The organism is Acerihabitans sp. TG2, assembly GCF_035013185.1.
Classification (GTDB): Bacteria; Pseudomonadota; Gammaproteobacteria; order Enterobacterales; family Enterobacteriaceae; genus Acerihabitans.
On record NZ_JAYGJO010000032.1, the window covers coordinates 1 to 47,032 of the forward strand.

At 51.3% G+C, this 47,032-nt stretch carries 37 protein-coding genes, 1 pseudogene and 1 riboswitch; of the genes and pseudogenes, 11 read left to right on the plus strand and 27 right to left on the minus strand.

Going from position 1 to position 47,032, the window contains the following annotated elements; all coding sequences use genetic code 11:
* Positions 1-80: 80 nt before the first annotated feature.
* Positions 81-602: pseudogene (locus tag SJI19_RS21060) on the minus strand (reverse transcriptase domain-containing protein); the annotation flags it as partial.
* Between the two features lie 614 nt (positions 603-1,216).
* The gene (locus SJI19_RS21065; protein WP_323480227.1) at positions 1,217-1,780 is read right to left on the minus strand and encodes a single-stranded DNA-binding protein; all 564 of its coding nucleotides are present in this window, start codon (positions 1,778-1,780) and stop codon (positions 1,217-1,219) included.
* Between the two features lie 247 nt (positions 1,781-2,027).
* Here SJI19_RS21065 and uvrA point away from each other — a divergent pair, with 247 nt between their 5' ends.
* Positions 2,028-4,883: an excinuclease ABC subunit UvrA gene (gene uvrA / locus SJI19_RS21070; RefSeq protein WP_323480228.1), complete on the plus strand. Its 2,856-nt coding sequence runs from the start codon at positions 2,028-2,030 to the stop codon at positions 4,881-4,883.
* 78 nt (positions 4,884-4,961) lie between these two features.
* Here uvrA and SJI19_RS21075 read toward each other — a convergent pair whose 3' ends face one another.
* From SJI19_RS21075 to dnaB, 4 genes are all read right to left on the minus strand, one after another.
* On the minus strand, positions 4,962-5,378 hold the full coding sequence (locus SJI19_RS21075; RefSeq protein ID WP_323480229.1) for a secondary thiamine-phosphate synthase enzyme YjbQ: 417 nt from the start codon (positions 5,376-5,378) through the stop codon (positions 4,962-4,964).
* A 256-nt stretch (positions 5,379-5,634) separates the two neighbouring features.
* Positions 5,635-6,825: an amino acid aminotransferase gene (locus tag SJI19_RS21080; protein WP_323480230.1), complete on the minus strand. Its 1,191-nt coding sequence runs from the start codon at positions 6,823-6,825 to the stop codon at positions 5,635-5,637.
* A gap of 58 nt (positions 6,826-6,883) precedes the next feature.
* On the minus strand, positions 6,884-7,963 hold the full coding sequence (alr, locus tag SJI19_RS21085) for an alanine racemase (RefSeq protein WP_323480231.1): 1,080 nt from the start codon (positions 7,961-7,963) through the stop codon (positions 6,884-6,886).
* Positions 7,964-7,980: 17 nt separating this feature from the next.
* Complete coding sequence (gene dnaB / locus SJI19_RS21090; protein ID WP_323480232.1) at positions 7,981-9,387, minus strand: replicative DNA helicase; 1,407 nt, start codon at positions 9,385-9,387, stop codon at positions 7,981-7,983.
* Positions 9,388-9,727: 340 nt separating this feature from the next.
* Between dnaB and SJI19_RS21095 the strand changes: the two genes are divergently transcribed.
* On the plus strand, positions 9,728-10,711 hold the full coding sequence (locus SJI19_RS21095) for a quinone oxidoreductase (protein ID WP_323480233.1): 984 nt from the start codon (positions 9,728-9,730) through the stop codon (positions 10,709-10,711).
* Between the two features lie 444 nt (positions 10,712-11,155).
* On the opposite strand, the gene pspG is transcribed toward SJI19_RS21095, so the two are convergent.
* Both pspG and dusA read right to left on the minus strand, forming a co-directional pair.
* Positions 11,156-11,374, minus strand: coding sequence for an envelope stress response protein PspG (gene pspG / locus SJI19_RS21100; RefSeq protein WP_323480234.1), 219 nt, complete (start codon positions 11,372-11,374; stop codon positions 11,156-11,158).
* 141 nt (positions 11,375-11,515) lie between these two features.
* Positions 11,516-12,574: a tRNA dihydrouridine(20/20a) synthase DusA gene (dusA, locus tag SJI19_RS21105; protein ID WP_416347583.1), complete on the minus strand. Its 1,059-nt coding sequence runs from the start codon at positions 12,572-12,574 to the stop codon at positions 11,516-11,518.
* A gap of 560 nt (positions 12,575-13,134) precedes the next feature.
* On the opposite strand from dusA, the gene rcsA reads away from it, so the two are divergent.
* Together rcsA and zur are read left to right on the plus strand one after the other, a co-directional pair.
* The gene (gene rcsA, locus SJI19_RS21110) at positions 13,135-13,764 is read left to right on the plus strand and encodes a transcriptional regulator RcsA (protein WP_323480235.1); all 630 of its coding nucleotides are present in this window, start codon (positions 13,135-13,137) and stop codon (positions 13,762-13,764) included.
* A gap of 272 nt (positions 13,765-14,036) precedes the next feature.
* On the plus strand, positions 14,037-14,546 hold the full coding sequence (gene zur / locus SJI19_RS21115) for a zinc uptake transcriptional repressor Zur (RefSeq protein WP_323480236.1): 510 nt from the start codon (positions 14,037-14,039) through the stop codon (positions 14,544-14,546).
* Positions 14,547-14,703: 157 nt separating this feature from the next.
* Here the strand turns inward: zur and SJI19_RS21120 are convergent, their stop codons facing one another.
* The 3 genes from SJI19_RS21120 to SJI19_RS21130 form a co-directional block, all read right to left on the minus strand.
* Positions 14,704-14,913 (minus strand): CsbD family protein, encoded by a 210-nt coding sequence (locus tag SJI19_RS21120; RefSeq protein ID WP_323480237.1) that lies wholly within the window; start codon positions 14,911-14,913, stop codon positions 14,704-14,706.
* A 380-nt stretch (positions 14,914-15,293) separates the two neighbouring features.
* The gene (gene lexA, locus SJI19_RS21125) at positions 15,294-15,902 is read right to left on the minus strand and encodes a transcriptional repressor LexA (protein WP_323480238.1); all 609 of its coding nucleotides are present in this window, start codon (positions 15,900-15,902) and stop codon (positions 15,294-15,296) included.
* A gap of 120 nt (positions 15,903-16,022) precedes the next feature.
* Positions 16,023-16,391, minus strand: coding sequence for a diacylglycerol kinase (locus SJI19_RS21130; protein WP_323480239.1), 369 nt, complete (start codon positions 16,389-16,391; stop codon positions 16,023-16,025).
* Positions 16,392-16,515: 124 nt separating this feature from the next.
* Here SJI19_RS21130 and plsB point away from each other — a divergent pair, with 124 nt between their 5' ends.
* A complete protein-coding gene (gene plsB / locus SJI19_RS21135; RefSeq protein ID WP_323480240.1) occupies positions 16,516-18,987 on the plus strand; it encodes a glycerol-3-phosphate 1-O-acyltransferase PlsB in 2,472 nt (823 codons plus the stop codon).
* Positions 18,988-19,074: 87 nt separating this feature from the next.
* Here plsB and ubiA read toward each other — a convergent pair whose 3' ends face one another.
* From ubiA to pgi, 7 genes are all read right to left on the minus strand, one after another.
* Positions 19,075-19,938 carry a 4-hydroxybenzoate octaprenyltransferase gene (gene ubiA / locus SJI19_RS21140; protein ID WP_323480262.1) on the minus strand — a complete coding sequence of 288 codons (864 nt, stop codon included), beginning with the start codon at positions 19,936-19,938 and terminating at the stop codon, positions 19,075-19,077.
* A 67-nt stretch (positions 19,939-20,005) separates the two neighbouring features.
* Positions 20,006-20,512, minus strand: coding sequence for a chorismate lyase (gene ubiC / locus SJI19_RS21145; protein WP_323480241.1), 507 nt, complete (start codon positions 20,510-20,512; stop codon positions 20,006-20,008).
* 201 nt (positions 20,513-20,713) lie between these two features.
* Complete coding sequence (locus SJI19_RS21150; protein ID WP_323480242.1) at positions 20,714-22,801, minus strand: YjbH domain-containing protein; 2,088 nt, start codon at positions 22,799-22,801, stop codon at positions 20,714-20,716.
* On the minus strand, positions 22,801-23,556 hold the full coding sequence (locus SJI19_RS21155; protein WP_323480243.1) for a capsule biosynthesis GfcC family protein: 756 nt from the start codon (positions 23,554-23,556) through the stop codon (positions 22,801-22,803). The genes SJI19_RS21150 and SJI19_RS21155 overlap by 1 nt, the downstream gene beginning before the upstream one ends.
* Positions 23,553-24,200 (minus strand): YjbF family lipoprotein, encoded by a 648-nt coding sequence (locus tag SJI19_RS21160; RefSeq protein WP_323480244.1) that lies wholly within the window; start codon positions 24,198-24,200, stop codon positions 23,553-23,555. The genes SJI19_RS21155 and SJI19_RS21160 overlap by 4 nt, the downstream gene beginning before the upstream one ends.
* 69 nt (positions 24,201-24,269) lie before the next feature.
* The gene (locus SJI19_RS21165) at positions 24,270-24,536 is read right to left on the minus strand and encodes a hypothetical protein (protein WP_323480245.1); all 267 of its coding nucleotides are present in this window, start codon (positions 24,534-24,536) and stop codon (positions 24,270-24,272) included.
* 627 nt (positions 24,537-25,163) lie between these two features.
* On the minus strand, positions 25,164-26,816 hold the full coding sequence (gene pgi, locus SJI19_RS21170) for a glucose-6-phosphate isomerase (RefSeq protein ID WP_323480246.1): 1,653 nt from the start codon (positions 26,814-26,816) through the stop codon (positions 25,164-25,166).
* Between the two features lie 338 nt (positions 26,817-27,154).
* A riboswitch (Lysine riboswitch) is annotated at positions 27,155-27,349 on the plus strand.
* 109 nt (positions 27,350-27,458) lie between these two features.
* Between pgi and lysC the strand changes: the two genes are divergently transcribed.
* Positions 27,459-28,823 (plus strand): lysine-sensitive aspartokinase 3, encoded by a 1,365-nt coding sequence (gene lysC, locus SJI19_RS21175; protein WP_323480247.1) that lies wholly within the window; start codon positions 27,459-27,461, stop codon positions 28,821-28,823.
* Positions 28,824-28,827: 4 nt separating this feature from the next.
* On the opposite strand, the gene SJI19_RS21180 is transcribed toward lysC, so the two are convergent.
* The 7 genes from SJI19_RS21180 to SJI19_RS21210 are packed head-to-tail and all read right to left on the minus strand — an operon-like array spanning position 28,828 to position 35,700.
* The gene (locus SJI19_RS21180; RefSeq protein WP_323480248.1) at positions 28,828-30,492 is read right to left on the minus strand and encodes a Na/Pi cotransporter family protein; all 1,665 of its coding nucleotides are present in this window, start codon (positions 30,490-30,492) and stop codon (positions 28,828-28,830) included.
* 41 nt (positions 30,493-30,533) lie between these two features.
* Positions 30,534-31,184 carry an HAD family hydrolase gene (locus SJI19_RS21185; RefSeq protein WP_323480249.1) on the minus strand — a complete coding sequence of 217 codons (651 nt, stop codon included), beginning with the start codon at positions 31,182-31,184 and terminating at the stop codon, positions 30,534-30,536.
* Positions 31,181-32,173, minus strand: a complete 993-nt coding sequence (locus SJI19_RS21190; protein WP_323480250.1) for an ABC transporter ATP-binding protein — start codon at positions 32,171-32,173, stop codon at positions 31,181-31,183. The genes SJI19_RS21185 and SJI19_RS21190 overlap by 4 nt, the downstream gene beginning before the upstream one ends.
* Complete coding sequence (locus tag SJI19_RS21195; protein WP_323480251.1) at positions 32,170-32,961, minus strand: ABC transporter permease; 792 nt, start codon at positions 32,959-32,961, stop codon at positions 32,170-32,172. Before SJI19_RS21195 ends, SJI19_RS21190 begins: the two co-directional genes overlap by 4 nt.
* 33 nt (positions 32,962-32,994) lie before the next feature.
* Positions 32,995-33,834, minus strand: coding sequence for an ABC transporter permease (locus SJI19_RS21200; RefSeq protein ID WP_323480252.1), 840 nt, complete (start codon positions 33,832-33,834; stop codon positions 32,995-32,997).
* Entirely contained in the window at positions 33,831-34,628 is a 798-nt protein-coding gene (locus SJI19_RS21205; protein ID WP_323480263.1) for an alkaline phosphatase family protein, read from the minus strand. Before SJI19_RS21205 ends, SJI19_RS21200 begins: the two co-directional genes overlap by 4 nt.
* 10 nt (positions 34,629-34,638) lie before the next feature.
* On the minus strand, positions 34,639-35,700 hold the full coding sequence (locus SJI19_RS21210; protein ID WP_323480253.1) for an ABC transporter substrate-binding protein: 1,062 nt from the start codon (positions 35,698-35,700) through the stop codon (positions 34,639-34,641).
* Between the two features lie 195 nt (positions 35,701-35,895).
* On the opposite strand from SJI19_RS21210, the gene SJI19_RS21215 reads away from it, so the two are divergent.
* Positions 35,896-36,636 carry a UTRA domain-containing protein gene (locus tag SJI19_RS21215; protein ID WP_323480254.1) on the plus strand — a complete coding sequence of 247 codons (741 nt, stop codon included), beginning with the start codon at positions 35,896-35,898 and terminating at the stop codon, positions 36,634-36,636.
* A gap of 484 nt (positions 36,637-37,120) precedes the next feature.
* Here SJI19_RS21215 and metH read toward each other — a convergent pair whose 3' ends face one another.
* Positions 37,121-40,807 carry a methionine synthase gene (metH, locus tag SJI19_RS21220; protein ID WP_323480255.1) on the minus strand — a complete coding sequence of 1,229 codons (3,687 nt, stop codon included), beginning with the start codon at positions 40,805-40,807 and terminating at the stop codon, positions 37,121-37,123.
* 354 nt (positions 40,808-41,161) lie between these two features.
* On the opposite strand from metH, the gene gntK reads away from it, so the two are divergent.
* The 3 genes from gntK (at position 41,162) to edd (ending at position 43,961) form a co-directional block, all read left to right on the plus strand.
* Positions 41,162-41,698 (plus strand): gluconokinase, encoded by a 537-nt coding sequence (gene gntK / locus SJI19_RS21225; RefSeq protein WP_323480256.1) that lies wholly within the window; start codon positions 41,162-41,164, stop codon positions 41,696-41,698.
* A 72-nt stretch (positions 41,699-41,770) separates the two neighbouring features.
* Positions 41,771-41,914 (plus strand): hypothetical protein, encoded by a 144-nt coding sequence (locus SJI19_RS21230; RefSeq protein ID WP_323480257.1) that lies wholly within the window; start codon positions 41,771-41,773, stop codon positions 41,912-41,914.
* 232 nt (positions 41,915-42,146) lie between these two features.
* Entirely contained in the window at positions 42,147-43,961 is a 1,815-nt protein-coding gene (edd, locus tag SJI19_RS21235) for a phosphogluconate dehydratase (protein WP_323480258.1), read from the plus strand.
* Positions 43,962-44,021: 60 nt separating this feature from the next.
* On the opposite strand, the gene metA is transcribed toward edd, so the two are convergent.
* Positions 44,022-44,951: a homoserine O-acetyltransferase MetA gene (gene metA / locus SJI19_RS21240; RefSeq protein WP_323480259.1), complete on the minus strand. Its 930-nt coding sequence runs from the start codon at positions 44,949-44,951 to the stop codon at positions 44,022-44,024.
* 293 nt (positions 44,952-45,244) lie between these two features.
* Here metA and SJI19_RS21245 point away from each other — a divergent pair, with 293 nt between their 5' ends.
* Positions 45,245-46,468 (plus strand): PrpF domain-containing protein, encoded by a 1,224-nt coding sequence (locus tag SJI19_RS21245; protein WP_323480260.1) that lies wholly within the window; start codon positions 45,245-45,247, stop codon positions 46,466-46,468.
* Positions 46,469-47,032 lie beyond the last annotated feature (564 nt).

Here is a 47,032-nt window from a genome sequence, read left to right on the forward strand (position 1 = left end):
GTTTTTCACTAAGGGAATAACGTTTTGCCATGGTTCATCTCACACCGATTATATGGGGTGAGATCAGAATGCTGGAATGATATTTCGTGAGCAAGGCGAGACGCCCGTCCCCTTACATCACATACCCATTTTGTTCCTTTCCAACCGTTTCTGATTTCTTTTAATGCAGAATGACAGGAACGCTTAGGCCTGAATCCATAGCTCCAGTCGCTAAAAACCGGTTCATAGATCTCTTCCAATAACATTCTCATTACTTGCTGTATTAATTTATCGTCTCCAGTTGGAATACCTAAGGGACGTTTCTTTCCATTCGGTTTTCGGGCATCTTTAGGTATGTGCGCGCGCCTGCAAGGTTTGGGTATGTACGAACCTGAGTCTATGAGATGAATAAGACTGATAATCCTGTCCACACTCATTCCATCCATCGTATTATTATTTATTCCTTTCGTCATGGCTCCCGAATTGGAATAAATATTAGCATAAGCCTGTGCCCAAAGATCTTTATTACTGCACATGATTTTATGCAGCTTCTTGATCTTATAACCTTGTATACTGGCTTTGTTTATACCACTTAGAGCATTGAGTGTTCTCTGTGATAGCACTGACTATCGAACCTCGCTTCTATTAGTATAGATCCAACTGACTCCCTTCCCCCTTACGAATATAATTTCATTGATAATTGCTTATCAGTTTATATATATTTTTCAGATTGGTTAGCCAATTGCGACTCCATTACAGAGCTACGTTGGGTACTACGGAGTCTCCGTTACCATATTGGTTAATTACTTAACCAACTTAGGTAATCCCGTATTTCTTTGTAGTCAAGGTGCATCCCACTTAGGTTTCACTTACGTTCAATTACCACTCTCACCGAGCAGGTGCCAATATTGTTGGATATAGTAACCTTCTAAAAATAATTACTATAAATATTGGTATGACTCCTAGATAACCGTGAGCCATCGATATCCCGAAACCCACTATGAACTATGATTCAACCAATCAGGCTTAACCATATGGGATTTGCAATGGCTGGCGCAAAGTAGGTTATTTCCCCGCAACCAGCCTTTTCCTGACATGCTACACTCCCCTCCCTCTTTCGAGGTTCAAACCCATTACCGGGTAAGGATAAGTCAGGCTTGCAATAGGCACTCCAACAGCCTATGATTAATTCAATAACTCGAATTAACCACTTGATTTACAAAGCAAAACGGCGCACTTAAAACGGGATGTCATCGTCAAAATCCATCGGTGGCTCGTTGCCACCAGCAGGAGGTGTATTCTGCGCCGCGGGACGACTAGCCGACGGTGTGGTGGGGGCTGCGCCGCCCGGGTTGCCGCTAAACTGGGCATTATTGCCCTGCGGCTGCTGCGGCTGTCCCCAGCCACCCTGCTGACCGCTGGCCGCACCGCCAGCACCTGCCGCGCCACCTTGACGGCCACCCAGCATTTGCATGGTGCCACCCACGTTGACTACCACCTCAGTCGTATAACGTTCCTGTCCACCCTGATCGGTCCACTTGCGGGTTTGCAGCGCACCTTCAATATAGACCTGCGAACCTTTTTTCAGGTATTCGCCAGCCACTTCGGCCAGTTTGCCGAACAGCACAACGCGGTGCCATTCGGTTTTTTCTTTGGTCTCGCCGGTTTGCTTGTCGCGCCAGCTATCCGACGTTGCCAGTGTCATATTGGCAACCGCACCACCGTTCGGCATGTAGCGGACTTCCGGATCCTGGCCCAGATTTCCGACTAGAATCACTTTATTAACGCCTCTGCTGGCCATGTCGACTCTCCTGATAAGATGTTTTACTAAGTGTAATCGCTAAAGTTTACCACGCAAATGCCGAAAGGACACGGGTGAAAATCATTGCGGCCGCGATCCAATCGAGATGAATGCAGAGTTAGTCGTTACAATCAATACTGGATATTCGTTCAGCTTTTTTTGTGTCATAATTGTCCGTTTCGCGCCAGTTGTGTTGTTGCAGGCACGACCGGTAGCAATTATTCATCCGGTGTCGGGATTAAGTTGAATGGATAAGATCGAAGTTCGTGGTGCTCGTACCCATAACCTGAAAAACATTAGTCTGATTATTCCCCGGGACAAGCTCATCGTGATAACCGGCCTTTCCGGCTCGGGCAAATCCTCCCTGGCGTTCGATACCCTGTATGCTGAAGGGCAGCGCCGTTATGTCGAATCGCTGTCCGCTTATGCGCGGCAATTCCTTTCCTTGATGGAAAAGCCGGATGTGGACCATATCGAAGGCCTGTCGCCGGCCATCTCCATCGAGCAAAAGTCAACGTCCCATAATCCGCGTTCGACCGTCGGGACCATTACTGAAATCCATGATTACCTGCGTTTGCTGTTCGCCCGGGTCGGCGAACCGCGTTGCCCGGATCACGACGTGACGCTGGCGGCGCAAACCGTCAGTCAGATGGTGGATAATGTATTATTGCAGCCGGAAGGCAAACGTCTGATGCTGCTGGCGCCGGTGGTAAAAGAGCGTAAAGGCGAACACAGTAAGACCCTGGAGGGCTTGGCTACCCAAGGTTATATCCGTGCGCGCATCGACGGTGAGGTATGCGATCTTTCGGATCCCCCCAAATTGGAACTGCAGAAAAAACACACCATCGAAGTGGTGGTCGATCGGTTTAAAGTCCGAGAAGATCTGGCCCAGCGCCTGGCAGAATCGTTTGAAACCGCCCTGGGCCTGTCCGGCGGCACCGCCGTGGTAGCCGATATGGACGACGCCCAGGCCGAGGAGATGTTGTTCTCAGCCAACTTTGCCTGCCCAATCTGCGGTTACAGCATGCCAGAACTGGAACCTCGCCTGTTTTCATTTAACAACCCGGCCGGCGCTTGCCCGACCTGCGACGGTTTGGGCGTGCAACAATATTTCGATCCAGAACGGGTATTGCAGAATCCGGAAATTTCCCTAGCAGGCGGAGCCATTCGTGGCTGGGATCGGCGCAATTTCTACTACTTCCAAATGCTGCGTTCGCTGGCCGAGCATTACAAATTTGATGTAGAACTCCCGTGGAACCAGCTTGATATCGATATCCAGCAAAAAATTCTGTTTGGTTCCGGGAAAGAAACTATCGAATTTCGCTATCTTAACGACCGCGGCGACAGTTCCATCAGGCGACATCCTTTTGAAGGCGTGCTACCGAATATGGAACGGCGATATAAAGAGACCGAATCCTCAGCGGTACGCGAAGAATTAGCGAAATATATCAGCAACCGCCCGTGTAATAGCTGCGGCGGCACACGCCTGCGGCGAGAAGCACGTTATGTGTTTGTAGAAAACACCACGTTACCGGTCATTTCTGATATGGGTATCGGCAATGCGCTGAGTTTCTTCGACGAGATGAAACTCAGTGGCCAACGGGCGACAATTGCCGAGAAAATTTTGAAGGAAATCCGCGACCGGCTGAAGTTTCTGGTCAACGTCGGCCTGAACTACCTCTCTTTATCCCGTTCGGCAGAGACCTTGTCCGGTGGCGAGGCGCAGCGTATTCGTTTGGCCAGCCAGATTGGCGCGGGGTTGGTGGGCGTAATGTATGTCCTCGACGAACCCTCTATCGGGCTGCACCAACGTGATAACGAACGGTTGTTGGAAACGCTGGTTCACCTGCGTGATCTCGGCAATACGGTCATCGTGGTGGAACATGACGAGGACGCGATCCGGGCGGCGGATCATATCATCGATATCGGTCCGGGCGCCGGGGTGCATGGCGGCGAAGTCGTGGCGGAAGGCACCGCCGAGGAGATCATGGCCAACCCGGCATCACTGACCGGGCAGTTTCTCAGTGGCAAACGCGAGATCGCGATTCCCGAACACCGCATTCCGGCTGATCCCACCAAAGTGCTGAAACTGATCGGTGCCCGGGGCAATAATCTAAAAGACGTTACCCTAACGCTACCGGTGGGATTGTTTACCTGTATCACCGGCGTATCAGGTTCCGGTAAGTCGACATTAATCAACGATACGTTGTTCCCGGTGGCACAGCGCCAGCTCAACGGCGCCACCACCACCGAAGTCGCGCCTTACCGCGATATCCAAGGATTAGAACATTTCGATAAGGTTATCGATATCGACCAAAGTCCCATCGGCCGTACGCCGCGCTCCAACCCGGCGACCTATACCGGCGTATTTACACCGGTGCGGGAACTGTTTGCCGGGGTGCCGGAGTCCCGTACCCGAGGGTATACGCCCGGCCGCTTTAGTTTTAATGTGCGCGGCGGGCGCTGCGAAGCCTGCCAGGGTGACGGCGTCATCAAGGTGGAAATGCATTTCCTGCCGGATATCTATGTGCCGTGCGATCAGTGTAGGGGTCAACGCTACAACCGCGAAACCCTGGAAGTAAAATACAAGGGTAAAAATATTCACGAAGTGCTGGATATGACCATCGAAGATGCGCGGACGTTTTTTGATGCGGTACCGGCGCTGGCACGCAAACTGCAAACGCTGATCGACGTCGGTCTGTCTTATATTCGCCTAGGACAATCGGCGACGACCCTGTCCGGCGGTGAGGCCCAGCGGGTCAAACTGGCGCGCGAACTGTCGAAACGAGGTACCGGCCAAACCCTGTATATTCTGGATGAGCCCACTACCGGTCTGCATTTTGCCGACATTGAACAGCTGCTGGCAGTACTGCACCAGCTGCGCGATCAAGGCAATACCATCGTGGTGATTGAGCATAATCTGGACGTGATTAAAACCGCAGACTGGATTGTCGATCTCGGCCCCGAAGGGGGCAACGGCGGCGGCGAGATCCTGGTCTCGGGTACGCCGGAAACAGTGGCGGCCAGTGAAATATCCCATACGGCACGTTTTCTCAAACCCATACTGGCACGTAAACATCACCCGGTGACGCCCGTAAGTTGAACCGGATACCCTAACCCGCTGATTCGGCATCGGGAATGTCCCCCGGTGCCGTCAGAAAAAAAACTGATGGCGCCCGACCTACTCTCCTTGCAAGGTGGCAAGGATATGCCGCTCGCCACCCCGGTTACGGTGTTCACCCAGCCAAATACCCTGCCACGTACCCAGTAATAACTTACCCTGCCCCACTGGAATCAACAGTGACGCCCCCAATAATGACGATTTAATATGCGCAGGCATATCGTCCGCGCCCTCATAATCGTGACGATAAGGCACATCTTCAGACACCTGGTGCAAAAAATAGCCTTCCATATCAGACCTGACGCTAGGATCACAATTCTCATTTAAGGTCAGGGAGGCAGAGGTGTGTTGCAACAGTAAATGCAACAACCCGGTCTTGATCTCGGTTAAATGATTAAGTCTATCGGTTATCTCTGCGGTTACCAGATGAAAACCCCGCTGATGGGGGCTTAGGATCAGCATTTGTTGATACCACATGATGCACGCTCCTCTGTTTACCTATTACTTGTAAGTATAGACCCTCCAGCTTTCACGTTGTCGGAACGGACAACGTGAAAACGAACTCGCGTCGAGGCGCTGTTTAGGTTGATTAATCTGCATGGAGGGGGATAACCAACATCATTGCTGTGGCAAAAATGACAGGCAGAACAGCGAGCAGGCAGGGCTGGATAGCACGTTAATCGTGCTGAGTGCGCCACTGGCCGTTAGAGCGGGTCAGTGGCGCTAAGGACTGTTAGCGCAGTGCGGCGATAGCCTGGGCTACCCGCTGAACATTGTCGGTATTGAGGCCGGCCAGACACATACGGCCGCTGCTAATCAAATACACCCCAAATTCATCGCGCAACCGATCAACTTCCGCCGGCGTCAGGCCGGTATAGCTGAACATGCCCCGTTGCTGGAGTAAATAATCAAAATTCCGGGCCGGCAGGGCCGTTTTCAGGGCATCCACCAAACTCTGGCGCATCTGTAAAATTCGCAGACGCATGCTGGACACCTCTTGGTGCCATAAAGTATTTAACGCCACATCGTTGAGCACCAGCGATACCACTTGAGCGCCAAAATTCGGCGGGCTTGAATAGTTGCGGCGCACGGTGGCCATCAATTGCCCCAGCACACAATCAGCTTCAGTCGCACTGTCGCAGACGACTGACAGGGTACCGACCCGTTCGGCGTAGAGTGAAAAAATTTTAGAAAACGATTGGCTGATAAGGCAAGGCAGTCCGAGACGCGCCATTTCACGCACCGCATAGGCATCCTCGTCCAGCCCTTCGCCAAACCCCTGATACGCGATATCCAGAAAGGGGATCAACCCGCGTTCGCCAACCACGCCAATCACCCGATCCCACTGTTCCCGGGTAAGATCCGAACCGGTAGGGTTATGGCAGCAAGGATGCAATAACACGATGCTTTTTGCCGGTAACGCCGCCAGGCAATCGAGCATAGCATTGAAATTCACCGCCAAGCGTTCACCATCGAAATAAGGGTAACGATTAACGTTAAACCCGGCCCCGGCGAAAATGGCCACATGGTTGTCCCAGGTGGGATCGCTGACCCACACGCTAGAGTCAGGGAAATAACCTTTGAGGAAATCCGCCCCTATTTTCAGTCCACCTGAACCGCCCAAGGTTTGAATGGTGGCAATGCGCCCCTGTTCAAGCATCGGATGATGAGCCCCGAACAATAATGATTGGCTAGCGCAACGGTAGGCAGGCAATCCTGACATCGGCAGATATGACATGGCCTGCTTGGGATTGGCGAGCCTCGCTTCGGCCTGTGCCACCGAGTTTAGCTGCGGAATAATGGCCTGCTCATTATAATATAGCCCGATGCTCAGGTTGACCTTATCAGGTCGAGTATCCTGTTTGTAGGTTTCCATCAGCGATAGGATGGGATCCCCGGCGTAAGCATCAACATTCTGGAACACTATGCAGATCTCCTGGTTTAACGGGTTCAGTGAGTAAAACCCCATTCACATGAATTAGTTAGGGTAAATAGGTCGTTTCGACCCGTGAAGTGAGTTTGGTAATCAATTCATAGGCGCTGATGCCCGTGGCAGCGGCAACCTGCTCCACCGGCAACTCTGGACCCCATAAGATGACCCGGTCGCCCACGCGATCCTGGCTATCCGGGCCTAAATCCAGGGTAAGCATATCCATGGAAATCCGACCGGCCAGCGGCACCTTACGACCATTTACCCATACTGGCGTACCGCTGGGGGCGCTGCGTGGATAACCATCTCCGTAACCGAATGCCACGACACCGAGGCGGGTATCCCGAGGGCTAACCCAGGTACCACCATAACCGCTGGCCTCTCCGGCCCGATGTTCGCGCACCGCAATCAGCGACGAGGTCAACGTCATTGCCGGACGAAAACCATATGACGCGGCTTCGCCGCTGTCCAAGGGCGATACGCCATAGAGCAAAATACCGGGTCTGACCACATCATGATGAGACTGAGGCCACAACAACACACCTCCCGACGCGGCAATGGAACGTTTGCCAGGCTTATCCCCGCCAAACTGGGCAAAACAGGCCAACTGCTGCAAGGTGGTATCCAACTGTGGTTCGTCGGCTCGCGCGAAGTGGCTCATGATGTTGACCGGCCCATCAACGTTTGGGCAAGCCGCCAAACGCGCATAAAACGCGTCAGCTTGATACGGCAATACACCCAGCCGGTGCATTCCAGTGTCGAGTTTCATCCAAACCTGCAGCGGCCGCTCTAGATGTGACTGCTCCAGCGCCAACAGCTGTTCGGGGCTATGGATGGCGGTGGCAAGATCGTAACGGGCCAATAACGGCAGTTCGTCAGCGCTGAAAAAACCTTCCAACAGTAAAATAGGTTTGGTAATACCACCGTTGCGCAGCGCCAGAGCTTCACTCAGACGCGCCACGCCAAAATAATCGGCGTCATCTTGCAACGTGAAGGCGGTGGTCAATAACCCGTGACCATAAGCATTGGCCTTTACCACCGCCACGACCTGACTTTGAGGCGCTAACAGGCGCACCTGGCGCAAATTATGTTGCAAAGCCTGGCGGTTAATAACGGCAATTGCCGTTTTCATTATTCTCGTCCTGGTTATTATTCATCATCATATTGTGGCCCGGCATAACTATCGAACCGCGACCACTGCCCATTAAATGTTAATCGCACCGTGCCTATCGGGCCATTACGCTGTTTACCCAAAATGATCTCGGCAATACCTTTCATATCACTGTTTTCGTGATACACCTCGTCACGGTAGATAAACATGATCAGATCAGCATCCTGCTCGATCGATCCGGATTCACGTAGATCGGAGTTGATCGGCCGTTTATCAGCACGCTGCTCCAGCCCGCGATTAAGCTGGGACAACGCGATCACCGGTACTTGCAGTTCCTTGGCCAACGCCTTGAGTGAACGCGAAATTTCCGCTATTTCCAGTGTGCGGTTTTCGGACAGTTGTGGCACCCGCATCAGTTGCAAATAATCGATCATGATAAGGCTAAGACCGTCATGCTCGCGAAAAACCCGCCGGGCACGGGAGCGGACGTCGGTAGGCGTTAGCCCCGATGAATCATCAATATACATATTGCGTTTTTCCAGCAAAATGCCCATAGAGCTGGAAATACGCGCCCAGTCCTCATCATCGAGTTGTCCGGTGCGGATGCGGGTCTGATCGACACGGGATAACGAGGCCAAGATACGCATCATAATCTGTTCGCCGGGCATTTCCAGGCTGAATATCAGCACGGGTTTATCCTCGGTCATGGCGGCATTTTCACACAGATTCATGGCGAAGGTGGTTTTCCCCATTGACGGTCGCGCGGCGACAATGATCAGATCCGACTTTTGAAAACCGGCGGTTTTTTTATCTAAATCATGGTAACCACTGGAAACGCCAGTGACACCATCGTGGGGCTTTTGGTACAACTGCTCAATACGCGCTACCGTGTCTTCCAGGATGCGATCAATACTTTTGGGACCTTCATCCTTACTTGCGCGATTTTCAGCAATCTGGAACACCCGGGACTCGGCCAAGTCGAGTAAATCTTCACTGCTGCGTCCCTGAGGGTCGTAGCCGGCATCGGCTATTTCGTGGGCTACCGCGATCATCTCACGCACCACCGCCCGTTCCCGTACGATATCCGCATAGGCGGAAATATTGGCCGCACTGGGGGTGTTTTTTGACAACTCCGCCAGATACGCGAAGCCGCCCACAGAATCCAAATCGCCTTTTTGCTCCAGCGATTCGGATAATGTGATCAAATCGATGGGCTTATTCAGTTCAAGCAGGCGCTGCATTTCGCCGAAAATCAGCCGGTGTGGCCGGTTAAAAAAATCTTTGGACGTCACGCGTTCGGCGACGTTGTCCCAACGCTCATTATCCAGCATTAACCCACCCAACACTGACTGCTCCGCCTCCAGAGAATGGGGTGGGAGTTTCAGGCCCTCGACCTGACGGTCCCGGGAAAAATTTGTTTTATTGGCTGGTTTTTTTTCTGACATGTGGTAATGACATTGCCTGATAGATGAAGCATGAGATAAAAATGCATTGTATCGTTGATTGTCGACAAATCCTATGTGGCTTTGCAAACCTGAGTGAAGAGCTTATGGTTAATTAACACGTAAACCCACTATACCCATCATACTGCACGTTGCAGGCGCGAATACACAGCCCTTGCCTGGGCCTCGCTCCTGACAGGGCCGCGACAGGTCGGGTTCACATCTGCTCCTGCAGATGTGTCCTCGCCCACCCCAGCAGCCGAGTCAACACCGGGGGATGGGGTGCGTCAGCGCCTTAGGGCAACACAAATTATTAAGCCTATGATCAGGCTGAGGAAAAAATATGGCAAAGCGTATTCAATTTTCCGCCAACGGTGGCCCAGAAGTACTGCAATATGTTGATTTTACCCCGGATGATCCAACCGCCGACCAAGTACAGGTTGCCAATAAGGCGATTGGGATAAACTACATCGATACCTATGTGCGCAGCGGATTATATCCAACGCCCACCATGCCGTCCGGCCTGGGAACCGAGGCCGCCGGCGTTGTCGTAAAGGTGGGATCCGGCGTGACCGACCTGAAGGTGGGCGATCGGGTGGTGTATGCCCAATCAACCTTGGGTGCCTATAGCGATATTCATAATGTCGCGGAAAAAAATATCGCCCAGTTACCCGATACCATCACCTTTGAGCAAGCTGCAGCGTCGTTTTTAAAGGGCCTGACCGTTTATTATCTGTTGCGCCAGACATATGAAATCAAGCCCGGCGAGATTTTTTTGTTTCACGCCGCCGCCGGAGGAGTCGGATACATTGCCTGCCAGTGGGCTAAAGCGTTGGGTGCCAAAATGATCGGCACGGTTGGCTCAGCGGAAAAAGCCGCGTTGGCAAAGGCAGCCGGGGCCTGGGAAACGATTAACTACCGAGAAGAAAACGTGCCCGAACGTGTCGCTGCGCTCACCGAAGGTAAAAAGGTCAGCGTGGTCTACGATTCAGTAGGCAAAAGTACTTGGGAAGCCTCGTTAGATTGCCTGCACCGCCGCGGCCTCATGATCAGCTTCGGCAACTCGTCAGGCCCGGTAAGCGGCGTCAACCTGGCCATTCTCAATCAGAAAGGTTCGTTATATGTCACCCGCCCGTCTTTGAATGGTTATGTGACCAACCGTGAAGAATTAACGCTGGCCAGTAATGAATTGTTTTCAATGATTGCCAGCGGTGCGATCAACATCAAGGTGGCGGAAAAACAGACCTTCCCGTTGGCACAAGCCCAGCGAGCGCATCAAGCGTTGGAAAGTCGGGCAACTCACGGCTCGTTACTGCTGATTCCGTAATACCCACAAGCGGCAGGCGCACAAAAAAAAGGGCCTCTGCAAGGAGGCCCTGGTAAAATGGCTTTCATCAGCGCTTTTGATAAGTGCTTTTATGGTGGAGCATTATATCGTTATTTTTATACTTTTCTGTAGGGAGGAACAGTAGGTCTAATCACCAGAGTTGCCCGCATATAGAGTATCTCATTGGTAGTACAAGGATAATGACTCTTGTAACCCGAGACCTCTAAAGCATGGCTATTATCCTATTTTATATCTCTATCCAGTGTTATTGATGAATTCACTGCGTTAGTAATATTCTGTAATAATAACAGTACTTATAAGAAAAAAAAATCGTTAAGCACTCTCTTGGCCCTGAAATGATCACAAGCTGTGACCGGCTCCACGTTAATGTAAAAAAAAATTAACGTTTTTTTTGCCACAACCCACTAATGCAGCTGGGTGGTATCAGTAACGTCGCAGTTGGGGACCTTGAACCGCTCGCCAGATCCAGGCTACCACCAGAGCTAACAACAACCAGGGCAATAATTTAATCGCCATAAAAAACAAACCGGCAAACATCATCACAAACGTACCCACCACCAGTGCGGCCAGTACGCTAAGCATAGAAATTCCGGTCAGCAACAAGATGATAAAAAAACCGATAACAAAAAAAATCTCTAACATAATAGGCTCCTGAATAGCGGGAATAACCGTCAGTCTTTAATAGGATTAATTCAAGAAGCATGCCAGGTTAACAGCCTTAAATTGCACTGATTAATAAAGAAAAAGTTTTGCCATCACGTTTATTGATGGCTATTTTCACCATCAATTGGCCAAATCCGCCGTCAGCCCTCGCCCCGACACCTTGGCCAGCGCTTGCTCCACCACCCCAATACCGGCACCCGGTTTATGCGCGTTCTCGCTCAGGTGTCGCCGCCATTGGCGTGCGCCGGGAATACCTTGAAATAATCCCAGCATATGCCGGGTGATATGTCCCAAATAGGTCCCTTGGGCCAGCTCGCGTTCAATATAAGGGAACATTGCCTGCACGATCCCGGCCATATGGCTAAAAGGATCGGCACTATCGAAAATCCGGCTATCCGCCAGAGCCAGAATACCCGGGTTTTGATAGGCCTCGCGCCCGATCATCACACCATCTACCTGCTCCAGATGCACCAGCGCCTCATCCAGATTTTTTATGCCACCGTTGATCACCAACGTCAATGCTGGGAAATCCCGTTTCAGCTGATAGACCCGAGGATAATCCAACGGCGGGATTTCACGGTTTTCTTTGGGGCTAAGACCGGACAACCAAGCCTTGCGCGCATGGATAATAAAAGTATCGCAACCGCCACGTTCGGCCACGGTCTGAATAAACTCACATAAAAATTCGTAGCTGTCCTGATCATCAATGCCAATACGGGTTTTAACCGTCACCGGAATGGATACCGCTGCACGCATAGCATCAATACAATCGGCCACTCTTTGCCGCTCGGCCATCAAACAGGCACCGAATTGGCCATTCTGCACCCGGTCAGACGGACAGCCAACATTGAGATTAACCTCGTCATAGCCACGCTGTTGTGCCATAAGGGCACAACGAGCCAACGCCTGTGGGTCGCTCCCCCCCAACTGCAGCGCCAGCGGATGCTCGTGATCATTAAATGCCAGATAATCCCCTTTGCCATAGAGCAAGGCACCGGTAGTGACCATCTCTGTATACAATAACGAATGACGTGTTAATAGCCGCAGAAAGTACCGGCAGTGCCGGTCAGTCCAGTCGAGCATCGGCGCTACCGACAGACGCCGGGCGGGCAGAATCCCGCCAATTGCAGGTACCAGTGGAGTCGACAAGGTATGTGTTTGAACAATGTTATCGCGCATGTGGACCAATTTGCCGTATTTGATGATGATCAACGTCGCATTAAAACGCTTCGGATAACGAAGTCGGCCGACGTTGTAATGGAATAATGATTACGGGCTACTATAGCATAGAAAAACCGAGCCGAACCCGGGAGAACGTGAGACAGCGTAACGGGGAATCGGCTGTATGTTCCAGCAGTTGTTAACTTTAAATTAACATACATAACTAAAATTCATCGCTAAATTGCTCAAAAAATACCATATAACCACCATTTAATCCCAAAAAGAACTTTCATTATTTACAAATTGATCGTAATCATTTAAACATTAATTAGTAGTTACGAAACATGGTGTGTGAGTGGAAGGTGGAGCATGAGCAAAACTATTGAACTCACGATAATTAGATTATTTCTAATAGAAAACAGTAGCGACTATGGTATTAGCATAACAACCGGCCTATCCAAGAAGGGAAGTCAAATAATAAAAATATAATATTTTTTGGGTCGCCATTCACCTAGGTAGATGGCTATCGCTTCCTCACTTCGTCATGGAACGACATAAATTATAGATGGCACTATTCTATGACAGTATTTATTTTAGACCCATGCACATATACTAAACACGCGTTAAGAAGTTCATTAGCTGACAGTGGAATAAAAGACAGCATTCGCGATTTGGAGACGATAGATTCTTTAAAGCACAAATGCAAAAAAGCAACGCCAACGATTATTTTCATTAATCAGAATTATTTTCAATGTCACAACGATAGCAATGAACTGAAAGCTATTATTGAAAATCAGCCACTTACCTTATTCTTTATCTTTATTGGAAATGAAAATATTAAATTTCATGATTTCGTACCGATCAAAGATAATGTCATTATAGTGTCTAAGTTTATCAAAATAAGCTCACTTATCATGATAATTCAATACTTCATGGATACCAAAGCTTGGCATAATGCAGATTCAGCAATGGGTTTTTCCCCTTTGCATTTTAGTAAAACCGAAGCGGAAATTTTGAAAATGTGGATGTCCGGCTTTGATACTATGCATATTTGCAACCAGCTTGGAATAAAAGAAAAAACCCTATCATCCCATAAAATCAATATTAAACGTAAAACCAAGGCCAGTAACAAACAGATCATTTACCATCTCATGTCCATCGCCAACAGAGTCACCGATAGCATAAAGACACGTTCTGTTGCCATCTGAGGACGGTCATTAACCCAAGGCGGTGTTGCGCTATCATGCTTAACGCCGCCCCATACCACCCATCTTCAAGAACTGCACATCACTATCTACAGGAAAATCTGCCATCATCGGGTCCTGCTGCCTGAATAAATGCGTCAAATGAATGCACGTATACCCTGGTTAACTCACTCATGTGACACCAATCCCGCGAGCTGAAAGATGACGGGTATGGACTCGGCGTTTTAATGCCATCATGATAAGATAGACTAAGGAACACGCTATGAGGAACCTCTATGACTGCATCGACTTCGTCCCACTTACTTAGCCAAGCGGAACAATTATGCGAACAGCGTAATGTGCGCCTGACGCCACAGCGGTTGGAAGTGTTGCGGCTGATGACTCAGCAGGAGGGCGCAATCAGTGCGTATGATTTGCTGGATCTGCTGCGGGTCTCCGAACCTCAAGCCAAACCACCGACCATCTATCGCGCCCTGGATTTCCTGCTGGAGCAAGGTTTTATTCACCGCGTTGAGTCAACCAATAGCTTTGTTTTGTGCCACCATTTTGAGCAACCGGGACACACTTCCGCCTTCTTTATTTGCGATCGCTGTGGCCAGGTCACGGAACAGGCCACACAGGGTATTGAGGATATCTTGCAAAAAATGGCCGAGGCCAGTGGTTTTACGATGCGCCATAATGTTGTGGAGGCCCATGGATTTTGTCCATTATGTACGGATGTGCAAGCCTGTAACCATCCCGACACCTGCGAACATGACCATTCAATAGCCATAAAAAAACGCTGACATCTCAATAACCCTACCTTACCAAGGTAGCGGGTGGTAAAAACATCAATCGCCTAAGGTGGATAGAATTATAGACAGCACACCCTTACAACCATGGATAAGAATAAGCTAAAACAAAAGGCCTATCTTATGGCGCCCCTCCTTGGCCTATAAACCGCTACCACCGAAATTTATTGCGGATTTCCCAATTTTTAACTTCTGTTTCAGCAACGTCTTTACCATAGCCATAGCGTTCCTGAAGTTTACCGATAAGTTGATCGCGTTTGCCTTCAACCACAGTTAAATCATCGTCAGTCAATTTACCCCACTGTTCTTTTATTTTACCGGTAAACTGCTTCCAATTACCGCTAGTTTGATCTTTATTCATAAAAGCCTCCTTGGATTGGACTGATAATTCACTTTGTTAATCGACTAAATAGGATTTCAACACCTATGTTCTATTCATTGATTAACACTACAATCTAATTATAGCAGAGGATTGGCGATAGGCATTATAGTGGGGCAAAATAGTGGGGCAAAACAGTGCAGTAAAATAGTGCAGCAAATTTGAACGCAACTTCTCGCGGCCCCGTTAAGGGTGAGGCCCACGGAAGGACCGAATATTGCAACGCACCGACAGCTTGAAGTATGACGGGTATAAACAGCGGTGAGTGAAAGGCATAATAGGCGTTGTCAAACAGGCCCGGTGCCGGAGAAACGCTCATCCATAACCGGACCACATTGAGTCATGTAGGGAAAAAACCGTCGTTAAATCCAGTTCCCATTACGGATCACGCCGACCGCCAGCCCTTCGATAGACAGTTCCTGCTGGCGAAGGTCAACGATAATAGGTGAGAATTCGCTGTTTTCTGGTAATAACTCCACGATATTGCCATGTTTTTTGAGACGCTTTACCGTAACTTCATCGTTGATACGCGCCACCACGACCTGTCCGTTATGCGCATCCTGGGTTTTGTGCACCGCCAGAAGATCGCCATCCATGATGCCGATATCCTTCATTGACATCCCACTGACCCGCAGCAGGAAATCAGCATGCGGCTTAAACAGGTCAGGATCTATTTGGTAGTAGCTTTCAATGTGCTGCTCCGCCAACAAGGGTTCGCCAGCAGCGACACGGCCAACCAGCGGCAGCCCGGTTTCTTCTTCGATCAATAACCGGATGCCGCGAGAGGCACCGGAGACAATTTCTATCGCGCCTTTACGCGCCAGCGCCTTGAGGTGTTCCTCAGCGGCATTGGGGGATTTGAACCCCAGACGCTGTGCGATCTCCGCACGGGTCGGCGGCATACCGGTTTGCGATATATGATCGCGTATAAGCTCAAAAACCTCTTGTTGTCTGGCGGTTAACGCTTTCATTCCATCCCCTGTTTGTTTATACAGTCTTTCTGAGAGTATATACAGGTCTGATGCAATTGAAAACCATCAACGTAGCAAAACATCATAAATCCCGGCCGCCAAGCCGCTAAAAACGGCAGTTTATCCAAGATGCGTCCACAGTAACGTCACCCAGATAAATACCGATAGAACGATCGCCAGAGTCACGGCCGCCGATCCTAAATCTTTTGCCCGGCCGGAGAGTGGATGCTGTTCCGGCCCGATACGGTCCACTACCGCTTCAATAGCGCTATTGATGATCTCCACCAACACCACCAACCATACTGACCCGATCAATAAAATACGCGAAATAGCGTCTGTTTCGAGATAACATGCAAGGATAATCGCAATGACGGCAACCACAACTTCCTGACGGAAGGCGGCTTCATGACGCCAAGCGGCGCAAAATCCTTTAATTGAGTATCCCGTGGCCTTGTAAATACGCGCCAGCCCGGAGGTTTGATTTGCCATGATTCCATGCACAGAGTGAAATAGCGCTCATCTTACCGTTTCTTCGCGTTCGTATCACCACAGATCTGACGCGCGGTTTCTGGTATTCTTGTGTCGCAATGCTAACAAGAGGCTTCACAAAAATATGTCAGGCTGGCGAACCATTTATTATACGTTGTTGGATCTACCGCTCAGGCTGTTGGTGAAAAGCAAAGTTATTCCCGCAAATCCACCGGAAGACGCCGGTCTGGATCCCTTGCGGCCAATAATGTATGTGTTACCTTATAATTCAAAGGCAGACCTGCTCACCTTACGTGCCCAATGTCTGCAACTTCGGTTGCCGGACCCACTGGTTCCATTGGAGATCGACGGTGTCACGCTAGCACGCTACGTCTTTATTCACGATGGCCCGCGAGTATTTCCTTATTTCACCGAAAAAAGTGAGTCGGTGAAAATTTTTCACGACTATCTGGATTTGCATCGCAGCAACCCGCAGCTCGATGTGCAGATGGTGCCCGTGTCAATCATGTTCGGCCGTTCCCCCGGGCGAGAAGCGCAGCAAAATCAGCCAACGCCTCAGCTACGTCTGCTCAACGGGTTTCAGAAATTCTTTGCGGTGCTTTGGCTCGGCCGCGATAGCTTCGTGCGATTCTCCAATCCCCTGTCCATGCGTTATATGGCGACGGAGCACGGCACCGACAAAACAATCGCACAAAAATTGGCCCGGGTCGCCATGATACATTTTGCCCGTCAGCGCCTGGTGGCGGTGGGGCCGCGATTGCCCGTCCGCCAGGATTTGTTTAATAAATTATTGGCGTCTAAAGCCATCGAAAAAGCAGTTGAAGACGACGCGCGTTCGAAAAAAATCTCCGTAGAGAAGGCGCAGCAGAACGCCATTACACTGATGGAAGAAATTGCGGCGGATTTTTCCTACGAAGCGGTGCGCTTATCCGACCGGGTATTGAGCTGGACCTGGAACCGTCTTTATCAAGGGTTGCACGTACGCAACGCAGAACGCGTACGACAACTGGCGGAAGATGGCCATGAAATCGTCTATGTGCCCTGCCACCGCAGTCATATGGACTATCTGTTGTTGTCCTACGTACTCTATCATCAGGGACTGGTACCACCGCATATCGCTGCCGGGATTAACTTAAACTTCTGGCCAGCAGGTCCGATTTTTCGCCGCTTGGGCGCTTTTTTTATTCGTCGTACGTTCAAAGGTAATAAACTCTACTCCACCATCTTCCGTGAATATCTCGGAGAACTGTTTACCCGGGGCTACTCGGTTGAATATTTTATGGAAGGGGGTCGCTCAAGAACCGGGCGTTTGCTGGAACCTAAAACCGGCACACTGACAATGACCATTCAAGCCATGTTGCGCGGCGGCAACCGGCCGATCACTCTCGTGCCAATTTATGTAGGCTACGAGCATGTTATGGAAGTCGCCACCTATGCTAAAGAGCTGCGGGGCGCCACCAAAGAAAAAGAAGGTTTTGTGCAAATGGTGCGCGGATTGCGCAAATTGCGAAATTTAGGCCAGGGTTATGTCAACTTTGGCGAACCGTTATCCCTTAGCACCTACCTGAATCAGAATGTACCGCACTGGCGTGATTCCATCGACCCTATCGAATCGCAACGTCCACCCTGGCTCGCGCCCGCAGTTGATGATATCGCCGGGACGATTATGGTGCGGATCAACAACGCTGCAGCAGTGAACGCGATCAATCTGTGCTCCACCGTGCTACTGGCCTCCCGTCAGCGCTCACTTACCCGTGAACAGCTACTGCAACAGCTTACCTGTTGTCTGGAGCTGATTCGCAACGTGCCTTATGCGACCGATGTTACGGTGCCCGAGTCCAACGCACAAGAGCTACTTGAGCACGCCTTGGCGATGAACAAATTTAGCGTGGAGCAGGATACGATCGGCGAAATAATTTATCTGTCCCGTGAACAGGCGGTGCTGATGACCTATTATCGCAATAATATTCAGCATCTATTCATACTGCCTTCATTGGTGGCCAGCATTGTTATCGGCAATCCAGGGATCCATCGGCAGCAGCTATTGTACCGCATCAATCTGCTGTATCCGTTGCTAAAAGCTGAGCTCTTTATGCATCATCAAAAACAGGCCATCGAGCCGGTAATTGATGAACTGATAACCGAACTGGCACGCCAGGAGCTGATTATCCAACATGATAGCGGGTTAGCGCTCAACGACGCCCGTGCAAATACCCTACAATTACTCGCCGCCAGCGCGCGGGAGACATTGCAGCGTTATGCCATTACTTTTTCGTTATTACGGGTTAACCCACAGATAAACCGCGGCACGCTAGAGAAAGAGAGCCGGATCATGGCCCAACGTCTCTCGGTGTTACACGGTATCAATGCCCCGGAGTTTTTCGACAAAGCCGTGTTTTCAACGTTAGTGGCCACGTTGCGCCACGAGGGATATATCAGTGACAGTGGTGATGCCATCGGTGAAAAGGTGACTGAAATGGTGGAGATACTTAGCGAACTGCTGGCGCCGGAGGTGCAACTTACCATTGAAAGCGCCAGCCAGCTTGCCAAGGTCCCGGTCAAAGAGCTCGCTGAGGAGCATTTAACCCCGCACTAACCAGGCCGTGCCTCAGGGGTAACGCCGAGGGATAATCCCTGCATGGCGAGTGATGTTGATAGTTTCATCACTCGCCAGCATAAAAAATCAGGCGGCCCCTTGCATTAACAGACTTAGCGCAATGCCAATAAAAATGATCATTCCCACCAGGTTATTATTCAAAAATGCCTTGAAACAGGCGTCCCGTTCGCGGGGAGCAATTAATTTTTGCTGATAGACAAACAGGGCAGCCGCGATCATCAGCGATGCATAAAATGGCCACTGCAGGCCGGTCCGCCAGCCTATTAACACCAATAACAACAGCGTTATCCCCTGCAATCCGCCCACGATGACTTTGTCGTAGCACCCAAATAAGATCGCCGTGGATTTCACGCCAATGCTAATATCATCATCGCGGTCCACCATTGCATAGAGTGTGTCGTAAGCCACGGTCCAGACAATATTCGCGGCGAACAGCAGCCAACAAGAAAGTGGTAAGGACTCACTAACTGCAGCGAACCCCATGGGGATCGACCAGCCGAACGCCGCGCCAAGCACCACCTGCGGCAAATGGGTCACCCGTTTCATAAACGGATAAATCCACGCCAGAGCCAGACCCGCCACGGATAAAAGAATGGTCATCGTGTTAAGGGTTAATACCAGGGTAAAGGACAGTCCTACTAGTGCAGCAAACAGCACCTTGGCCTCTTTTTCCGACACCAGACCGTTGGGCAGGGGCCGGGTGGCGGTACGTTTTACCTTGCCGTCAATTTTTCGATCGGCATAGTCATTAACCACACATCCTGCGGCACGCATGAAAAATACGCCTAAAATAAAGACCGATAGGATATGAAAGTCAGGCGTACTGCGTCCCGCCAACCATAAAGCCCACAGTGTCGGCCAAAGTAACAACAGAGAACCAATGGGTTTATCAATTCGCATTAACCGGCACCAAGCCTGCCATTTGCCCATTGTGGCGCTTTGTTCCACTTCACTCTCCTTTTACATCATCAGAATTGTCACAACGTTGGCACGATAGTTAACGATACAGCGGAGCATCGGGTAAAAATAGCTCGGTGAGTAATAATGATTTGCCGCTCGGCCGAAAACAGGAGCGGCGGGCCCATAAACTGTTCATTTTACCTAACTGGATATAGTCCCGCACGGGCACATCACCGCGAAACAACCATTTCCCAAGGGGCTGATCACCAAGGCTGGTGAGCGCCCACTCTGCGCCAACCAGATCGCTTGCTGCAATCAAGGTGCGACCCGCCAGCCACGGTTTCCCGTCGCCATACAATATGACCTCGCGCAACCAATAGCTATCACAAGCCGGCAGCAAGGCCATTTCCCTCCCTATGGCAGATGCCGGGACATACCCCTCACGGCAGCGATGGATGGTGACCTGCCGGCAATGTTGCTCAAAGCGCCGGGTCATGGATCCCTGCTCCAACAGCCAGTCCGCCTGAGCGACATCAGGTGGTGGCGTATCGTCGATACCCCATTGAATCGATGTTAAAAATGAGATATAAGGATCATGCTTCATCCGGTTTCCCGTAGTTTCAATTAACCCTAGCCAATAGTGTAGCCCAGAACACCACGAGATTAACCCGTCTTAACTCGCGGCCCTGAGTCAGGTTATTCTTCCTACGGCGTATTGGACCGGTTATCACCGGTTTTATCAACGACAACATCAAAAAAAAAGCCTTCTATCCGAAGGCTTTTTCCAGCGTGAAGCTAGTGGGATTTATTCTACCGCCGGCGAACGTTCTTCCGTTAAGCCGTACAGGTAGTATTTACGCCCGACCATTTGGCCGCCGTCACGCGTTAGCGGGATCCAGTTCAGCTGCGCCCGGGTGCGGTTAGGCGTAACCGTTAGCAAATCAAGCGGGATCGACAGGTAGAAACCTTTGGTAAAGGAACCTTCACCGTACTGTGCTGCCGATACATTGGTAAAGGTGGCGAAAACCCCGGCGGTAATGCCGCTGTCAAAGCGCCTAGAAACATCGAAGGTCACGCCCTTATCCTTGGCCAGGTAGCGTCCCACGCTGGCCTTGACCAGTACGCCGTCCACAAAGCCGGGCTGCCAGTAACCGGTCAGATTGCCAGTGGCCACCGTATAGTCGGCGAACTGCATCATATTGTTCCAGTCGCGCTGCTTGACGTAGTTGCCATCAAGCCCCACTGCCCAGTTGGTATCAAGCGGCCGATACAACACTTCACCGCCGACGCCACCGTACATCATTTCCAGGTAACCACCGTACAGCTGTCCGTACCAACTGCCACCTAAACGATTGATATAGGTGGTCTGTAGATTACTGATATAAACATCGTTTTGCACATACTCACGCACTCGGGTACGTACCCGGGGAAGCTGTGAATCGCTCGGTGGCGCGGTGAACTTGAACTGGTCATAGTTATTGATGATATTGCCGAATAAGGTCCCACTGGTGTTCCAGTGATCGGTCAGCCAGTAGCCTACGCTGCCTTCCACCCCGAGTTGGTACATATAAAACGATTCGGGGCCGCCAACAGATTGGTTAAGCACCGGTGCCCAACTAAGCTGCAGACGATCATGGTCAATATAATAACCCTGTTCAGCTCGTTGCGGCACATCCGGCTCGGTGCGCCGCTGTTTGAGTGGCAGTTCATGTCCCAGCGGATAACCTGACAAGGTATCCTGCAAACTCTTAACATCGGTTTCGGTGGTCACGAGGGGTAAATTTAGCCGGGTATTGGTTACCTTAAGGGTGTCGATATTTTCCGGCAGATTATTCACCAGTATGCGATTGGCGCGGTCCACCCCTTCTTGAGGATCACGGTATTTATCCTGCTGACCGGTCAGGTACAGTGTACGATCCTTAACCTGGATATGCGGCGAGGTGAAACCCGCGTTACTATTGATATCCGTCAGTTGTTGGCCCACCACCTGGTGTTGCAACATATCAGACTGCGGGTGAGGCGCGTAAGCCTGTGGCTCACTGTCCCGATGTCGTTGAGTCAAGTCATTAAAGTTGGTGCGCATCGTCACACCAAACATCAGGGTATTACCGCGTTCATAGCTTAGGTTGAGGTCGGTCCATTTACCAATGCGGTAAATCGCACCAACATTAACCGGCGAGCTTTGTTTTAAACGACCGGCAAAGTCCCCTTTATAATCATTACCTTCATATTCTAGTTTCAACCGTAGCGGCTGCCAGGGTGTTTGATATTCCACTCCGCCAAATACCGCGGCCGGACCGTGGAACATGTCGCCACCGTTAAATGAACCGGCCTTGTTGTAGCTCGTATTGCGCGTGCAATAGCTGTCTTTAAATTGACAGAACGGGTTGGACACGTTGCCGCTATTGCCCAGATAACCAAAACCCAGGCCAAGGGAGAAGTCTAACGGTCCCCAGGCTTTATTGGCGACAAAAAATTCACTATCAAACAACCCGGTGCCACCGAAATCGCGTACTCCTACCGCCACCTCAGGCAACCAATAGCCCTCTTGCCATAACCGCATCTTTACATCGATGCCTTTATCTTTGTAGGTCTGAGAGCCGCTAAAGTTCGGATCGCTGCTGTATTCACGGGTGCGGACATCGGTATAACGAATGGTGGTTTCCAGCCAGGGGAGTAATTGCAGACTGGCGGAATAAAAACGATATTGGTCATTATCCCGGTAGTTAAGACTGAACTCTCCGTCCTTCGACATGCGCGCGGTAGGGGTTTGCAGCAAACCCACCCCCCCTTGATCCATTTGCGAAGGCCCCAAAGGATCGGTGTATGACGCCGCCTGGCAGGCGCTAGCCACTGACAACGCGATGATGCTGAAAAGATATTTTTTTTTCATCAGTCAGGGATCCGGTGAGTCAGCAAGGAGACGATTTTTTCGTTAATATCCTGATAATTACTGGGCAGTGCCCATGAGGAGAACCCAACGTAGATAATACTGCCCGGTGCTGCTTCATTATGCCGTCGATTCCAATATGCCACCGGCACCGATTTAGCGTGCCCGTCAGGCATGATTAGCGTGGCGTAGCTTTTTTCCGCCCCCGCCAGTCGTTGATGGATCTCTAGATAATCCTGCACACTGTGGCCCACTTGAAACGGTTGCGCACCTGCGGGCGTCACCGCACCATAGATATGCACACTGGTCGGTTTCGTCAGCGTATAAAGGCTGTAATCGCCCTGTAGCTTGCGGTTTGCGCCGTCTTGCAGGCGGATAACATCTGCGTCAAGCGAAACAAATTGACGTCCGGTCACCTGCAAAGCAGCAACTTGGCGACGCACCTGCTGCACCGAACCGGCCAAATCGATATCATTATCCTGTCGTAAATCAGCGATCAGCGCATCGAGTCGCACCAGCAGTTGTTTTTGTTGTTCTCGCTGTACCGCGGTTGCCATTTTTTCCGCGATCACCGTACCCTGCCACCAAGTGTGTCCGGCCAATTTTGGATTTAACGTCAATTGTTGGAGAGTATTGATACCTTCAATAACCACCGGCTGGGATTGACCTGGCGAATAAATTGCCACACGACTATCAGCGCCAGCAGAGGTAATAAAACCAGCACATAAGCTCACTGCGAGTAGGAGTTGTTTTTTCATGGCTTATAGGGATTTAAAGTGATGGTTTCAATCGGGAAATAACCCGGTCCGATATATTGTTCGGTTTTTCGTACGGCGCCGGTGTCTGGTTCGATCCAGAAACGATTGCGATAATGGATATTCAATTGCGCGACGCTAACATCTTCGTCAAGGACGCGATACACGTGAGGAGCATCTAATACGGTCACAGTTTCCACCCCTGCCAGACTAAACCGGGAAGACATGGTGGCGGTGCGCAGTTGCTTACCTTCGGTCCAAGACTGAACACGGGTCCATTGGGTTCCGTCAACGATGCGTTGAGCATGCATTAAAGGATCACTGTCCAGATTGGTCACGTCCAACAGATTGTCGGGCAAGTCCAAGGTCTTTACCAGACGGCCATTGCGGGTTACCAACATGGCCTTATCGCGGGTTACCCATTTTAAATTACCGTTCTCCGCATAGGCCAACACCAGTAATATTTGCGATCCCCCATTCACCTTGGCATAAATGCTGGCGTAGGGAATATCATGGACTTGTTCTGGGGTTAACTGCACATCTGGCGTGCCAAATATCGCCAGCTTAAACGTGTCACCTATGCCTTGTTGCGACTGGTTGCAGGCGGCCACCAGACAGCACAACACTAACGTCAATAAATAGCGCACGCCGTGTATCCCAACCGAAAGGAGATCAAAAAATAACCACACTTGCGTGTGGTTACCGAATAATTATTATTACTGCACCGTCGTGGTGGTGGTGCCGGTGGATGGCGAAATACCCTGACCACCGTTATCGTTATTATTGGAGCCGACTAATGCGACCCCGGCGATTAGCGCCACGGCGCCAACACCGACTGCGGTGGCGGCTCCAGCACTCAGACCCGACGCAACGCCAGCATCGCCACTGCTGTTACCGACGGTGGTTGCTGGTGCAGCGGCTAACGCATAAGAACCACTAGCCATCAACATTGCAGCTATTACAACACTAAACAGTTTATTCATATTTATTACCTTTGATTCATGAGAATGATGACTATAAAGCAATGTAATGCTGATTTGCCTTATATAAGCATCATAAAGCAATATAATGCAATAAAATATATCTTGCATTCATCAGAGGAAGATTAGTAGAAAAAATGCGCAATACGAGCTCCGTGACTTATAAACCAGTATTTTTAACTACTTTATATCTAAAATATAACATTAATCACTGTTAGCGTCGTTTTCTTAACTATTTTACACAGATTAAGAAGTTCAGCCCCTGCGGAAAAATCAGATAATTCCCACCGTTATTTCGTGATTTTTGTTTCTTCACGAAACATGTGCTAAAAAAAATAAAATATCAAGGCACTCAGTAAATTAATCATTTCAAGACGTTATTAACTATTTTAGCCTTTTGAATTACGCTAAGCGGAAATAAGCCGCCAGCTTTTTTTAAGATAAAGGCCAAAATATTTACATTCGCGGCCCATCCCTTGGCCGCTATATTATGCAACATCCGTCATCTTTCACGTTGCCGCCACGGTGGCGGTACATATTCACACTCACCCAAATCACCTACTTGAGCCAACTCATCGGGATGCATTGACGGGGCGCGGTCTGGCAACGCAAAACCTATGGGTTTTCGGATCAGACATGACGCCAATTTTTAAAGCGATTAATCAACCCATTGGTAGAACTATCATGACTGTCGACGCTATCATCCGCAGCTAACTCGGGCAAGATTCGATTGGCTAGCTGTTTACCTAACTCCACACCCCACTGATCGAAGGTATAGATGTTAAAGATGACCCCTTGGGTAAAGATTTTATGCTCATAGAGCGCGATCAGCGCCCCAAGACTGAACGGGGTAATCTCACGCAATAAAATGGAGTTGGTCGGCCTGTTGCCTTCAAATACCTTGAATGGCGCAACATACTCTACCTGATCGGGCGTTTTACCCGCCGCCGCAAATTCCGCTTCAACCACCTCTAGCGATTTGCCAAACGCCAGGGCTTCGGTCTGGGCAAAGAAATTCGATAACAGCTTAGCATGGTGATCGCTTAGGGGATTGTGGCTTATCGCCGGCGCGATAAAGTCACAGGGCACAAGTTTAGTGCCTTGGTGAATCAATTGGTAAAAAGCATGCTGGCCGTTGGTCCCCGGCTCACCCCAAATGATCGGTCCGGTTTGATAGGTGACCGGATGGCCCTCACGATCAACATATTTACCGTTAGATTCCATATTGCCCTGCTGGAAGTAAGCGGGAAAACGGTGCATGTATTGATCATAAGGCAGAATGGCTTCGGTTTCCGTGCCAAAGAAATTGTTATACCAGATACCGATCAGCGCCAGTAACACTGGTAAATTCTGTTCTGCCGGGGTCTCTTTAAAATGACGGTCCATGGCATGGGCACCACTGAGAAGCTGCTCAAAGTGCTCAAAGCCAATTGAAAGGGCAATTGACAGGCCGATGGCAGACCACAATGAGTAACGACCGCCGACCCAATCCCAGAATTCGAACATGTTTTCGGTATCAATACCAAACTCACCCACCGCGCTGGCATTAGTCGATAAGGCGGCAAAATGCTTGGCAACATGCTTTTCGTCACCCGCCGTCGCCAGGAACCAATCACGGGCGCTGTGGGCGTTGGTCATGGTCTCTTGCGTGGTAAAGGTCTTTGACGCTACCAAGAACAGCGTGGTGGCCGGATCAAGGTGTTTTACCGTTTCAGCAATATGCGTACCGTCCACATTGGAAACAAAATGCATGCTCAGATGGTTTTTAAATGGCCGCAACGCCTCGGTAACCATATAGGGGCCGAGGTCGGAGCCGCCGATGCCGATATTGACCACATCAGTAATGGGCTTACCGGTATATCCCTTCCATTCCCCGCCAATCACCCGTTCGCAAAAATGCTTCATTTTGGCCAGAACCGCATTCACTTCCGGCATCACATCCTTGCCATCGACGATAATCGGTGTATTGCTACGGTTGCGCAGGGCAACATGCAGTACTGCGCGCTGTTCAGTACGATTGATTTTTTCGCCGGAGAACATCGCATTAATCGCGCCATCCAGATCGCACTCTTTCGCCAGCGCCTGCAATTTTTCCAGCGTTTCGCTGGTGATGCGATTTTTGGAAAAATCCACCAGCATCTGGTCGTCAAAGGTGGCGGAGAAGGCGGCGAACCGATTTTTATCCTGGGCGAACAGTTCGCTGATGCGGACATCCTTCATCTGTTCGAAATGCTGCTGCAGCGCTTTCCAGGCCGCGGTGTGGCTAGGGTTTCTATTTTTCATAAGCAACGCTCTTCTAGTGAAATAAAAGCTGGGAATCAAATTAGCGGAAATTCTACGTCGTGATGCGAGCGATTGTATCGCTTTGCTGACGACTTGCGATGCCTTTTCTTGCTGTACCACAATAGACGGCATGACCGGAGTTAATCGTGCGTCGCCCCATTTGGCCGACGCTTATCAATCAGATTAACAGAGTTAAACACAATTGCACGATTGTCTGGGCTACTGAGCAGCACAATCATCAGACAGGATTAACATAAAAAGCACCCTACGATAAACTGCCCGTTGACAGGAGCGGAATTACCCGCTATTTGTAAGGTTCTAGTAGCGCACCCGGTGCGTGAACCAGAAGAGGCGCGTCGCCCAGGTAAGGTTTCGGAGGATCCGTTGTCCGCTGAAAAAACCCGATGGGGAGCGACGCCGAGGGGATGTGAGGCTGACGGGCCCGCATCTCCGACCGCATGGGCTGAATCCCCTGGGTTGTCACCCGCTTTTTCGTCATTAGGCGTAAGGCACGGTGGGGCGCTTCTGGGTGTATCGTAGTCTCTTTCTCTACGTCTGCTCCCCGTTATCCGCTCTTGACTCGTGCTAAATAACAACACGTCATCATTATGGATGACATCCTGACACGAGGCATTATACAGCATGGCTGAAATAGAGTTACCTTCCCCGATCGTGGCCAAATTCGGTGGCACCAGCGTGGCCGATTTCGAGGCGATGAACCGCAGCGCCGCTATCGTATTGTCCAATCCTGACGTTAGGCTGGTGGTTTTATCCGCATCCGCGGGTGTGACCAATTTATTGGTGACACTCGCCGAAGGCAAGGAGCCGGAACATCGCGCGTTTCATCTCGATGAGATCCGGCGGATCCAATACGCCATTCTCGACGGACTCAATGACGTGCCCGTGATTCGTGAGGAAATCGATCGAATGCTCGATAATATCGCCATGCTCTCCGAGGCAGCGGGCCTAGCGACGTCCCATGCGCTTACCGATGAATTGGTCAGCCATGGTGAACTCATGTCAACGCTGCTGTTTGTGGAGGTCCTGCGCCAGCACCAAGTGGAGGCACAGTGGTTCGATATCCGTAAGGTCATGCGTACCAATGATCACTTCGGCCACGCCGAACCGGAAATCACCACGCTTAAAGAGCTAACCCACCATTTGCTACTGCCGCGGTTAAACGAGGCGCTGGTGATTACCCAGGGTTTTATTGGGAGTGAGGCCAAGGGCCGGACGACCACACTTGGACGGGGCGGCAGCGATTATACTGCGGCCCTGCTAGGTGAAGCGCTCAATGCCAAACGCATTGATATCTGGACCGATGTACCCGGCATTTACACCACCGATCCGCGGGTAGTGCCCAACGCTAAACGCATTGATGAAATCAGCTTTGAAGAGGCCGCAGAGATGGCCACCTTCGGAGCAAAAATTCTGCACCCTGCGACCTTGCTGCCCGCGGTACGCAGCGATATTCCGGTATTTGTCGGCTCAAGTAAGGACTCGCTCGCTGGCGGCACCCTGGTCTGTAACAAGACCACAAACCCTCCCTTATTCCGAGCGATTGCCCTGCGCCGCCGACAAACACTGCTCACCCTGCACAGCCTGAATATGCTGCAGGCACGCGGTTTTCTAGCGGAGGTGTTTAATATTTTAGCGCGCCACGCTATTTCGGTCGATTTGATCACCACCTCGGAAGTCAGCGTGGCGCTGACGATGGACACCACGGGTTCGACATCCACCAGTGCCAGCTTGCTAACCACGTCGTTACTGACCGAACTTTCATCGCTTTGCCGTGTGGAAGTTGAGGAGAATTTGGCCTTAATCGCCCTGATCGGTAATAAGCTGTCACAAGCCTGTGGCGTGGGCAAAGATGTGTTTGGCGTGTTGGACTCATTTAATATTCGGTTGATCTGTTACGGCGCCAGCAGCCACAATCTGTGCCTGCTGGTACCCGGTGCCGATGCCGAGCAAGTGGTCAAAACGCTGCACGGCAATCTCTTCGGCTGAGGGTCTAAAGGGAGGAAGGCGTGCTGCTCCGCGGAATATCGGTGTCATCAGCCTCCTCCTCATCCTGGTTCAGCTCAAGCACATTATAGGCGACGGAACAAAACAGTGAATTTACGCGTTTCATATCACCAAGCAAACCAAGATGCAGTGAGCTGGTTTCCAGGCTTTGCACGTTCTGCTGATGCAGACGATCCACATGGGCATGAGCATAACGGCGGTCGGTGATACGAAAGCGATGCTTAGCCCGACGTAAACGACGGGCACTGGTAATGTCGCCGGAAAGAAACACCGACAGGCTAAGACGCAGATTGGACATCAATTGTTCATGCAGGGTATCGAGCTCAGCTAATCCCTCGGTGGAAAATGCCTGCCGGCTCGCGAGCGACTTGACGGCGACGTCCCCAGCCATCCGTTCGATAATATCTCCCGCCTGTTCAAGATTGAGCGCCGTCTCTATAATTTCCGCCCAGCGTCGTGAGTCTGCTTCCTCCAGATCTTCTTTCGGCATCTGTGCTAAATAGAGTTTTATCGCGGTATAAAGCACATCCACATCGTCGTCCAAACGACGAATTTCCCGATCTTTGTTTGGTTGGCTGTGCAAGACTTCCCGTAACAGCAGCAGCATGCTTTCCACCACATCTCCCATACGCAAGGTTTCACGCGACGCATTGGCCAGCGCCAGTGCAGGGGTGTCCAAGGCACTGGTATCTAAATGACGTGGCCGCACGCCAAGATCGCTTATCGGGGTATTGCCAATCCATTTGGTACATAATCGCGCCATCTGCCCGGCAAAAGGAACCAACAGCAGGCATCTGATCAGGTTGTAGAAGACGTGGAAATAGATCACCAACTCAGCGTCGCTGACCGGCAAACGCGCCAGCCAATCGGCTAAAAATGAAATACCGGGCAGCACCACCATGCACCCGATCAGTTTAAACAGCAGGCTGCCCAACGCGACGCGTTTGCCTTCGGCATTTTGGCCACTGGCGTTAATCATCGCCAAGATGCCACTGCCCAAATTGGCGCCGATCACCAGGCACAGGGCGACTTTAAACGATATCACATCGGTGGCGGTCAACGTTGCAGTCAGCAACACCGCAGCCAGGCTGGAGTAGCTGATAATGGCAAACAGCGCACCGGTCAGTGAATCAAGCAGCACATCACCGGTCAGGGAGGAAAACAGCACCTTGACACCGCTGGCGTGGGTAATCGGCGTGGCGGCGTTCACAATAAGCTCCAGGGCCAGCAAAATCAGGCCCAAACCGATACACACCCGGCCGATTTGCCCTGCCCGGGACTGTTTACGCCCCAGAAACAAGCATACGCCAATAAAAATTAACAGCGGTGAAAGCCAGGATAAGTCAAAGGTCAGCACCCGGGCCATCAAGGCGGTGCCAACGTCGGCCCCCAGAATAATCACCAGGGCTGGTGTCAATGCCACCAGTCCTTGGGCGACAAACGAGGTCACCAGCATCGCCGTGGCATTGCTGCTCTGCACCAGTGCCGTAACGCCAATACCAGCCATAAAAGCCATGGTTTTTTTTTCTACGCTTCGGCTCAGCACTTGCCGCAGGCGGGCGCCGTAAACACGCATAATCCCGGTACGGACAATATGAGTACCCCATACCAGTAACGCAACGGCTGACAGCAGATGTAGCAAAGTTAACACGCCTGAGAAAACTCCCTAGTGACCAAACAGTGAAAAAACAGTTACCAGCGCAAAACCGGCCATCCTGCCAGTTGCGCCTGCCCTAATAGGGCCTCGTCGGGATTAACCACCTGAGGATACCCGACACGTTTTAACAAGGGCAGATCATTAATTGAATCGGAATAAAAAGCCGCATCATCAAGTAAACCTGGCTCAGCATGCAATAAATTCAACAGCCGAGTCACCTTGCCCTCACGGTAGGTTAATACACCACGGGTATTACCCGTATAAAAATCATCACAAACATCCAACTGTATCGATACGGTTTCATCAATACCGAAACGATGAGCAATGGGCGCTACCAGATGTTCCCCCGTGGCGGAAATGACGATCATGCGATCGCCTTTTTGCCGATGTGCCTCAATTTGGCGACAGGCGGCCTCGCGCATCGCGGGCACAATAACCCGGTCGATAAAAACCTCTACCTGCTGCGCCACTTCCCCGGGAGAACGGCCAATCAAGGGTTGCAGGGTAAACGACATATATTCTTCCATGGATAGGGTTCCCAATTGGTATTGAACCATTAATGCCTGCTCTTGCGGCACAAACCCCTCGCGGTCCACCCAACCCAAAGCCAGCATATGTTGGCCCCACAAACTGGCACTGTCTCCATTGATCAGTGTATCGTCCAAATCAAATAACACCAGGCTCATGCCACCTCACATAACGTCGATATATCTAACTGTAGACCAACGGCCACGCCATTTGGGTAAAGATCCCCCACTGACCGGTTTAATACGTCCACCAATAACTCAATCCCTTGCGAGCGTACCCGGTAGCGAATCACGTTGCCCAACAAACTATGGCTGACAATCAACGCAGCAATACCCTGCCCGGCGGGTACCAGGGTGATGGATTCAGGCCGGATCGCCACCTGTCCTGCCCAAGTGCGGCCGGTCAACATGGCGGCCTCTCGCGCATCAAGCACATTATAACTGCCGATAAATCCTGCGGCGAACGCATCCACCGGCTGTGTATATAACATTTCAGCGCTGCTGTTTTGCACTATTTTGCCTTTGTTCATCAGCACCACCCGATCCGATAAAGTGAGCGCCTCCTCCTGATCATGGGTGACAAAAATGGCGGTGAGCCTGAGCTCCTGCTGAATACGGCGAATTTGATCGCGCAGATGTTTACGAATGCGGGCATCGAGAGCGGACAGCGGCTCATCTAGCAACAGCAACCTTGGCCGGGTGACTAACGAGCGCGCCAGCGCCACCCGCTGACACTGCCCGCCTGACAACTGATGCGGATAACGATGGGCAAATTCATTCAGTTCCACCAGCGCTAACGCGTCGTTCACGCGCCGTTGAATCTCGCTGGCCGACTGTTTTTGCATTTTTAAACCAAACGCGACGTTGTCGTTGACGCTCATGTTGGGAAACAATGCATAGCTCTGGAACACCATGCCAATGCCGCGCTGCTGTGGTGACAACGGAACCAAATCTACTCCTTGTAACAGGATTTGCCCGCTGTCCACCGGCGTTAATCCCGCCAGGCAACGCAATAATGTGGATTTGCCACAGCCGCTGGGACCGAGCAGCGTAACGAACTCACCTTCATCGGCGCTAAAATCGATATTCTCAAAAATCTGGGTTGCCCCATAATGTTTATTGAGTTGCTTAACTGCTAGGTAAGTCATGATGACTCCTTATCCTTGCTAACTGCGTTCGCCACCAGCGTCAGCAGCAATACCACGAAAAAGTAAGAAATCACCAGCGCACTGGTGAAATGCCCGCTCCCGTTGCGGCTATTGTATAAATAGACCTGCAAGGTCTCGAAACGATTGCCCACCAGCAGATTGGCGAACACAAACTCACCGATAAGGAAAGAAAAAGAGAGCAATATGGCAATAGTGCACCCCTTGCGCAGATTGGGTAATACCACCAGCAACGCCGCACGCCAGGTACTGGCGCCGAGCAACTGTGCAGCGTCCATTAAATCGCGTAAATGAATGGCCTGCATATTGTTGGTAATCGCCCGGTAAATAAACGGCAGGGCAATAGTGAAATAACAACCGATCAAAATCCAGGGCGTGCCGGTAAGAGCCAAGGGACCACCAGAATACAGCTGCAGTAATCCCACCGACGACACCACCGGCGGCACCGCGAACGGCAGTAGAATAAGCACATTCATCACGCTGTCCAACTGCGGAAAAAAATACGCAATAACAAACATCAACGGCAATACCAGCACCAACGCAAGCAGTAATGCACCAAAACAAATCAATAAAGAATGGCCCAGAGCCACTAAAAAACGCGGATCTTGCCAGAGCTGGATCATCCACTTAAGAGTAAAACCCTCCGGTAGGATGGTCGAGCCCCATTGGCTGGAAAATGCGTATACCAGCGTGGCGGCCAGCGGCAATAACAAGATAATCAACAACAACGTTACCACGCTGTGATGATAGAGGTGTTCAGAACGCGACATGGTAAGCCTCCTTAATAACCAGGTGCCAATACCTCATGGTTGGCTATGGGTATAACTACGGCGCATCATCCAACGGTGGATCAGCGTGATAATCACCATCAAAAACACCAACAGCATGCCCAACGCGCTGGCCAGATTAGGATCAAGATCCAGATCGCCGGCCACCAGGGCGGAAATGCGAATGGGGATGACGTTAAAATTACCGCTGGTCAGGGCAAAAATGGTGGCATAGGCCCCCAAAGCGTTAGCCAGCAGAATGACAAACGTCCCCATCAGCGCCGGTGCCAAAACCGGTAAACCAATATAACGCCAGTAGCGTATCTTGCCCGCCCCCAGCAAGGCGGCCGACTCCCGCCAATCCTCGCTTAATGCATCAAAGGCCGGATAAAGCAGCAATACCCCCAGCGGTATTTGAAAATAGGTATACAACACCATTAAGCCGGTTTTGGAATAAAGGCTGAAATCCCCGAACCAGCCGTAACGACGAAGAATAAGGGTTACGCAACCGTTGGTCCCGAGCAAAATAACAAAAGCAAAAGCGAGCGGAACGCCGGTGAAGTTACTGGTCATATTGGTAAAAGACATTACGGCACTGCGTAACCGGGTGGCCCCCAGTTGGCGTAGGGAGTAACTGCCAATCAATGCGATCACCAGCCCGAACACGCTGGACCAGAAAGTGATCTGCAATGAAAAGGCGATAGCCTGGCGATAAAATGGCGAGGTCAGAATTAACCGGTAATTATCAATACCCCAGCCCTCGGCCTCACTGTTAAAACTGTGGAGAGTCATCCATAAGAACGGGGCGATCTGAAAGGCGCCGAATATCACGATAAAGGGCAGCAAAACGGTGGCCGCCAGCCATTTTCCTTTCATCTTAAAAGCTCCCGGCAAAGCGGACGATCGTGTTCTACCTCCAGCAGATGACATACCGTACCGCAGAGTTGCGTTTGCTGCGGCTCTGCGGCACCCAAGCTAAAGGCATGACCAAAGACAAATAACGGTACCTGCCGCTCCTCGGGCAAGATACCACCGTGGCTACGATCGTCATTCATGCCGTGATCTGACGTGACCAATACCTGGTATCCCTGCGCCAGCCAGGCGGGTAGATAACGTGATAACAAACCGTCTGCCATGCGGGCCGCGTTACGATATTGTGCAGAAGACAGGCCGAAACGGTGGCCGGCATCATCAATATTCATCGGATGGATCAAGAGGAAATCCGGATCATACCGTTGACGCAGGCACTCCGCATCTTCAAACACATGACTATCTGGATAGTGATCTGCATGGTAAAAATGACCGTACTGGATAGCAGCATCCGGCTCGATGGTATGCCGATCCCGTATCGCATCAAAGGGTGCGCGGTTATACAGCTCACTGACCCAATGATAAGCTGCCGCTGCGGTGGTCAGTCCCGCCGCCCGGGCGTAATGAAAAACGCTGCGATGATAGGACTGGCGCACGACATCATTATGTACCACGCCGCTTTTCACCGGCGGGATACCGGTCAGGATGCATTCATACAGCGGCCGCGATAACGACGGCAGTTCGCACTCCAGCGAATAAAGGCATCCATGCCCCTGCGCGCATTCCCCATGCAGATACCCCATGGTCTCGTAAGCCACCTGATAATTCAGCCCGTCTAAAATCACCAATAGGGTTTTCATCATCGAACCTCTACTGCTGCATGGCCATCATGACATTTTCCTGCCACAGACGCGGTAATTCCTTAGCGCTTTTTTCCCAAGCAATCGGATCAGCGATGGGGTGGGCATTTTTATATTCAGCGATAGGCAGCAGTTTGGCTTTTACGTCATCCGGCAGTTGAATCTTCGCCACCCGGATCGGGCGGGCGTAACCCCGGGCTAAATTAATTTGTCCAGCATCGGAGAAGATATATTCCCGGGCAAATTTTGCTGCGTTAGGATGCTTGGCATATTTATTGATGATGGTGGTGTAGCCGGAGGTGATGCTGCCATCAGACGGAATCAAGACTTCAAAACGGGTCTTATCAATGGTATCACGGTAATTCAATCCATTGAAATCCCAAACAATACCCACATCTACTTCGCCTTTTTCCAATGTTGCGATCGTCGGGTTATTCAGCCCCAGACGCCCCTCTTTGGCGAGCTTAGCGAAGAAATCCAATCCCGGTTTGAGATTTTTTTCATTGCCGCCCATCGCGTAGGTTGCCGCCAATACGCCATTAGCCGCCTGTGCCGCCGTACCAACATCACCTACGCTGACTTTATAGTGGCCGTTTAACAGGTCAGCCCAGCTGTGGGGCACTTGTTTGACAGTTTGTTTATTGACAATAAAGGCAATGGTGCCGGTGTAGGCCAAGGCCCAATTACCGTCTTTATCCTTGGCCCACGCGGGAATTTGATCCCAGGTGCTGGGTTTATAAGGCTGGGCTACGCCCTTTTGCACGGCCACCGGACCAAATGACGCACCCACATCACCAATATCTGCGCTGGCATTGCCTTTCTCTGCCAGAAATTTGGCGATTTCCTGTGCTGAACTCATATCGGTATCGCTGTGCTTGATGCCATATTTACTGGCCAGATCGGCCCAGGTATCTTTCCAATTTGCCCAGCTATCAGGCATGCCGACGCTATTGACTTCGCCTTCCTGGCGCGCCGCTTTCTCAAGGGCTGATAAATCCGTAGGTGCTGCATAGCCGGTTTGACTGGCCAGTAAAATGGCGGTCGTTAACACAGAAGCGAACAGAAGTTTCATAGACGATGCTCCAAATGGTAATGTATGAGTGACTAGATTTTCTGGTCTAGTCCAGCAAGAACCAAGCCAATGTACTTATCGAAGATGAATATTTGATGTCAGTAATTCTTTTAGCCGATTTTTTGTTATGGTTTTACCATCATCCCCACAAAGGCGAAAAAATGTGCACCGTAAACATGCAGAAGCGTAAATAACATGCTGCATAATGAAGCATTATTCCGTAGTGGTCTGTCCCGGCAAACGGCCGTTACCGCCATTTGCCAGGCCATTTCCGGCTGGATCGAACGCGGAGAATTAGGTCACAACGATCGCTTGCCCGCCGAGCGGATCTTGAGCGGCCAGTTTGACACCACCAGGATCACCCTGCGTGAAGCGTTAGGCCAATTGGAAAATCAGGGGAAGATTTATCGTGAGGAGCGTAGGGGTTGGTTTGTTTGTCCGCCAAGGATCAACTATAACCCACTCCAACGTAGCCATTTTCATGCCATGGTCCGGGAGCAAGGCAGGAAACCCGCTACCGAGGTGCTGGATGCGGCGGACATTGTCGCGCCGGAAAACATCTGCATTCATCTGGCGTTAGCCCCCTCCATGCAGGTGTTTTGCATTCGTCGGTTACGACGCATTGATGGCAGAGCGGTACTCTATGTTGAGCACTATCTTAACCCAGCCTATTTTCCGGGTATTTTACAAGAGGATCTGACATCGTCACTCACCGAGCTGTACGCTACCCGCTATGATATCCGTTATGGCAAAGTGCGATTTTCCATGTTGCCGACCACCTTTCCAAGCGCAGCATCACACGCGTTGAAAGTCGCGGATAATAGCCCGGCACTGTTTATTACCCGGATTAATCGCGATCAATATGGCCGCATTATCGATTGCGATTTGGAGTATTGGCGTTACGACACTCTGCATATCAATGTCGAAGCAGAGTAACGAGGCGTTGGGCAAGCAGATAACGGCTGCGTAACCCATCGATAGATTTTCGCCTGCATCTTATGAGCGAGGTGCCTCCTTTTGCAGCCGTTTGCTCGGTAGGTAGTTTCGTTTCATATAAAGCTGAGTCGATCTGAACGCCGCCACTAACGTTGCCAAAAATAGCTTTTGTTTATGCTGGTCCATAATGTTCTCCTTCGTGGTTAGCGCTTCAGCCCTCTCGATAATGGATCGCCCAATGCTTAGCTTCGATAGATATCATCAATATCCTTTTTATTACACCTGAATGATTAGATAAAAAATAATATTAATTAACCAGTTAGTTGCCTTCATAAAGGCTCAGGTGGATTATGAACACATCTAAACCGCGCGTCACATTCAGATACGGTAATATATTATTACGCAGCATAATCCTACTCAAATCATGCGAAAAAAAGGCAATCCGGATGGATTGCCTTTTTATACGGTGAGGGTGAGGCCAGGACTAATCGGCGTCGTAACCCAAGTTCGGCGCCAGCCAGCGCTCCACTTCATCAATGGGCATATTTTTACGCCGAGCGTAATCCTCCACCTGATCACGTTGAATTTGCGCCACGGCATAGTATTTACTGTCGGGATGACTGAAATACCACCCCGACACTGAGGCACCCGGCCACATGGCATAGGACTCGGTAAGACGCATACCTGCGGTCTCATCAACGTTCAACAACTGCCAAATTGTCGCTTTCTCAGTATGGTCCGGACATGCCGGGTAACCCGGTGCGGGACGAATGCCCTGGTAATTTTCACGGATAAGCTCGTCATTGCTCAGGTTTTCATTGGCCGCATAACCCCAATAGACTTTCCGTACCCGCTCGTGAAGATACTCGGCAAACGCCTCCGCCAGCCGGTCTGACAGGGACTTGACCATAATTTTGTTATAATCATCCTGTCGGGCGTCATACGCCGCCGCCAGCGCATCTTCTTCCAGCCCACCGGTAACTGCAAAGGCACCAAGATAGTCCGCTTTGCCACTGGTTTTTGGCGCCACGAAGTCCGCCAGGCAATAATTGGCGAAGTCACTTTTTTCTGTCTGTTGCCTTAGATGATGGCTTACGGCCAGCACCTCACGCCGACTTTCGTCCCGATAGATTTCAATATCATCACCGACCCGATTGGCAGGAAAAATGCCGACTACGCCGCGGGGATTTAATAACCCCCCGGCGGAGAGTTCGTCAAGCAGGGCATTGGCATCGGCAAACAGTCGACAGGCCTCTTCGCCCACCACCTCATCTTGCAAGATGCGTGGATATTTTCCGGCCAGCGACCAGGTCATGAAAAAGGGCGTCCAATCAATATAGTTGCGTAACGTCTCAATCGATGCCGTGACGGGCTGGATACCCGGGCGATGGGCCATCGGCGGCGTATACCCATCCCAATCCATTGGGTTATCGTTGTCACGGGCCGTTTTTAAGCTCACCGGCGGGGTTCGTGGTTTTTTACGGCCATGCTGGATACGCACCGTTTCATATTCTTTACGGGTGCGCATCACAAAATCATCTCGTTGGGTATCCGATAACAGTGCGGAAACCACACCAACGCTGCGCGAGGCGTTTTGGACATAAATCGTGGGCCCACTGTAATTTTTCTCGATTTTAACCGCCGTGTGGGCCTTGGAGGTCGTGGCGCCGCCAATCAGCAGCGGCAGGGTAAATCCTTGGCGCTCCATCTCTTTGGCAACGTTAACCATCTCATCAAGGGACGGGGTAATCAATCCTGATAATCCGATGATATCCACATGACGTTCCCTGGCGGTTTTCAAAATCTTATCCATAGAAACCATCACGCCCAGGTCAATAATCTCGTAGTTATTACATTGTAAGACCACACCGACGATGTTTTTACCGATATCGTGAACATCACCTTTTACCGTCGCCAACAGCACTTTGCCCGCCGCTTTTTTTTGTTCTTTACCCGCTTGGATATAAGGTTCCAGATAGGCTACCGCCTGTTTCATCACCCGCGCGGATTTGACCACCTGCGGCAGGAACATCTTACCGGCACCGAACAGATCGCCGACCACGTTCATACCGGCCATCAAGGGTCCTTCTATCACCTCTATCGGTCGATCCGCCTGTTGACGAGCTTGCTCGGTATCGGCTTCAATAAATTCGGTAATGCCTTTGATCAGAGCATATTCCAGCCGTTTGGCCACTGGCCAGCCGCGCCATTCGGCCTGTTGTTGCTGGGTATCGTCATCGTTTTTACCCACACGATACTTTTCTGCCAAGTCCAATAACCGTTCGGTGCTGTCAGTGCGACGGTTTAATACGACATCTTCCACCGCCTCGCGCAGCTCAAGGGACAAATCATCATAAATAGCCAGTTGCCCGGCATTAACGATGCCCATATCCATGCCATTTTTAATGGCGTAATAAAGAAATACGGCATGGATAGCTTCGCGGACCGGGTCATTGCCACGAAATGAAAACGATACATTAGACACACCACCGGAGATCAGCGCATGGGGCAACTCGGCTTTAATATCCGCGCACGCACCGATAAAGTCCTGGGCATAATTATTATGTTCTTCGATACCCGTGGCCACGGCAAAAATGTTCGGGTCAAAGATGATATCTTCCGGGGGGAAACCCACGGTCTCGGTCAAGAGGCGATAAGCCCGGCGGCAAATGGCAATTTTACGCTGCCGGGTATCCGCCTGGCCCTCTTCGTCAAAGGCCATCACCACCATGGCGGCGCCATAACGCCGCACCAGCCTGGCATGGTGGATAAACACCTCTTCCCCCTCTTTCATTGAGATGGAGTTGACGATACCTTTACCTTGGATGCATTTCAGCCCTTGTTCGATCACGTCCCATTTAGACGAATCGATCATAATCGGCACGCGCGAAATATCAGGCTCACCGGCAATCAGGTGCAGGAAACGCACCATGGCGGCCGCAGAATCCAGCATTCCCTCATCCATATTAATATCAATAATCTGCGCGCCGCTCTCTACTTGCTGTAACGCAACGGCCAGCGCTTCATTGTATTTTTCTTCCTTGATCAGCCGCTTGAACCGGGCGGAACCGGTGACATTGGTGCGTTCGCCCACATTAACGAACAGGGAGTCCCGATCGATGTTCAGCGGTTCCAGCCCGGCCAGACGGCAAGCGATCGGTCGTTCGGGTAGCGCGCGCGGTGCGATCCCGTCGATCGCCTGCGCCATAGCGGCAATATGTTGTGGCGTAGTGCCACAACAGCCGCCGACAATATTCAGGTAACCTGACCTGGCCCACTCGCTGATCTGGATGGCCATTTCATCCGGACCAAGATCATACTCACCAAATGCATTCGGCAGGCCGGCGTTGGGGTGGGCACTGGTATAACAATCCGCGATGCGCGACAGTTCGGCCACATATTGGCGTAATTCATCCGGTCCAAGCGCGCAGTTCAAGCCAAACGACAGCGGTTTCACATGCCGCAAGGAATTATAAAAGGCTTCGGTGGTTTGCCCCGAAAGGGTGCGACCGGACGCATCAGTAATGGTACCGGAGATCATCACCGGCAATACAATACCCATGGCTTCAAATTCGGTTTCGATAGCAAAAATGGCGGCTTTGGCGTTCAGGGTATCGAAAATGGTTTCTACCATGATCAGGTCCACGCCGCCTTCCACCAGAGCATGTACTGATTCGCGGTAGGCGACCACCAGTTGATCGAAACTGACATTACGGAATGCCGGGTCGTTGACGTCCGGAGATATGGAGGCGGTACGGTTGGTCGGGCCTAAGACCCCCGCCACATAGCGCGGCTTATGCGGTGTGCGTGCGGTCCATTCATCAGCGCACTGCCGCGCCAGGCGGGCAGCGGCAAAATTCAGCTCGCTGACCAACGACTCCATCTGGTAGTCGGCCATGGCGATAGCAGTGGAATTGAAGGTATTGGTTTCAAGGATATCAGCCCCGGCCGCCAGGTAATCGGCATGGATAGCCATAATGATCTCGGGATTGCTGAGCACCAACAAGTCGTTGTTGCCCTTTAAATCGCTTGGCCAGTCGGCGAAACGGTCCCCCCGGTAGTCGGCTTCCTCCAACCGGTAACTCTGGATCATGGTGCCCATACCACCATCCAGCAACAGAATGCGCTGTGCCAACTGCCGATACAGCTCGTCAATTCGATTGTTCACCATCACCCCATCCACTGCAAAAAGTGTCGCGTTTACGCCAAGATATACCCTACATAATGAGCGTTGCAGGCAGCTGCCAACGCATCTGCAACGTGAAGTATGACGGGTATAGGCGGGACATCCTAGCATAAGTTAGCGCTTAACGAAGGCAGACGCACATGAGACTTTTTCAGCATACCGGCGTAAGGCAAAGACCGACGTGTGAATGTAAAATAAATGTATCACACAGCAAATGTTTTTGAAGTGGATCACATTTAAAGCGAAAAAAAAACGATGTTGGTGGCAAGCACGCGAAAAACCCGCATAATGTTACCGGTAACATCACTGGATTATATTACCTGGCCACGGAGCCTTAAAATGACAACTACACTAAACCACATCTACGTTTTAATGGGCGTTTCCGGCAGCGGTAAGTCTGTTGTCGCCAATGCCTTGGCCCGTGAGCTATCGGCCGCATTTTTGGACGGTGATTTTCTTCATCCTCGCGCCAACATCAATAAGATGGCAGCGGGACACGCCTTGAATGATGACGATCGCGCCCCTTGGTTGGCGGCCATTAACGATGCGGCCTTCGCTATGCAGCGTACCAACGCGGTATCCATTATCGTCTGCTCCGCGCTGAAAAAGTGTTACCGAGATCGTCTGCGCCAAGGCAACGATAACCTCACCTTTATCTATCTCAAAGGTGAGTACGAGGTGATTGAAGCGCGCATGAAAGCGCGTAAAGGGCATTTTTTCAAGACCCAGATGTTGGTCACCCAGTTCGATACGCTGGAAGAACCGGGCGCAGATGAGAAAGATGTCGCGATCATTAACATCGAACAACCGGTTGAGAACGTCATCGCTGATACGGTGAATTTCATCAAAAATAATGCTGCTCAACAGGGCGACTGATGGCAAGTAAAACGCGGTGATAGCTCAAGACACAACCTACCCGCCTATAATCGACATTGCACGAAAGCGCGCATGACCGGTTTTCGTCAGCGCCCCATTCCACGCCTGGTCTACAAGACCAGCGTGGGACGCCACTTCGGTCAGTCTGGTGAGTATTTTGTCTGGGGCTACACGCGCGCATTAACCGGTTTTCGGGTGTTTTTGTTTTATAGCTGAAACGATTCAATATAAAATTTTTTTAGCTAGGTCGACGGGTATGTACTTCGATTTAGCCGCCGGAAAATCGGCGCCACGCTAGCCAAACGATCGTCGGGCTCCCCCGCTACCTACACATCGTCATCATAAAAGCATCATGGGAGACAACCCGGCGGTCGGAAGATAAATTTCGCTATTCAGCGTAATAATGCCAAGTGTGGCAACGCTGAACTGTTCAAACTTAAGTGAGGCAATGATGAATTCTACCGTAGCCCGAGTGACGCAACGCGTCATCGACCGTTCCCAAGCCACCCGCAGCGCTTACCTGGCACACATTGATGCCGCTCGATCAAAAACGGTGCACCGCGCGCAACTGGCCTGCGGCAATCTGGCCCATGGGTTTGCCGCCTGCCAGCCCGGGGATAAAACCGCGCTCAAAAGCATGACCCACAGTGATATTGCCATTATCAATTCGTATAACGATATGCTGTCCGCCCATCAGCCTTATGAACACTATCCACAGCGCCTGAAAAACGCCTTGCATAGCGTTGGTGCAGTCGGCCAGATGGCCGCCGGCGTGCCGGCCATGTGCGATGGAGTGACCCAAGGACAGGACGGCATGGAGCTGTCGTTAATGAGCCGTGAAATCATCGCCATGTCAGCGGCGATTGGCCTGTCACATAACATGTTCGACGGCGCGTTGTACCTTGGCATCTGCGATAAAATCGTCCCCGGTCTGGTGATGGCGGCGCTCTCGTTTGGCCACCTACCGGCGGTATTTGTGCCTGCTGGCCCGATGCCCAGCGGTCTGCCGAACAAAGAGAAAGTCCGGATTCGCCAGCTTTATGCTGAGGGCAAGCTGGATCACAAGGATATGCTGGAAGCAGAAGCCGCGGCTTATCATAGCGCCGGTACTTGTACTTTTTACGGGACCGCCAACTCAAACCAGATGGTCATGGAAATGATGGGGCTGCATTTACCCGGCTCATCGTTTATCCAACCGAACACTGCGCTGCGTGACGCCTTAACGGATGCTGCCGCCGTTCAGGTTACCCGTTTGACCGAGAATAGCGGCAACTACCTGCCGATTGGCCGGTTGGTGGATGAAAAAGTGATCGTTAACGGTATCATTGGGTTATTAACTACCGGCGGATCCACCAACCACACCATGCATTTGGTGGCCATGGCCCGCGCCGCCGGCATTATCATCAACTGGGATGATTTCTCCGATTTATCCGACGTCGTCCCTTTATTGGCGCGTATTTATCCAAATGGCCCAGCGGATATTAATCAATTTCACGACGCGGGCGGCGTGCAACTGGTGATCCGTGAATTGCTCAAGGGCGGCTTATTGAATGAAGATGTCCACACCGTGGCGGGTTTTGGTTTAAGCCGCTACACCCTTGAGCCGTGGCTCGACGAAAACGCCCTTGCCTGGCGTGAAAGTACGCAGATATCCCTCGATCCCAAGGTGATAGCCAGTATCGACACGCCGTTTGAACACCACGGCGGCACCAAGGTGTTAGACGGCAATTTAGGGCGGGCGGTAATGAAAACGTCCGCAGTACCTCTTGCCAACCAGATTATCGAAGCGCCGGCGGTAGTGTTTGAAAGTCAGCACGATGTGGGACCAGCATTCGACGCCGGCAAGTTGAATAAAGACTGTGTCATCGTGGTGCGCTATCAGGGACCACGGGCCAATGGTATGCCTGAACTGCACAAACTGATGCCACCGCTGGGCGTACTACTGGACCGTGGTTATAAGATTGCCTTGGTGACCGATGGTCGTCTTTCCGGTGCGTCTGGGAAAGTCCCGTCGGCAATTCATGTAACTCCAGAAGCCTATACCGGGGGCCTGATGGCTAAAATGCGAACCGGGGATGTGGTGCGGGTGAACGGGGTGACCGGTGAGTTATCTTTGCTGGTGGACGACGCCGAGCTGGCGCAACGTGTCGTCACCGTGCCCGATTTAAGCGCTGAGCATATTGGCTGCGGGCGGGAACTGTTTGGTGCCTTGCGTAGCCAATTAAGTGGTGCGGAACAGGGTGCGAGCTGCATTCAGTTCTGATGTTCGCAAGATAGCATGCTGAGGCCTGCGAGGTGGCAGGCCTCGTCCCGTAGGGGACAATCACTCCAGGGTAGGGTTCATCTTCTTCAAATCGAATGGGGTGATCTGATAGACATAATAATTTAGCCAGTTGGCGAACAGTAAATGTCCGTGGCTACGCCAGCTGGCTTTAGGTGTCAGTTCAGGGTTGTCCTGGGGGAAATAGTTAACCGGAATGATGGGATTCAGGCCGGCGACGACATCGCGGTGATATTCGCCGGCCAAGGTTAATGCGTCATATTCCGGATGCCCGGTGACAAAGGCCAGCCGTTTATCCGCACTGGCAAACAGGTAAGCACCGGTTTGTTCTGATTCTGCCAGAATATCCAAATCCGTATGTTGGCGGATGATATCGGTGGGAAAATCCGCGTAACGGGAATGAGGCGCCAGGAAGGTCTCGTCAAAACCGCGGGTTAACAGTGCGTGGGGCATTAGGGTTTGATGCTGGTAAACCCCAGCCAGTTTATCTTTACGGGTCATCTTGGGGATATCATAAAGGATGTTCAACGCAGCCTGTACCGCCCAACAGACAAATAGCGTCGAGGTGACATGTTCTTTCGCCCATTGCAAAACGCGATCGATCTGCGGCCAGAAGATCACATCGCGAAAATCGACCAGCCCCAACGGGGCACCGGTGACCACCAATCCATCATAATTTTCGTTTTGAATATCGTCAAAATCACAATAGAACGTATTGAGGTGCGCGGCAGGCGTATTTTTCGATTCGTGACTATCAATCCGCAGTAGTTGTATATCGATTTGCAGCGGCGAATTCGACAATAGCCGTAGAAATTGGTTTTCCGTCTCGATTTTTTTCGGCATCAGATTGAGTATCAGCACTTTCAACGGTCGAATTTCCTGCGTACGGGCGCGGGAAGTTGTCATAACAAAGACATTTTCATTACGTAGAAAGTTTACGGCTGGTAACTCATCAAGAACCCGAATCGGCATAACCTTATAACCTCAAAACATACGTATAAACGTTTAGACATCCAGATGCCTGAAGATAACGCGTTTACGGGATAATGTCGAGTCTTCAACCGCTGATTGAAAATGTTTCATCTTGCTTATTATTGTTTTTTTTCCAGGCTGGTGTGGTGCGCATGCCATAGCCAATGCCTGTTTTCGAGGTGCGGCAGATACCGTGAATTACAATATAGCCGCGGCTAACGGTTATGCCAGGTAGACAACAGTAAACTTTTATGGATGATTGATAGCTCAAACGCGTTTTTAAGGAATTATCTGTGGCTAAACCTTCTCCCGCACCGCTCGCTCTTCGTTATGCCGCCGGTCAGTTTGAGTTTCCTGTCCATCATATGCGCGGAGGAACGTCGACCGGGTTGGTTCTGTGGGAAGGTCTTATGCCGGCATCACAGTTGCTCCGTGAGGAACTTCTGCGGCATTTAATGGGTGTGCCCTTGACAGGTGAATTACATGGGAATCGACAGATTACTGGCCTAGGACGCGGGACCGCCACCAGTAATAAGGTATTTCTTGCAAGAGTTGAAGAGGTAAATGGTCAGCGACGGATCGTCAGCACTCTGGCTCAACTTGCAGCAGGACATGGGCGTATTGATTGGAGCGTAAACTGCGGGAATATGTCATCGTCACTCCTGTTATGGGCCTTGGATGCAGGCATGATCACCGGGCAGGTAGAGGCCGACATTGCCAATACCAATACCGGGGTAGTCACCACAGCGCGTATGCAGGTTTCGCCGCATGGTCATTATGCGGTTGCTGAAATTCCAGGTGTTGATGGCGCCTATCCACGGGTTGATCTCTTTTTGCATGATCCCATGGGCAGCAAGACCGGCAGGATGTTGCCCACAGGCCGGGCATCTGACGAGGTTGCTGGCTGCACAGTATCTTGTGTTGATGTTGCCGTGCCGATGGTCATCGCCAATGCCGTCGATTTCGGCAAGACCGCACATGAGTCGACGGCCGAGCTTGAGGGAGATGCTGAATTCATACGTCAATTCCGGCACGTATGGATAGAAGCCGCGCTGCGTATGGGCCTTCGAAACAAGGATGGGGTCATCATGGGGCGGGAGGATATAGCACTCAGCGAGACACTCCCTAAAGCCTGTATTATCGGGCGACCAAAAAACGGTGGGCATCTGGCTGTCCGTTACTTTACGCCTCAGACGGTGCATGCGTCGATGGCGGTATCGGGCGGTTGCTGTCTGGCTGCGGCTGCACTCATTCCCGGTACGGTAGCCAATCATATTGCTCAGGGTGTACCCACTGTTTTACCTCAATTTAGCGATCTTGGCATTGGGATCGAAAATCCTGCAGGTATACTCGAAACAGTTATGGATGCACGCATGACCAATGATTTGCTTGAGATTCGTCGAGCCGCTTATCGGCGTAATACTCAAATTCTGTTGCGGGGTTATACGCCTATCTATCGGGCTTCAGATGCGCTGCTTGAAGCGCTTGACACCATCTATGTGAGCCAAAAAAAGTAGGCGGGTTTACTGGTGGATCTATCCGTGGGTCAGCACTTGGGGGGCGGCTTGGCGGGCCCCGAGTGCACCGGTGGGCGGCTGGTCCGGTCTAGCGTACCAGGGGGCGCTCGGGGGGCAGGAAAACCATGTCCGCTTCGACCCCCACGGTGCGCTCCCCCGGCCAGGCGCGTTTCGGTGTTCGCCAGCCTGGGCCGGATGTGCCCCGCTTGGCGGCTGGCGCGTGCGCCGGGGGGTGGACCGGTCTAGCGCACCAGGGGGCGCTCGGTTGGCCGGGAACACCACGGCCAATTCGACCCCCACGGTGCGCTCCCCGGCCAGGCGCGTTCCGGTGTTCACCAGCCTGGGCCGGATGTGCCCCGCTTGGCGGCTGGCGCGTGCGCCAGTGGGTGGACCGGTCTAGCGCACCAGGGGGCGCTCGGGCGGGCAGGAAAACCATGCCCGCTTCGACCCCCACGGTGCGCTCCCCGGCCAGGCGCGTTCCGGTATGGCCAGCCTAGCTCGGCATGCTAGAGCTAGGCCTATGTGGCTTCACGCGCCGTTAGACAGACGTGAAAAAGCCCTCTA

What these genes read in the sequence shown, in the direction of transcription:
- SJI19_RS21065 (WP_323480227.1), bottom strand. Translation starts at nt 1,780, where the DNA reads ATGGCCAGCAGAGGCGTTAATAAAGTGATTCTAGTCGGAAATCTGGGC.
- uvrA (WP_323480228.1), top strand. Translation starts at nt 2,028, where the DNA reads ATGGATAAGATCGAAGTTCGTGGTGCTCGTACCCATAACCTGAAAAAC.
- SJI19_RS21075 (WP_323480229.1), bottom strand. Translation starts at nt 5,378, where the DNA reads ATGTGGTATCAACAAATGCTGATCCTAAGCCCCCATCAGCGGGGTTTT.
- alr (WP_323480231.1), bottom strand. Translation starts at nt 7,963, where the DNA reads ATGAAAACGGCAATTGCCGTTATTAACCGCCAGGCTTTGCAACATAAT.
- dnaB (WP_323480232.1), bottom strand. Translation starts at nt 9,387, where the DNA reads ATGTCAGAAAAAAAACCAGCCAATAAAACAAATTTTTCCCGGGACCGT.
- SJI19_RS21095 (WP_323480233.1), top strand. Translation starts at nt 9,728, where the DNA reads ATGGCAAAGCGTATTCAATTTTCCGCCAACGGTGGCCCAGAAGTACTG.
- pspG (WP_323480234.1), bottom strand. Translation starts at nt 11,374, where the DNA reads ATGTTAGAGATTTTTTTTGTTATCGGTTTTTTTATCATCTTGTTGCTG.
- dusA (WP_416347583.1), bottom strand. Translation starts at nt 12,574, where the DNA reads ATGCGCGATAACATTGTTCAAACACATACCTTGTCGACTCCACTGGTA.
- rcsA (WP_323480235.1), top strand. Translation starts at nt 13,135, where the DNA reads ATGACAGTATTTATTTTAGACCCATGCACATATACTAAACACGCGTTA.
- zur (WP_323480236.1), top strand. Translation starts at nt 14,037, where the DNA reads ATGACTGCATCGACTTCGTCCCACTTACTTAGCCAAGCGGAACAATTA.
- SJI19_RS21120 (WP_323480237.1), bottom strand. Translation starts at nt 14,913, where the DNA reads ATGAATAAAGATCAAACTAGCGGTAATTGGAAGCAGTTTACCGGTAAA.
- lexA (WP_323480238.1), bottom strand. Translation starts at nt 15,902, where the DNA reads ATGAAAGCGTTAACCGCCAGACAACAAGAGGTTTTTGAGCTTATACGC.
- SJI19_RS21130 (WP_323480239.1), bottom strand. Translation starts at nt 16,391, where the DNA reads ATGGCAAATCAAACCTCCGGGCTGGCGCGTATTTACAAGGCCACGGGA.
- plsB (WP_323480240.1), top strand. Translation starts at nt 16,516, where the DNA reads ATGTCAGGCTGGCGAACCATTTATTATACGTTGTTGGATCTACCGCTC.
- ubiA (WP_323480262.1), bottom strand. Translation starts at nt 19,938, where the DNA reads ATGGGCAAATGGCAGGCTTGGTGCCGGTTAATGCGAATTGATAAACCC.
- ubiC (WP_323480241.1), bottom strand. Translation starts at nt 20,512, where the DNA reads ATGAAGCATGATCCTTATATCTCATTTTTAACATCGATTCAATGGGGT.
- SJI19_RS21150 (WP_323480242.1), bottom strand. Translation starts at nt 22,801, where the DNA reads ATGAAAAAAAAATATCTTTTCAGCATCATCGCGTTGTCAGTGGCTAGC.
- SJI19_RS21155 (WP_323480243.1), bottom strand. Translation starts at nt 23,556, where the DNA reads ATGAAAAAACAACTCCTACTCGCAGTGAGCTTATGTGCTGGTTTTATT.
- SJI19_RS21165 (WP_323480245.1), bottom strand. Translation starts at nt 24,536, where the DNA reads ATGAATAAACTGTTTAGTGTTGTAATAGCTGCAATGTTGATGGCTAGT.
- pgi (WP_323480246.1), bottom strand. Translation starts at nt 26,816, where the DNA reads ATGAAAAATAGAAACCCTAGCCACACCGCGGCCTGGAAAGCGCTGCAG.
- lysC (WP_323480247.1), top strand. Translation starts at nt 27,459, where the DNA reads ATGGCTGAAATAGAGTTACCTTCCCCGATCGTGGCCAAATTCGGTGGC.
- SJI19_RS21185 (WP_323480249.1), bottom strand. Translation starts at nt 31,184, where the DNA reads ATGAGCCTGGTGTTATTTGATTTGGACGATACACTGATCAATGGAGAC.
- SJI19_RS21190 (WP_323480250.1), bottom strand. Translation starts at nt 32,173, where the DNA reads ATGACTTACCTAGCAGTTAAGCAACTCAATAAACATTATGGGGCAACC.
- SJI19_RS21195 (WP_323480251.1), bottom strand. Translation starts at nt 32,961, where the DNA reads ATGTCGCGTTCTGAACACCTCTATCATCACAGCGTGGTAACGTTGTTG.
- SJI19_RS21200 (WP_323480252.1), bottom strand. Translation starts at nt 33,834, where the DNA reads ATGAAAGGAAAATGGCTGGCGGCCACCGTTTTGCTGCCCTTTATCGTG.
- SJI19_RS21205 (WP_323480263.1), bottom strand. Translation starts at nt 34,628, where the DNA reads ATGAAAACCCTATTGGTGATTTTAGACGGGCTGAATTATCAGGTGGCT.
- SJI19_RS21210 (WP_323480253.1), bottom strand. Translation starts at nt 35,700, where the DNA reads ATGAAACTTCTGTTCGCTTCTGTGTTAACGACCGCCATTTTACTGGCC.
- SJI19_RS21215 (WP_323480254.1), top strand. Translation starts at nt 35,896, where the DNA reads ATGCTGCATAATGAAGCATTATTCCGTAGTGGTCTGTCCCGGCAAACG.
- metH (WP_323480255.1), bottom strand. Translation starts at nt 40,807, where the DNA reads ATGGTGAACAATCGAATTGACGAGCTGTATCGGCAGTTGGCACAGCGC.
- gntK (WP_323480256.1), top strand. Translation starts at nt 41,162, where the DNA reads ATGACAACTACACTAAACCACATCTACGTTTTAATGGGCGTTTCCGGC.
- SJI19_RS21230 (WP_323480257.1), top strand. Translation starts at nt 41,771, where the DNA reads ATGACCGGTTTTCGTCAGCGCCCCATTCCACGCCTGGTCTACAAGACC.
- edd (WP_323480258.1), top strand. Translation starts at nt 42,147, where the DNA reads ATGATGAATTCTACCGTAGCCCGAGTGACGCAACGCGTCATCGACCGT.
- metA (WP_323480259.1), bottom strand. Translation starts at nt 44,951, where the DNA reads ATGCCGATTCGGGTTCTTGATGAGTTACCAGCCGTAAACTTTCTACGT.